Origin of the sequence: Micromonospora sp. AKA38, assembly GCF_027925725.1 — a bacterium.
Taxonomy (GTDB): Bacteria; Actinomycetota; Actinomycetes; order Mycobacteriales; family Micromonosporaceae; genus Micromonospora.
Genome location: NZ_BNEI01000002.1, coordinates 969962 through 1025583, shown reverse-complemented (window position 1 = coordinate 1025583; position 55622 = coordinate 969962). Strand labels below are relative to the sequence as shown.

The following is a 55622-nucleotide window of genomic DNA, read 5'->3' as shown; positions in this document are numbered from 1 at the left end:
TGCCCGGCCTCCACCTGGAGGCCGGTGTCGCGGAGTATCCCGACGGCGCCCGGTACGCCATCGCGGTCCTGGTGCGCACCGATCAGCTCGGTACCCGCCGGATCGACGTGGACCTGGCGATGGGGGAGGCCGCCCGGGCCGCGGTCGAGTCGCTGCGCTGATTTCCGGACCGCCGGCCCTCGGGGTTACCGGCTCCGACCTGCGATCATATCGAAACGGATATCGATCCTTCCGCCGTTCGATCTTGGACGCCGTCGCCGGTGCGGTGGTGGGGTGGGCCTACCGATCCACCGATTCCGAACGGGGAGGACCACCCATGCCCGAGAACCGACCGGCCGGCTACGCCCGCCGCCGCTTCCTGCGTGACACCGCCGTCGGCGCCGCCGCCGTCTCGACCGCCGGGCTCGTCGCCGGCACCCCGGCCCAGGCCGCTCCGAGCGCCCCGCCCGCCCGCCGGCAGCGGGCCGGCGCGGTGAGCTTCCGCTGGTGGGGCACGGCCGGCTGGCGGATCGACATCGGCGACCGGACCGTGCTTGTCGACCCGTACCTCAGCCGTTTCGACACCGGACTCTTCCGGGGGGCGTTCCACCCGGACACCGCGCTGACCGTGGCCGCCGACGTGGTGGACCGGCTCGCCGACCGCGCCGAGAACATCCTGGTCACGCACACCCACTGGGACCACTTCAACGACGTGCCGCACATCGCCGCCCGGACCGGCGCCCGGGTCCTGGGCACACTCACCGCCTACCACCTCGGCGTGGCGTACGGGCTGCCCACCGGGCAGCTCGCCCCGGTCAAGGGCGGTGAGGTGCTCGACTTCGACGGGTACACGGTGGAAGTGGTCGGCTCGCTGCACAGCCGCAACGCGGCCTTCTCGATGGCCTTCCCCGGCGTACGGGTCAGCCCGCCGCCGCAGCCGACGAAGGTCTCCGACCTGCCCGAAGGGGACACGCTTGCCTACCAGATCCGGGTCGACGGCGGGCCGTCGGTGTTCTTCATGGGCGCCAGCGACCTGGACGAGCGCCGGTACGCCGGCCTGGCCCCGGACGTGGCGATGATCGCCTCCGCCGCCACCGCGTCCGTGGCCGACTACGTGCCCCGGCTGATGGCCGCGCTGGACCACCCGAGGACCGTGGTGCCGGTGCACTGGGACAACTTCGAGACCCCGCTGGTCAACCCGCCGACGGTCGCCGCGACCGACCGGGACCGGCTCGACGCGCTGATCGCCGAGGTGCGCCGGGTCTCGCCGCGCAGCCGGGTGGTGGTGCCCGAATACCACACCGCGTACCGGTTCTGACCGGTCGCGCTCAACCGGCGGTCAGGTCGCGCAGCGCCAGCACCGACTTCCAGTTGCGCGCCGTCGCCACCACGCCCAACGTCTTCTCCAGGTACGCGGTGGTGAACTTCGTCCGCCCGTAGTTGCCGGCCGGGTAGTGCAGGTGCAGCTCCCGGCCGACCACCGCGTACGCCATCTCCTCGCCGGCCGGCACGGCCAGCTCGCGGACCCGGGCCGGGTCCGGCGCGGCGGACAGGAACACCACGAGCACCCGGGTCGGGTCGTCCTGACGCCCGGCGTACGGGCTCGCGCCGACCAGCGCGGCCAACTCGTCGCCGTCGCGGACCAGCACCGGCACCCGCAGGCCCACCTCGTCGGCGAGCCGCCCGGCGATGCCCTCGGCGAGCACCTCGTCGCGGGTCGGTGGGGCGGTGAACACCACGTTGCCGCTCTGGAGGTACGTCTTGACGTCGGTGTGACCGAGGTCGGCGACGACGCGACGCAGGTCCGCCATCGCGAGCCGGGTGGCGCCGACGTTGACGCCCCGCAGCAGGGCGGCGTAGCGGGTCATGACCTGCAGCCTAGGTCAGGCGGACGCCAACCGGGCGTAGACGTCGCCGGAGCGGCCCGCCGGCCGGTACGCCTCCAGCAGCCGCACCAGGCCGGCCGCGTCGAGCCACTCGTCGGCGGCGAAGCGCATCGTCTCCACCGGGGAGTAGTTGTAGCGGTAGCCGCCCGCCGACGCGCCCAGCCGCTGCACCTGGTCGAGCACCGCGAGCGCGGCGTCGTGCGCCGGTGGGAGGTACTCGAAGGAGAGCGCGCGCACCGGCCGGCTCAGCCCGGCCAGCACGTCACCCTCGAAGCCCTCCACGTCGACCTTGCAGAACGCCGGTACGCCGTGCTTGGCGACCAGGTCGTCGAGTGTCACCACCGGCACCTCGACCGAGCGGTCCCACCGCACCCCGGCGAAGCTCGGGTCCGCCGTCACCGAGTCGATCCAGGACGACGACATGGTGGACACCGTCGGCGTCGCGGACGACAGCTCCAACCGCGCCCGGCCGGCGCGGGCGCCGACCGCGGTGGGTTCGATGGCCACGCCGCCGTCGCGCCCGAACGCCAGGCGCAGCACCCGCAGGCAGTCCGGCTGCGGCTCGACCGCGACCACCCGCGCGCCCAGCCGACGCCAGGTGCGGACCCGCCCACCGACGTGGGCGCCGATGTCGAAGCCGAGGTCGCCGGGGCCGAGGAACTGGCCGTAGAGCCGGCGGGCCCGGCGGTGCTTGGCCGGCTGTCCGTGGTAGATGGCCAGGGACCGGGTGATCCCCCAGGTCCGTGCGAGCATCGTCACGCCGTTCCTAACTGTGAGTCCTGGACTGCGGGCCGAACGCCCGCAGGAACCGGTCGCGGAACTCCTCCATCGGCCAGACGGGGGCGTTCGGGGCCGGGTTGAGGCCGGCCTGCCAGCCCCACCCGGCGACCCGGTCGAGCACGGCCGGGTCCTTGGCCACGATGGTGATCGGCACGTCCTTGCCGGCCCCCTCGCCGGTGACCGCCCGGGCCGGCTGGTGGTCGCCGAGGAACACCAGCACGAGGTTCTCGTCGCCGTAGCGTTCCACGTAGGAGACCAGGGTGCGCAGCGTGTAGACGATCGAGTTCCGGTAGGCCTTCCGGGTGCCCTCGTCCGCCCGGTCGGCGCGGTTGGTGCCGGCGAAGACCGATCCGTCGCCCAGGTCGTCCCAGTCGACCAGGGGCGGCACCGGCGACCACGGAAGATGGCTGGAGAGCAGCGGGATCTCGGCCATCACCGGGGCGTGCCCGGGGGCCCGCTCGGCGCGCTGGAAGGCCTCCAGGGTGAACTGGTCGGGCGGCGAGGAGAAACTGAACGTCGGCCCCCGGTAGCCGAGGTCACCGGCGCCGTAGACGCGGTCCGGGGCGAAGAAGTCGGCCTCCGGCCAGGCCCGGGTGAGGGCCGGCATGACAAGCGACGTCCGCCAGCCGGCGCGCTTGAACGCGCCGTTGAGCGTCAGGCGGTCGCTGCGTACCAGGTTCGTGTAGCGGAGCTGGTTGTCGGCCCGGATGCCGGACATCAGCGTGGCGTGCGCCAGCCAGCTCCCGCCGCCGGTGGTGGACGAGGTGAGGAACGCGGTGCGGCTGCCGTAGCCGGCCGCGGTCAGCCGGCGCGTCCCCTCGTCGAGGACGGCGTCCACCTCCGGGGCCAGCTCCGGGTCCTCCACCGCCACCCGGCCGTAGCTCTCCACGAACGTGACCAGGACGTCCTTGCCGCGCAACCCGGTCAGCAACTGGTCGCCGGGGGTGTCCCGGAACGGGTCGCCGGCGAGCTGGGCGCGCAGCCGCTCCTGGTCGTGCAGCCCGGCGTTGACCTGCCGGGTGCGGTCGTACACGCCGGCCGCGACCGTGCCGGCGGCGATCGGCAGCCCGGGGACGAGCTGCGCGCCGAGCACCGCGCAGGCGACCCAGGCCGCGCCGAGCGCGGTGGCGACACGGGCGCTCACCCCCCGGTGGCCGGCGACCAGCCGGGCGAGTCGCCGCACCGACAACGTCACCAGCACCGGTACGGCGACGACCGCGGCCACCGCGGCGACCACGGCCCCCACCTGGGCGGCCCGCCCGTACGACTCGGCGAGGAACTCCGCGCCGGCGGCCAGGAACGCCCAGTCCGCGATCAGGTCGAAGCGGCGGTCCAGCACGATGGAGAAGCCGAGGTCGGCGATCTTCAGGACGAGCACCAGGCCGAGCAGCGCGCCGAGCACCGTGGCCACGATCCGGCGGGGTCTCGGCGGCAGCGCCAGCAGCAGGGCGACCGCGATCAGCCCCTCCACCGGGATGCGGAGGAACGCGGCCGGGGTGAGGTCGTTGACGTCGGTCGGCAGGATCAGGGCGACCAGCGCCAACGCGGCGGCCAGCACGGTGACGGCCCTGCGCCGGAGACTGTCCGTCGGGGTCGGGTCGTGCCCGGCGGTCGGGGTCGGGTCGTCGTCGGTCACGGCCGCCGACCGCCGACCTCGGCGCGTCCGACGAGCACCGGAGCGGCGGGCTCCCAGCCGGCCCGGCGAGCCGCCGGCACGGGGGAACGCACCGCCGCCGGACGGGCCGGCTCGATGCGGACGGCCGGCGTGCGGTGCCGCCACCGCCAGCGCACGTCCCGGCCGAACGACTCGACGAGCAGCGCCAGCGCGCCGACGAGCACCGCGACGGCCAGCGCCGTCGGCAGCACCTCCGCCGCCACCACGGTCAGCGCGATGCCCTGGACCGCGGCGACCGTCTTGCGCCAGTAGCGCGGCGGCAACGGACCGTTCAGCCAGGGCAGCAGCCAACCGGCCGCGACGAAGGCGTACCGCATCGCGCCGATCACCAGCACCCACGGGCCCACCTGGTCGGCGACGTGGAGGCAGAGCACCAGGACGAGGAAGGAGTCGACCTCCATGTCGAACCGGGCCCCGAGCGCGCTCACCGTGCCGGTGCGCCGGGCCACCTGCCCGTCCACCCAGTCGAGCGCGAGCGCCACGGTGGTGAGCCCGACCAGCACCGCGACCGGGGTGGGCCGGCTGAACGAGTCCACCACCAGCGCGGTCACGCCGCCGGCCAGCGTCGCCCGGGTCAGCGTCACCCAGTCGGCCGGCCCGAGCCGGCACGCGCCCGCGAGGCGCAGCCCGTGCCCGAGCGCGGTGAGCAGCACCGCCCCGTAGACGAGACCGGCCAGCCAGCCGGCCCGGCCCAGGCCGACGGTGCCGGCGATTCCCGCCAGCACACCGAGCTGGAGGATCGCCCCCGCGAATGGATCAGTCCGAACCACTGACACTGTGCCTCCGAATGACGCGCGTACGACCCACCGGTGTGTACGCAGAACATGCCCGAACGGTTCGCTCTGATACCGAAAACGCACGATCAAGAGCGCACGTCACACCGGGCCGTCTGCCCGGCCGGGCGGGCCGAGCGCATTCGTGTCGGGGCGGGTCAGCGGGGCGGCGCGTCGGCCGGGTCGTCCGCGCGGCCGGCCAGCGCCGAGCGGCGGTAGCCGTACAGCGCGTAGACGACGGCGCCGAGCAGGAACCAGACGCCGAAGCGCAGCCAGGTCACCGGGTCGAGGAACGTGATCAGCCAGATCGAGAACACCACGCCGACCGCCGGCACCACCGGCATGCCGGGCAGCCGGAACGTCCGGGGCGCGTCCGGGCGGCGGTAGCGCAGCACGATCACCGCCACGCAGACCACCACGAACGCCAGCAGGATGCCGATGTTGGTCAGCTCGGCGGCCTGCCGGATCGGCAGGAAGCCGGCGATCAGCGCCGAGGCGACGCCGACGATCCAGGTGACCCGGCTGGGCACCCGGCGCACCGGGTGCACCTTGGCGAACCAGGCCGGCAGCAGCCCGTCCCGGCTCATCGAGAACCACACCCGGGTCACGCCGAGCATGAACGTGAACATCACCGTGAGGATGCCGATGATCGCCCCGACCGCGATCACGCTGGCCAGGCCGGAGAGCCCGACCGAGGCGAACGCGGAGGAGAACCCGCTCTCCGGATCGATGTCCCGGTAGTTCTGCATGCCGGTGAGCACCAACGTGGCCAACACGTAGAGCACCATGGAGATGAGCAGCGACCAGATGATCGCCTTCGGCATGTGCCGGCGGGCGTCCCGCGACTCCTCGGCGGCGGTGCTCATCGCGTCGTAGCCGAAGACCGCGAAGAACACGGTGGCCGCCCCGGTGATCGCGCCGCCCACCCCGAACGGGAAGAACGGCGAGTAGTTGCCGGTCTTCACGTGGAAGAAGCCGACCACGATCACCAGCAGCACCACGGCGACCTTCAACCCGACCACGAACGTCTCGAACCGCGCCGCGGCCTTGATGCCCCGGTTGAGCAGGTACGCGATGAGCAGGCAGAGCGCCGCCGCGAACAGGTCGACGCGGTGCCCGTCGCCGGTGCCCGGCGCGCCGAGCATCCAGGCCGGCAGGTCGGCGCCCAACTGGGTGACCAGGAAGCCGAAGTAGCCGGAGATGCCGATCGCCACCACCGCCACGATGGCGGTGTACTCCAGCAGCAGGTCCCAGCCGATGAACCAGCCGACCGCCTCGCCCAGCACGGCGTAGCCGTAGGTGTAGGCCGAGCCGGCCTTCGGGATCATGCCGGCGAACTCCGCGTACGACAGCGCGGCGGCGGCGCTGGCCAGGCCCGCGATCAGGAACGACACCAGCACGGCCGGACCGGCGGTCTCGTTGGCCACCGCGCCGGCGAGCGCGAAGATGCCGGCGCCGATGATGCCGCCGACCCCGATGGCGGTGAGCTGCCACAGGCCCAGCTCGCGGGCGAGCCCCTCCTCGGTCTCGTCGGCGATCTGCTCCACCGGCTTACGCCGGAAGATGCCCTGTCCAACGGTCATGGTGACCCCTCCCGCCGCGCCGCCACGCTTCCGAGTCGTGGTCACGCCGCGACACGCCGCGGTCACGCCACGGCACGACGGTAAGTCCTCGCGCCGAAGATCGCAGCCCGTGGCGGTCAGGTGGCGCGCAGTGGCGGCAGGCCCAGCGCGGCGCGTACCCGGGCCGCCTGCCGGACGCCGTCGTGCGCGGTGGCGGTCCGGGTCGCCCGGCGCAGCTCGGCGGCGCCGGCGGCCCCGGCCGCGAGCCGCCACTGCCGCAGCGCCACCTCGTGTTCGGTGAGCAGCGCCGCCATCGGCGCCTGCACGGCGGCCGGCCAGCGGACCGCGCGCAACTCACCGGCGCAGGCGAGGTTGGCGTCCACGACCGCCCCGGCCCGCTCCCGCACCGTCCGCCACGGCCGGCCCGCCTTCTGGGCCTCGGCCAGCTCGTCGCGGGCGATGTCGTACGCCGCCACCGCGGCCAGGTAGCGCCCCTTCGCCTCCTTGACCGTCAGCGGCGCCACCGGGCTCGGCGTGGGGCTCGCCGGCGGGGGAAGGGCGACCTGTTTCGTCTCGCCGCCGCAACCGGCGAGCAGCAGGGCCAGGACCAGAGCCGGGGGCGCGAGCCGAGGACGCAACGGAACTCCCATGGGGGCGGTCGGGGCCCCGAGTGTAGGACGGCACCCGCCGATCGTGCCGGCCTCGGTCACCGGGGGTCGTCGTCCCGCCTCACCAGCCGCCAGTACTGCCGTTTCCCCTCGTCCCGCACCACGACGCCGAGCCGGGCCAGCTCCCCGTGCAGCTCCCGGACCTCGGCGCCGCGGCTGTCCTTCAGCGCCCGCTCCCGGGCCCGCAGCAGCGCGTCCGCGCCGGCCGGCAGGCCGGGCAGCCCGGGCACCCAGCGCCGGTACGCGTCCCGGTGCGGGTCCTGGTCGACCCAGGGCCAGCCCTGGCCGGTGAACGCCTCCCGCAGCCGGCCGGCGCTCAGGTCGGACCGCTCCCGGGCCAGCTCGCCGCCGGCCCGGTCCAGCAGCACGAGCGCCCTGCCGTCGACGAACACGCCGGCCACCTCGGTCCGGGCGACGTCCCGGCCGTGCCCGTCCCGGTGCAGTCGCACCGACCGGCGCCCGACCGTGACCCGCAGCCGCTCCCGTACGCCCACCACGGCCAGGGCCAGGCCCGCCACCGCCGCCACCCCCGCGCCGAGCGGGTACGACCGCTGGTCCGGCCACCTGTCGAGCAGCGCGAACACGTCCTGGAAGGGGAACCAGGCCAGCCCGGCGAGCCAGCCGGACAGGGCGGTCAGCCCGGCGCCCAGTCCCGCGCCGAGCAGCGGGAACCCGGCCCACATCACCACCAGCTCGCCGACTCCGCCGTCGACCACGACGGCCCCGGGTTCCCGGTCGGCCACGGTCAGGACACCTCCCGCCGCATCGTGCGGATCAGGCCGGCGACCAGCGGCACGACCATCCAGACGGCCAGCGAGACACCGAGCCGACCCCACTGCCCGGCGGTCATGTCCGGGCTGAGCAGCGGCGCCATGGTGACCGAGGTGTCCAGCCAGCCGGCCGGCTCCCGCAGCGCCTTGATCATCGCCGACAGCACGCTCCACACGGTCGGCAGCAGCAGGAAGGTGACGACGGCCAGCGGCGTGTTCAGCAGCAGCAGGCCGAACCCGGCGCCCATCAGCACGTTCGCCACCTGGAACACCGCCGCGTACGGCAGCAGCTGCCAGTCGAACGTCCAGGCGCCCGCCCCGCCGGTGGCCTTGGCGGCGAGCGTGCCGGCGGCGGCGACGGCGAGGCTGACCAGCACCGAGGCGAGCGCGGCCAGCACCACCGCGGCCAGCTTGGCGACGATCACCCGCTCCCGGCGGGGCACCAGCGCGAACGTGGTCAACGCGGTGCGCTGCGACCACTCGCCGGTGATGGAGAGGATGCCCAGCACCGGCAGCAGCAGCCCGACCGGCAGCAGCGACGGCGCGAAGAACGCGGTGAACGTCTGCTCCGGGCCGTCGGTGACGAAGAGTTGCACCACCACGATGGCGACCGCGATCAGCGCGATGCTGATCAGCAGCCAGCGGCCGGCCCGGGTGTCGGCGAGCTTGCGCAGCTCCACCCCGGTCAGCCGGGCCAGCGAGGGGCCGGCGGCCGGCTCGTGCCGCGTGGGGGCGGCGGTGGGAGCGGGCGTGGTGGTGGTGGTCATCGGACGGCCTCCCTGGTCGACGCGCCGGCGGTGAGGGTGAGGAAGAGCTGTTCCAGGCCGCCGCTGCCGGCCGGTCGCAGTTCGGTGAGGACCAGTCCGGCGTCGGCCGCGGCCTGACCGACGGCCTCCGGCTCGGCCCGGACCACGAAGCCGCCGTCGGTGCCGACGGTGGCCGGCAGCGCGGCGCGGTCCAGGGTGAGGCGCAGGGCGTGCTGGTCGCGGGCGCGGACCAGCGTGCCGGCGCCGGCCAGCAGCTCGTCCTTGCCGCCCTGGGCGACCACCCGGCCGCCGCCGATCACCACCAGCCGGTCGGCCACCGCCTCCACCTCGCGCAGCAGGTGCGAGGAGAGCAGCACGGTGCCGCCCCGGTCGGCGTAGTCGCGCAGCAGGCCGCGCATCCAGTAGATGCCCTCCGGGTCGAGGCCGTTGGCCGGCTCGTCGAGGATCAGCACCCGGGGGTCGCCCAGCAGCGCCAGCGCCAGGCCGAGCCGCTGCCGCATGCCCAGGGAGTACGCGCCGACCCGGCGCCGTGCGGCGGTGTCGTTCAGCCCGACCAGGTCCAGCTTCGCGGCCACCTGCCCCCGCTCCACGCCCATGGTGCGGGCGGCCAGGGTGAGCGTCTCCCGCCCGGTGCGTCCGGCGTGCTGGGCCGAGGCGTCGAGCAGGACGCCGATCTCCCGGCCCGGGTTGGGCAGCGCCCGGTAGGGCCGGCCGGCGACCGTGGCCGCGCCGGAGCTGGGCGGCGTCATCCCGCAGATCATGCGCATCGTGGTGGACTTGCCGGCGCCGTTCGGGCCGAGGAATCCGGTCACCGTGCCCGGTTCGCACCGGAACGTCACGTCCTCGACGGCCGTGTGTGGGCCGTACCGCTTGGTCAGTTGGTCGACTTCGATCATGCCGAGAAGCCTGCCGGGGCCACCCGGTGCTCCGCTGCGGCCGACGGTCGTCGCCGGCGCCGACCGAGGTTCACCACAGGCGTCGACTTTGGTAGCTGGCAGCCGGTCCGGCCGGCTCCCTAGCATGGGGCGGGTGAGCAGCGCCGTCGTCCCCGATCATCCCTGGCTCCTGCCGGGCTCCCTGGTGCCCGCGCGGGCCGCCCGCCGGACCCCGCGGGACTGGTTCGTCGACAGCCTGTTGTTCCTGATCGCGCTGGGCTGGGTGCTCCTCGCGCACGACGACGCGGTGAGCGGGCGACCGGAGTTCGCGCTCAACGCCGGGCCGAGCTGGCTCGCCGAGATCGACCTGTTCGTCGGCCTGCTCGCCGCCGGCGCGCTCTGGCTGCGCCGCCGCTGGCCGGTGGGGCTGGCGGTGGCCACCGCGCCGCTGACGCTGTTCTCGGTCACCTCCGGGGCCGTGCTGCTGGTCGTCCTGTTCACCGTGCTGGTCCACCGACCGCTGGTGGTGGGGCTGACGCTGGTCGGCTGGCATCTGGCCACCGCGCTGCCGTTCATCGCGGTCCGCCCCGACCCGGCCATGCCGTTCTGGGCGGCCGTGGCGTGGACCGTGCTCTTCATCGGCATCGTGGTGGCCTGGGCGCTGTTCGTCCGGGCGCGCCGGCAGCTCGTGCTGTCGCTGCGCGATCGCGCCGAACGGGCCGAGGCCGAACAGCAGCTCCGACTGGACCAGGCCCGGAACCTCGAACGCGGCCGGATCGCCCGGGAGATGCACGACGTGCTCGCCCACCGGATCTCGCTGCTCAGCCTGCACGCCGGCGCGTTGGAGTTCCGCCCGGACGCGCCGCCGGAGGAGGTCGCCCGGGCCGCCGGGGTGATCCGGGCCAGCGCGCACGCCGCGTTGCAGGACCTGCGCGAGGTGATCGGCGTGCTGCGGGCCGAGACCGGCTCCGAGGCCACCCCGGAACGGCCGCAGCCGACGCTCGGCGACGTGCCCGCGCTGGTGGCCGAGAGCCGGGACGCCGGGGTACGCGTCAGCGTGGTGGACGAGGTGACCGAGCCGGCCGCGGTGCCGGCGGCGATCGGGCGCAGCGCGTACCGGATCGTGCAGGAGGGGCTCACCAACGCGCGCAAGCACGCGCCCGGGGCGGTGGTGACCGTCCGGCTGGCCGGCGGCCCCGGCGAGGGGCTGGCGGTGGACATCCGTAACCCCTGGCCGGTGGGCGGGCCGGCCGCCGCGATCCCCGGCACCGGCACCGGCCTGGTGGGTGTCGCCGAGCGCGTCACGCTGGCCGGCGGACGCGTCGACCACGGACGGGACGCCGACGGCGACTTCCGGCTGGCCGCCTGGCTGCCCTGGGCCTCCTCATGAGCGAACGCACCGAGCGGAGCGAGGGCCGTGAGGGCATGCCCGGTCGGTACGGCATGAGCGAACGCACCGAGCGGAGCGAGGGCCGTGAGGGCATGCCCGGTCGGTACGGCATGAGCGAACGCACCGAGCGGAGCGAGGGCCGTGAGGGCATGCCCGGTCGGCCCCGCCCGATGAGTGGGCCGGTGCGGGTGCTGATCGTCGACGACGACCCGCTGGTCCGGGGCGCGCTGTCGATGATCCTCGGCGGCGTACCCGACCTGGCGGTGGTGGGCGAGGCGACCGACGGCGTCGAGGTGCCGGCCGCCGTCGCCGCGTACGCCCCGGACGTGGTGCTGATGGACATCCGGATGCCCCGGGTGGACGGGCTGGCCGCCACCGAGGCGCTGCGGGCGGCGGCGGACCCGCCCGAGGTGCTGGTGCTGACCACGTTCGACGCCGACGAACAGGTGCTGCGCGCGCTGCGGGCCGGGGCGAGCGGCTTCCTGCTGAAGGACACCCCGCCGGCCGAGATCGTGGCGGCGGTACGCCGGGTCGCGGCGGGCGAGGCGACGCTGTCCCCGGCGGTGACCCGCAGGTTGATCGCGCACGTGACCGCCGCCGTGCCGGCGCCCGCCCGGGATCCCCGCCGCGAGCGGGCGGTACGGCTGCTCGGCGAGCTGTCCGAGCGGGAGCGGGAGGTCGCGCTGCTGCTCGGTCGGGGCCGGACCAACGCGGAGATCTCCGCCGAGCTGTTCATGAGTGTGGCGACCGTGAAGGCGTACGTGTCGCGGCTGCTCACCAAGCTCGACCTGAACAACCGGGTGCAGGTGGCGCTGCTGGTCCAGGACGCCGACCTGGTCTGACGAGGATGCTCTCATTGGTGATAGTATCAGCGATGAGAGCATCGGCGACGAGGGTCTTCCAGGTGGTCGCGTGGACGGTTTTGTCGGCAGGACCCGTGAGCTGGCTCAACTCGACGGGGTGCTCAGCCGCGTCGCACGCGGCGGTCGGGCCGGCCGCCAGGGGCGGGCGCTGCTCATGCGGGGCCGCCGCCGGGTCGGCAAGTCCCGCCTGGTGGAGGAGTTCGTCGAGCGGGCGGGCGTGCCTCACCTCTTCTTCACCGCCTCGGCGCAGCCCACCACCGCCGCCGATCTCGCGCTCTTCGTCGCCGCCGCGGCCGACTCGACGCTGCCCGACGCGGGGCTGTTCACGGCACAGACGCCGGCGACCTGGGACGCCGCGCTCACGCTGCTCGCCGCCGCGCTGCCCACCGACCGGCCCAGTGTCGTCGTCATCGACGAGATGCCGTATCTGATCGCCACCGATCCCGGCTTCGAGGGCACCCTGCAGAAGGTCTTCGACCGGGAACTGTCCCGCCGGCCGGTTCTGGTGATCGGCATCGGTTCGGACCTCGCGATGATGGAGGCGCTGAACGACTACGGCCGTCCCTTCCACCAGCGCGCCACCGAGATGGTGATCCCGCCGCTCAGTCCGGGCGACGTGGGCGAGATGCTGGATCTGCCGCCGGCCGATGCCATCGACGCCTACCTCGTCACCGGTGGCCTGCCCCTCGTGGTGGACGACTGGGCACCCGGTGCGGGTCTGCGCGACTACCTCGCCGACGCGGTCGTCGACCCCACCTCCGCGCTGCTCGTCAGTGGCGAGCGGGCCCTCGCGGCCGAGTTTCCCCCGCAGTCCCAACCGGACGTGGTGCTCCGGGCCATCGGTGCCGGGGAACGCACCTTCTCGTCGCTCGCCCGGGCGGCGGGAATCCCGCAGGCGTCGCTGCACCGCGCGCTCCGCCTGCTCACCGAGAAGAGGATCGTCGAGGCCGCTCTTCCCCTGTCCACCCGACCCTCCCGCGAGACCCGCTATGTCGTCGCCGACCCGTACCTCCGTTTCTGGCTCGCCTTCCTCGGCCCTTACCTGCCGGAGATCGAGCGTGGCCGGGGAGACCTGACGTTGAACCGGATCGACTCCTCGTGGACCTCCTGGCGAGGACGCGCGGTCGAACCGGTCATCCGTGAGTCACTACGCCGGCTGCCGTCCGGCCATCTTCCGGCCGACACGGCCGTGGTGAACGGTTACTGGACACGTACCAACGATCCCGAGATCGACCTCGTCGGTGCCGACCGTGCTCCGGTGGCCAGGCGCATCACGTTCGTTGGCTCGATCAAGTGGCTGGAACAGGCGGCGTTCGACGCCCACGACCTGGGCCGGCTGCTTCACCATCGGGCACGCCTCCCCGGCGCGGACGAAGACACCCCGACCGTCGCGGTGGTCCGCAGTGGGCGCGCCGTCGACGGCGTCACCGTCCTCGGGCCGGAGGAACTGCTCACCGCGTGGCGGGATTGAACTGTCGCCGGTGTCCGGCCGTACCAGTGGGCGAGGATGTGGTGCGGCCGGTCCGCCGCACCGCTGCCGAGCTGCGGGAGGCCTGCCGTGCGTGTTGGTGAGCAGTCGACGGATCCCATCGACAAGGTCCTGGGCGAGGTGCCGATGCCGGCGCCGTTGACACCCGAGGACGTCCGCATCGCGGTCCGGGCGGTGGTGGTGCACGCCGCCGAGGAGTGGCCCGCGGGGCCGAAGTGCCGCAACGACGGGGCGGCGTTCCCCTGCCGGTTGCACCGTTGGGGGCGCCGGGTGCTGGCGACACACGGCCTCAACGAGCGCCAGATCGACGCGCTGATCCGGCACGGCAACCCGTTCGTGCACGTGCCCTTCCCGTTCGTGCTGACCGGCCCGTCGGCGGCCCGACCGGCCGTCCAGGCGGCCCGCCCGGGCACGGCGCAGACTGCCCGGCCGGGCGCGGGTCAGGCGGCCCGGCCGGGCGCGGCCCCGGCCGCCCGTCCGGTCGCCGGCCAGGCGCGTGGCCCGGTCCCGCGGGTTGTCGCGCCGCCGGTGCGGCCCGGCCTGCGGCCCGGCGCCGCACGGCCGGCCCCCGCGGCCCGGCCGCGCTGGCCCCGGGCGAGCTGACCCCGGGTACGGGTCACGGCCGGCGCGCCCGACGCGGGGCGCCCCCACCCCCCGCGTCGGGCCGTCGTGCGTCCGGATCAGTTGATTCCGCAGTCCGGGGCCGACCAGTCGGTGGTGTTCGTCGACTTGTCCCGGGTGTTCTCCCGGCGCGAGTCCACGTGCGTGTGGTCGTCGTGATCCGGGTAGCCGGGGCCGTAGATGCCACTGAAGCCCTGGTCCCGGGCCGACCGGGCGATCTCGCAGAGGGTCCGGTCCCGCGAGGTCAGGTCGGCCGCGTTGCCGTACAGGTGCTGGCTGTCGGTGGCGCCGCCGACCTGCCGGTTGCAGGCGATGCTGCGGAATCCGCTGGTGACGTAGAGCGGCTTGTCGCCGAGGCTGCGCCGCAGCGCCTCCAGCTTCCACATGGTGCGTACCGCGTTCTCCCGGGTGGCGGACGACGAGAGCGGACCCCCGCTCCACCCGCCCTTGCCGCAGCCGTTGTCCAGCTCGGCGTAGCTGAAGTGCTTCGGGGTGCAGTCGTTGTCCTGGAGGTCGTAGATCTTGGCGAAGGTCCGCGGCCCGGCGACGCCGTCGGCCCGCAGTCCGTACGCGGACTGGAAACGCTTGACCGCGGCGGTCGTCTCCGGGCCGTACCGGCCGTCGACCCGGACGATGCCGGCGTACCCGGCCCAGCCGGCCACCCGGATCTGGAGCTGCCGGACGTCCTCGCCCGAGCGCCCCTGCGACAAGGTGCGGGGCCAGGTGTAGCAACCGTCGGCGTGGGCCGCCGGTGCGGCGACGACCGTCGCGACCGCCGCCCCGGGCAGGGCCAGCGCGAACGCGACGGCCGCCCGCTTCAGGGTGTTGACGCGCACAGGAGTCCTCCCGATCAGAGTGGAAATGGGGTCGGGACGGCACATCGACCACCGCGTCCCGTCCTTCTCACCGTGACATTCGGCGGGCCTCTTCGTGGTGATTAGCGGAAATTGTTCTCACATTCGGTCATGGTCGGAGGGGAGCGGTAACGTCTGCTCCCGGGCCCGGATCGACCCCCGGGCGGGCGAGCCCCGCGGGCAGGGGAGGTGGGCGATGGCGCGTGGCGGCGTGTTCTGCGTCGAGGGGCAGTGGCACCGCGACCTCAACGAGCGCGGCTCCGTCCTGCCCACGCTCGAACTGCTCGAACGACTGAACCGGATCCGCTACATCCACAAGGACGCCGCCACCCGGGACGAGCTGTTCTACTTCCTCGACCGCTGGCTGCTCAAGCAGTACGCGGACCATCGCGTCGGGTTCTTCGCCATGCACGGCGAGCCGAGCCGGCTCTGCCTCACCGACTGGGACTCGGTCGAGCTGTCCGACGTGGCGGAGCGGATGGCCGGCCGCGCCGACGGGCGTCGCCTCTACTTCGGCAGCTGCTCGGTGCTGCGTGCCTCCGACGCCACGCTGCGCGGCTTCCTCGAGGTCACCGGCGCGGCGCTGATCTGCGGCTTCACCCGCGACGTGGACTGGGTCGAGTCGGCCGCGTTCGAGACCGTGCTGCTCGACGTGCTGGCCAACGGGCAGCGGCACAATGCCGCCGAGCTGCGGATGGGCTCGGCGCACTGGGCGCCGCTCGCCGCGTACCTCGGTTTCCGGGTGATCTACGCCAACGGCCGCGCCTGGCGGCCCACCGCCCGCCCGCGCGTGCCCGAGCAGGTCGCCCCGCGCCGGGCCGCCGGCCGCCCGCGCTGAGATCCGGCCGCCGGCCTGGTAGAACCGAGGCATGCCACGCAGCATCGCGCGCAACACCCGGGTCGACCGGGACGCCCTGACCGAGTTCCTCCGCCCCCGGCACCGCGTCGTGCTGATGACCACCCGGGCCGACGGCCGCCCGCAGTCGTCCCCGGTCTCCTGCGGCGTCGACGCCGAGGGCCGGCTGGTCATCTCCACCTATCCGGAGCGGGCCAAGGTGACGAACATCCGCCGCGACCCGCGCGTCTCCGCCTGCGTGCTCTCCGACGACTGGAACGGCCCGTGGGTGCAGGTCGACGGCGTGGCCGAGGTGCTCGACCTGCCCGAGGCGCTGGAGCCGCTGGTGGACTACTTCCGCAGCATCTCCGGCGAGCACCCGGACTGGGACGAGTACCGGGCGGCCATGGTCGCGCAGGGCAAGTCGCTGATCCGCGTCACGATCGAGTCCTGGGGGCCGATCGCCACCGGCGGGTTCCCGGCCCGGCTCGCCGACTGATCAGTACGCGGCGGTGAACCGCGCGTTGCCGAACCGGGGGTTCTCGATCTCGTCGACGATCGCCACCGCGAGATCCTCGTAGGTGAGCACCGAGCGGCCCTGCGCGTCGGTCACCGGGTGGTCCGTGCCGGTGCGGTAGTGCCCGGTCCGCTCGCCGGGGTGGAACTCCAACGGCGGCGGGGAGACGTACGTCCAGGTCACCCCGTCGGCCGAGGAACGGTAGAACGCCAGCGCGTCCGCCTGCCCCTGCGCCGAGTCGCGGTACTCGGCGGGGAAGTCCGGCTCGTCCAGGAACCGGGTGCCGCTCGGGGTGAGCAGCGTCGCGCCGCCGCCGACGTGGATCACCCGCGGCGGGTCGGGCATTCCCCGCAGCGTGTCCACGAGCGTCCGCGCGGCGTCCCGCCAGAGGTCACGCTCGCCTCCGCCGATGGCCACCACCAGCACGTCCGCGTCCTCGGCCAGCTCGCGTACGCTCCGCGCCGAGGTGGCGTCGCCGGTCACCGTGCGTACGCCCGGGGGCAGGTAGCCGACCGCCTCCGGCCGGCGTACCGCGGCGGTGACCCGGTGCCCCCGCTCGGCCGCCTCGGCGGCGATCCGGGAGCCCGCCGTCCCACCGGCGCCGAACACGACGATGTCGCTCATGCCTCACAGGCTAGGCAGCCGGCCGCCGGCCGGGTGCCGTTCCGCCGGAACCGGCCGGCCCCGGCCGGTTCTGCCCGCTCAGCCGGGGGTCAGTCGACCAGCGCGGAGTAGACGAGCTGGCGCAACTGGCTGCGCAGCGGGTACGTGCTCGACGGCATGAGCTGCGTGAACAGCAGCGCGGTGACCTCCTCCACCGGGTCCACCCAGAACGCCGTGCTGGCCATGCCGCCCCAGTAGAACTCGCCGACGCTGCTGGGCACCCGGGCCGGCACCGGGTCGAGCACTACGGCGAAGCCCAGTCCGAAGCCGATCCCGTCCAGCACCGTCTCGGAGAACCCCTCCGGGGAGAACGAGGCGAGGTCCCGGCCGCCGGGCAGGTGGTTGCGGGTCATGAAGCGGACCGTGCGGGGGCCGAGCAGGCGCACCCCGTCCAGCTCGCCGCCGCGCAGCAGGAACTGGGTGAAGCGGTGGTAGTCGGCGGCGGTGGAGACCAGCCCGCCGCCGCCGGAGTGCCAGCCCGGCGCCGCCAGCGCGGCCCGGCCGATGCCGTCGGCGCGTACCGCCTGACCGGTGGCCGGGTGCGGGGCGTAGAGCGCGGCGAGCCGCTTGGCGTCTGCCTCGTCCACCCACCAGCGGGTGTCGGTCATCCCGAGCGGGCGCAGGATCCGCTCGGCGAAGAACGCGTCCAGGGACTGCCCGGAGACCACCTCGACCAGACGGCCCAGCACGTCGGTGGAGACGCCGTAGTTCCAGCTCGTCCCGGGCTGGAACAGCAGCGGCAGCGTGGCCAGGCCGGCCGAGGCCGTGGCCAGGTCCGCGCCGGCCGGCACGCCCAGGTCGAAGCCGGCCGCCCGGTAGAGGCCGTCGACCACCGAGACCTGGGCGAAGCCGTACGTCAGGCCGGCGGTGTGGGTGAGCAGGTGCCAGATCCGGATCGGCTCGGTGGCCGGCAGGGTGTACGGCTTGAGCACCGACCCCCGGTCGTAGACCCGGACGTCGGCGAACTCCGGCAGCCAGCGGCTGACCGGGTCGGTCAGCTCGAACCGGCCCTGCTCCCAGAGCATCATCGCGGCGACCGAGGTGATCGGCTTGGTCATCGAGTAGATGCGCCAGAGCGTGTCCGCCTCGACCGGCGTGCCGGCCTCCCGGTCGCGCAGCCCGTACGTCGACGAGTGGGCGATCTCGCCCCGGCGGGTGACGACGACCTGCCAGCCGGCGAGCCGGCCGTCGTCGACGTAGCGGGCGAAGTGCTCGTCGATCCGCGCCAGTCGGGCGGGATCGAAGCCGACACGGCCGGGATCGGTGCTGACTGCGACGCTCACCCCCGCGAACCTACCCGCCGGTACGGCGAGCCGGAAGTGTCGGCCGGCCACACTAGTGTCGGCGGCATGCCGGAGCCCGTCGAGGACGTCACCTACCGCCAGCAGGACTGGTACGCGGAAGAGTTGGTCGATCGGCACTTCGTGCGCTGCGAGTTCTTCGACGTCGACCTCACCGAGGCGGTCAGCCGGGGTGCGGTGTTCACGGAGTGCGTCTTCGGCACCGTGGCGTTCAACGCCTCCCGACACGTCGACTCGGCGTTCACCCGTTGCACGTTCACCCGCTGCAACCTGTTCGAGGCGGAGTTCACCGGCTGCAAGCTGGTCGGCAGCACCTTCGACCGGTGCGACCTGCGCCCGCTCCGGGTCGACCGCGGCGACTGGTCGTTCGTCGCGCTGCCCGGCGCCGACCTGCGCGGCGCCCGGATCACCGACGTACGCATGCGCGAGGCCGACCTGACCGGCGCCGACCTGACCGGCGCGGTGCTCACCGGCGTCGACCTGTCCGGAGCCCAGTTGCACGCCGCCAAGCTGACCCGCGCCGACCTGCGCGGCAGCGACCTGTCCGCGCTCGACCCGACCGCGGTGGAACGGGCCGGGGCGCGGGTCGACGTGGAGCAGGCCGTGACACTGGTCCAGGCGCTCGGCTTCCAGGTCGGCTGACCCGGCCGCCCCGCCCGCCTCCGTGGTCGCCCGACCGCCCCGCCCCGCCGATGCCGTCGCGCTGTCGGCCGGCGTCACGCGCCCGGCCCGGCCGGTTGGAGGTCCGGGCCTCGGTCGTCACGGTGCGTTACACCCTGTCGAGGACGACTCCTCTGAAGCGACATACCGCTGTGTCATATTTATGACCCACGGGTATATCGCTTCCCACGGAATCCTTTCTCCCGGCCGACACGCCCGGGGTGGGAGCGACGAAATTGGTTTGTGTCGACCGCTTCTCGGAGATCGAAGCATGTGTCATCCTGCCCTGCGGCGAGCCGCGGTGATGGTCGCCGACTCCGGCGGCCGAGGGAGGGGCGGTGGCTGAGGAGGAACTCACGCAGTCCGGAATGCGGGTCGGAGGTTGGCTGCCCGCCGTGCCGGTCGAGCCCGTCGCCACGCCGCAACCGCCGGCCGCTCCGCGTCGCCTCGCCGGCGAGCCGGACGACGGCGCGTGGGAACCGGCCGCCCCGGCCGTCTCCCCGATCGACGATGCGGCACCAGCACCAGCACCGGCACCAGCACCAGCACCGGCACCAGCACCAGCACCGGCACCGGCACCGGCACCGACCGTGCCCGCGCCGCTCGGCCCCGCGTCCGGCGGGCCCGCGCCTGGGCTGGCCCCGCTGGTCGGGCATGCCCCGTCTGGGCACTGGCCGAGCGGGCCCCAGCCGGCTGGGCTCGGTCCGGTTGGGCCGGGACCGGACGGGCTCGGTCCGATTGAACCGGGCTCGGGACCGGGCGGGCTCGGCGCGGGTGGACCGGGGCCGGAAGCGGGCGGGCTCGGGCCAGTTGGGCCAGGGCCGGCCGGTCCGGTGCCGGCTCAGACGTCGGCCCGGCCGGAGCGTGCCGGCCGGCGGGCGCGGGACGGCCTGCGGGCGCGGGACGGCCTGCGGGCGGTGGACGGGGACCCGTTCGGGGACGGGATGCCGGCGCTGGCCGGCCGGCACACCGCGCCGGAGAGTCTCCGCACCCGGCTCACCGGCCTGGCCGGCCCGTTCGCGACCCGGCTGCGGCACGCTCTCCGCCCGGATACGGCGCGGCCCGCGAGCGAGGCCGGGGCCACCCGGGTCGCTGCCGCCCGGGCCCGCCGCCGGCGTCGGCGAGCCGTGCTGGCCACCGCCGCGCTGACCGCGTCGGTGGTGGCGTTGGCGTACTCCGCCCGGTCGCCGACGCCGCCCGAGCGTGGCCGGGCCGTGCCGGCCGCCGGGCCGACGACGCCGGCACCGGCGCCGACGGCGGCGCCCCCGACGGTCGTGCCGGTGACCGGCGACCCGGCGCTGCCCGGCGACCCGCTGCTCGGGGTGGATCAGGAGCCGGTGCCGCCGGCGGTGTCGCTCACCCTGCTCGGCACGCGGGACTGGCGGCACTGGGGCGGCGCGGGCGCGGACAGCGTCCAGCGTAAGCAGCGCGGCACCGGCGAGATCGAGGACCCGGGCGGCGACCGGCTGGAGCACAACGCCGGGGTGTCCGGCCTGAGCTGGACGGACGGCACGCCGACGGTGCGGCAGGAGAGCAACCGGACGGGCGTCTTCCAGCGCGGTGCCGGCAAGGCCTTCAGGCTCGGTGTGGCCGGCGGCGGGGACCTGCGGACCGTCCGGCTGTTCGTCGGTGTGTTCTCGGCCGGGGCCCGGCTCGACGTCTCGCTCTCCGGCGGCGGTGATCCGGCCGTCCGGGAGGTGGCCATGGCCCAGGGCGACCGCTTCTACCAGTACGTCATCCACTTCCGGGCGCCTCGCGGCCAGCGGCTGCTGATCACCTGGCGGGCGCTCGCCGTGACCGGCGGGCAGAACGACGGGGTGTCGCTGGAAGCGATCACAGTAAGCTGACCCGCCGCTCGGCTGGACGGCGACGGGTCCGTTCTGCTACCTCTTGGTAACGAACGGGAAACGCCCGTCGGCTCACATATGGCGCAAACGGCCGGGCGGTGACACCGTGAAGCCCGTCACGCTCCGGCCGCTTCCGGCGGCGCCGCGTGAGACGAAGCGGAGGTGTGGTGGGCGAGGAGGACCGTTCGCGAACCGGCCCCGGCTCGCATCGGGAGGGCCACCCGCGTACCCGGTCCGCGCTGCGCCGACTGCGGCGCCGGCGGCGGATGGCGTTGGAGGGCCTGGCCGCGTTCCTCTGCCTGGCGGCGCTGGTGGCCTACCTCGGCACCGAGCGGCACGACGCGCCGCGCGAGGAGAGCGCGGCCCTGCCGGTGGCGCCGACCGGCCGGGTCGGGCTGCCGGGCGAAGCCGACGGCGCGGTCGCCACCCCCGGCCTGCGCCCCCGGCAGCGCCCGCCGTCCCCGAGCCCCTCGCCGTCCCCGAGCCCCTCACCGTCCACGATGGCGCCACCGACGGTCGCGGTCAGCCGGGCCGAGGTGCCCGCCTCGGTCGACCTCACCGCCGTGGGCACCGTCGACTGGGTCCACTGGGGGCTGCTGGGCGGCGACCGGACGGTTCGCAAGCGGGGCGGTTCCGGCGCGATCCGGGACGAGGGCGGCCGGGGCCGGCGGGAGAGCTTCAGCAACAACCCGGAGGCGTACGCCTGGCGGGACGGCGTGCCGGTGGCTTCGGCCAGCGGCACCATGTCCGGGGTCTACACCTGCGAACAGGGCAGCGGTTTCCGTCTCGCGGTGACCGCCGACGGGCAGTCGCGCACCGTGCACCTCTACGCCGGGCTCTGGATGGCCCGTGGCCGGCTCGACGTGCGGATCGCCGGTGGGCCGGTCAGCACGCTCCGGATGGAGGACCCGCACACCGCGCTGACCACCGACTTCACCGTCCGGTTCCGCGCGCCGCGCGGTGCGAAGCTGTTGCTGAGCTGGACCGTGGAGGAGTCCCTCGGGCAGTGCGGCAACGTCAGCCTCCAGGCCGTCGCGCTGCGCTGATCCGCGTACCGTCGGGACAGTTTGTCCGTCGCGCGCCGGGTCGACCGACGTACCTTTCCGAGGTCCCCGTCCGTCCATCCTTTGTGGAGGTTCGACCGATGAGCCGTCCCACGCCTCTCGCCCCTGCCCGCCAGTCCTCCGATCGTGGTGTGTTGCGGGACATCCCGTTGCCGCCGTACGTGACGGTGGAGGACGTCCAGTTCGCGGTGCGGGCGGTGGTGGTGCACGCGCCACGGTCCTGGTCGGGCGGGACCATCTGCCGCAACGACGCCAGCCCGCATCCGTGCCGGTTGCACCGCTGGGGCCGGCGGGTGCTCACGCTGCGCGGACTGCCGCCGGCCGAGATCGACGCGCTGGTCGAGCGGGGCGACCCCGCCGCCGCCCCGCGCCCGTACCGGCCCGGCGCCTGAACGCCGGGCCGGCGCGAGTCGGTCAGCAGAACGCCGGCTTGACCCAGGAGCACTCCCGCCCCTCCGGCACCCGTGGTGAGTCCGGTGCGGTCGGCACGGTCCGCCGGGCGGTCGCCGTCTCCTTCTCGGTGTACGTGGCCAGCGCGATCGCGATCTGGTCCTCCAGCCCCTTGACCGACGAGGTCAGGTAGTTGTTGAGGACGATCGAGAAGGCCAGCAGCCGGCCGTCGGCGTCGGTGACGTAGCCGGAGAGGCCGGACGCGCCGGTCAGGCTGCCGGTCTTGGCGTGCACGTTGTTCGCGGCGGCGGTGCCCGTCATCCGGCTGCGCAGCGTCCCGCCGACGAGCCGGTCGGTGTTGCCGGCCACCGGCAGCGCGGCGTACCAGGTGTCGAACCAGGGCTCGGCGCGCACCGCGGAGAGCAGCGTCACGAACTGGGCGGGCGGGATCAGGTTGCGTCGGGACAGACCGGAGCCGTCACGCTGGCGCAGTGTGCCGGTGTCCATTCCGGCGTCGCCGACGTACTCACCGATCGCGGCCAGGCCGGCGGCCCAGGTGCCGGAGCCGGAGAGCATCCGGCCCAGCTCCTTGGTGAGCACCTCGGCGTGCCCGTTGTTGGAGAGCTTGAGGAACGGCACCATGAGGTCGGCCAGCGGCATCGAGTCGTGCCGCGCCAGCGGCCGGGCGGTGTCCGGGGTGGCCGTGCCGAGCACGGTCCGGCCGAGGACCCGTACGCCGTGCCGGCGCAACGCGGACCGGAAGACGTCGGCGGCGTACCCGGTCGGTTCCCAGACCGTCACCCAGTCGCTCTCGGCGGCCTGGCCGACCGCGATCTGGCCGGTCACCACGACGGTGTTGCTCCCGTGCTCCCGCTCGATGGAGACGGTGGTCTCGCCGCCGGTGACCGTCTCGGCCCGGTTGTCGATGTGCAGCCAGCCGTTGTCCGGGGTCATCGAGACCTTCGGCCGGACTCCGGCCCGCGCGCCCGGCGCGACGTCGACGATCACGGTGCCGGCGTCGTAGTCGGTGTCCGGCGCGACGGTCAGCGCGGACACCTGCGCGGCGTAGTAGTAGGGCTCGTCGTCCCAGGTCCAGTCCGGACCGAGCCGGGTGCGGTCGTAGCGGGTGTCGTCGGCGACCAGGTCGCCGGTCACCACCCGTACGCCGGCGGCGGCGACCTGCGCGGCGAGCCGGTCGTAGTCCGCCGCGAGCATGGTCGGGTCGCCGCCGCCGCGCAGGTAGAGGTCGCCGGAGAGCAGCCCGGCGCGGCGCGGCCCGGCGGCGCTGACGTCGGTGGTGAAGCGGTGCCCCGGGCCGAGCAGTTCCATCGCCGCCGTCGAGGTGAGCAGCTTGGTATTGGAGGCGGGGACGAGCCGGCGGGTCCCGTTGCGGTCGTAGAGCGTGCGGCCGGTGGTGGTGTCGACCACGACCACGCCCGCCTGCGCACCGTCCAGCCGGCTGTCCGCGAGGATCGCGTCGATGGTCGCGTGCAGCCGGGTCTGCGCCGGGGTGGGCGCGTCGGCCGTGGCGGTGGTGGTGCCGGCGGTGGCCGCGGTGGCGACCAGCACCAGCGCCGCGAGCGCCCGGGGAAAGAGACGACGATGCATGTGCAGATGCTGCCATGGTGCTTTCCTGCGGGAAAGAGCCCGGAGCGAAAGGTTATTGCCGAACTCAGGTCCGCGGCGTGCCCATCCGCTGCGAAGCCTCCGGCCCGCTCGCGTCCCGGGGCAGGAGGAGCGGTGCGACCAGGGCGGCGAGTGCGCCGCCCAGCAGCGGGAAGACGATGAAGACCCAGAGTTGGCGCAGCGCGGTGCCGCCCTGGAACAGGGCCGGACCGAACGACCGCGCCGGGTTGACCGAGGTGCCGTCCAGCGTGAGGCCGACCAGGTGCGCGGCGGCCAGGGCGAGACCGATCGGCACCCCGGCGAACGCGGCGTGCTCACCCCGCCCGGTCACCACCAGCACCACCAGGACGAAGAGGAACGTCAGCACCGTCTCCAGCACGGCGGCGCCGCCCAGGTTGATGTGCGCGCCGTACCCGTTGGTGCCGAGCGCGCCGGTCTGGTCGGCCACGTCACCCCACCTGGTGAGCGCCCAGATCACGAACGCGGCGACGGTGGCGCCGACGAACTGCGCGACCCAGTACAGCACCGCCCCCACCGGGGAGATCTTCCCGGAGAGCAGCACGCCCAGGGTCACCGCCGGGTTGATGTGGCTGCCGGAGAGCGGCCCCATCGTGTAGACCAGCGCCAGCATGGTGAAGCCGAATGCCAGGGCGACCACCACCACGCCACCGGAGACCCGGGCGAAGACGGCGCTGCCCACGCCGAAGAAGATCAGCAGCAGCGAGCCGAGGAACTCGGCGACGTACCTGCGCGGGTCGTCCATGCCCCGAGCATAGGGAGCCGCCCGGCGGATCGGAGGAGAAACCGCTGCTCAGGCCCGTTCACCCGGCTCTATTTGACGGATCCGCCGGCAGCGGGCACGGTGGGTGGTGAGGGGCTGTCCGACCGCCCCCTGTATTGCGGCGAAGCAGCGTTTCGTCCGCTTCCGGGTCGCGAGCCGACCGCGTGGGCCGAGTCGCCCGCGAATCCGAGAAACCAGCCATGAGGAGTTCCGCCATGCTGACCATGACCGACAACGCCGTCCTGGTGATCCGTGACCTCGCCGCCCAGCAGGACGTGGCCGACGCGGGTGGGCTGCGCATCGCCGCCGACACCGAGGCCGGCGCGCTCTCCATCGAGCTGGTCCCGGCGCCCGTGCAGGGCGACCAGGTGGTGGACGACCAGGGTGCGCGGATCTTCCTGGACCCGGACGCCGCCGAGCTGCTCGACGACACCTCGGTCGACGCGGTGGTGGACGAGGAGGGCGTGGTCCAGTTCGGTTTCACCGAGAAGGAGTGACTCAGCCGGCGCGGCGGGCCTCCCCGCCGCGCTGCGGCCGGCCGGCGCGCCCCCACTCCGGCGCGTCCTGGCCGGGCCGCCACGAACCGCCGCGCTGCTCCCGGTCCGGTCGGACCAGCGCGGCCAGCACGTGGGCCAGGTGGTGTGACGTGCTCCAGGCGATCCAGTTGGCCGGCGAGCCCGCACCCGCGCCGCGCCGGGCCCGGCGCAACACCTCGTGGTCGCCCCAGGAGAAGCCCGACCCGGCCGCCGGCCAGTGCGGGGCGGCGACCAGCGTGCGGCACAGGTCGGCGAGGCGCTCGTCGCCCCGGCCACCCCGCCGGCACCAGCGGTAGATCCACCACGCGCCGTGGTCCGCCCACCGCAGCGTCGGCAGCCGGTCGCCGGGCGCGTCCGCGTCGCGTGCCGCGCAGCCCACCCCATAGTCGGCGTAACCCAGTCGCAGGTCGGCCAGGCGTTGCCAGAGCAACCAGTCGTAGCGGTCCAGGCGTACCGGCTCGTCGACCGGGAGCCGGGACAGCGCCGGTGGCATCCCGCCCGCCGCCACGGTGACCGTGCGCCAGGCGTGCCGCCGGGCCCACTCCGCCGCGCGTCGCACCCGTGGCTCGGCCAGCCGGACGTCGGCCAGGCAGCACACGTCGCCCGCGTCCAGCAGCAGGTCGCACTGCTCCGGCACCAGCCCGGTGGACCGCCACACCCGTTCCGCCGCGGCGGTGGCGGCGTCCGGGCCGACCCGGTCCGGGCCGACCCGGTCCGGCCCGATCCGCAGCCGGACCACCGCCCGGCCCGCCCCGGCCCGGGCCGCCGCGCCGTGCGCGCCCAGCCGCCGGTCACTCTCCGCGAGCCCGATCACCGGCATCAGGGGTACGCCCCAGTGGACCGGGTCGTGTTCCGGGGTGTCCGGCAGCGCCGACACGTCGACGGCCGGCAGGAGCGTGGTGGGCAGCCGTCGCAGCGCCGCCACCGGGTCCGGCTCGTCCGCCGGCACGTCGACGATCGGGGCGAGCAGCGCGGCGGCGGTGTCGTCGAGGTGGGCCAGGGCCTCCAACTCGCCCCGTCGGCCGGCCAGCACGGGACGGTAGACCGGGTCCGGCGGCCAGCCGCCGGGTGCGGACACCATACTTCAATGTAGCGGTTCGATTGCTCTCCGTCACCACCTCCTTCCGGGTGGTCAGCGTCCCCGTTGACACGGCGGAGGGCACGGTGGTGGCATGGTCTCCGCGGGCACGGCCGGGCATGGACGGGCAACCATGACCACCCCTGAGCCGCCCCGTGCCCGGGTCGGCCCGCCCGGAAGGCCACCCCATGACCCCGCAGTCCCGCCTCCGGCTCGGCGCGGCCCTGACCGCCGCCGCGGCCGCGCTGCTCGTCGCCGGTCAACTGCCCGCGCTCGCGGTCGACGACCCGCCCGCGCCGGTGACCGGCAACGCCACCCACTTCGACGGCCTCGGCTCCCCGTACGGCGGCTGTGGCCTGCCGCAGTCCGAACTGGACTCGCCGGACTTCGTCGCGCTCAACGTCTACGACCTGCCCGGCGACTACACGTCCTATCCGGTCCGGCCGCTGCCACCGGACCAGGCGAGCCGGATCGGGCTGTGGAACAACGGCCTCAACTGCGGCCGGTTCGTCCGGGTGACCATCGGGGACCGGTGTACCGGCACCAACGACGGCGCGCCCGGGCAGCCGTTCTGCCGCAACGGCTCCTGGGTCGCCGACGGCTACAACGGCGCCACCCTGACCATGGTGGTCGCCGACTCCTGCGGCGACGGCAACGCCTGGTGCCGGGACGACCGGAACCATCTGGACCTGTCCACCGCCTCGCTGAACCGCTTCGCGCGCGGCGGTGTCCCGGTCGGTGACCTCTATCCGAGCCACTGGAACAACCGGCAGGTCTCCTGGTCGTTCGTGCCGGCGCCCGGCTACTCCGGCGACCTCCGGATCGCGTTCCTGCGCGGCGCCCAGCGGTACTGGCCGGCCATCGCGGTCTCCCACCTGCCCAACGGCATCCACGGGGTGGAGTACCTGGCCGACGGGGTGTGGCGGGCCGCCACCATGAACAGCGACATGGGCCAGTCGTACGTGCTCGGCGCCACCACCGCCGGCGGCGTCGACTTCCAGATCCGGGTGCGGGACGTCACCGGCGCGCTGGTGGGCGGCGGCCGGGTGTACCGGTTCGCGCTGCCGGCCTCGTGCGGCGGCACCTGCTCCGCCGCGTACACGCCGGTCAGCTACACCACGTCGGACGGCCCGTCGGCCCCGCCGAGCGGGTCGCCGAGTCCGACCGCGTCGCCGAGTCCGACCGCGTCGCCGAGCCCGACCGGGTCGCCGAGCCCGACCGGGTCGCCGACCGGATCGGGGTGCGCGGCGGCCTGGACGGTCACCGGCGCGTGGGCCGGCGGCTTCCAGGCCGAGGTGACGGTCCGCAACACCGGCACGTCCGCCGCCACCGGCTGGCGCAGTGAGGTCGCCTTCGCCGGTGGGCAGCGGCTGGTGAACGCCTGGAACGCCGGCGCGACGCAGTCCGGCGCGCGGGTGACCGCGACGAACGCGTCCTGGAACGGTGCGCTGCCGGCCGGCGGCACCACCAGTTGGGGTCTGGTCGTCTCCGGCGACAACCAGCCGCCGACAGAGGTGAGTTGCACGCTGCGGTGACCACGGCGGGGCCGGGCGCGGATCCGCTCCGCACCCGGCCCCGGCCGGCGTTCAGTCGTCGTCGCCGTGGCGACCGTGGTCGTCGTCCCGGTCGTGCGAACCGTGGTCGTCGCGTCCACCCCGGTCGTCGCGTCCACCCCGGTCGTCCGTGCCGGCCCGCTGCCGCTCGGCCTCCAGCACGACGCCGGTCGCCCGGTCGACCTTGACCTCGTGACGCCAGCCGTCGCGGGTGACCTTGACGCTCCACGCCGGACGGCCGTGCTCGGTCTCCGCCTCGATCTCGGTGACCCGGCCACCCCCGGTGCGGGCCAGCGCCACCTCGGCGGCGCGCTGCCGGCTCACCGTGCCGCCGGCCGCCCGCGCCGGACCCGCGTCGTCGTCCGTGCCCCGGCGGGCCGGGTCGTCCTCCCGACCGGTGCCCGCCGGGGCGCGGTCGTCGTCGGCCGTGCCCCGGCGGGCCCGGTCGTCCCCGCCGCCGGTCGCCGACCGGGCCGGGTTGTCCTCGCCGCCCGTGCCGGTCCGGGCCGGGTTGTCCTCGACGGTCACGGCGGCCGGGGCGGTGCGGCCGGTCGACCGGTCCGCCGCGGTCGTGCCGAGCGCCGCGCCGGTCACCGCCAGCACGGCGACTCCACCGGCCGCCGCCAGCATCAGGGAGGTACGTCGCATGGTTGCCACCTTTCCTCGGTTCGTGTCGTCGAGACTGCGCGCCGGACGGTCGGGGCCGCGCTAGCCGACAGACAACGCCGGGTTAAGGCGTGTGATCGTCGTCGGCCGGGAAAATCGCTGTCCGTCGCCGGAGCACGGTGGTAGACAGCCGGGGTGTCCGAGACGTTGGAGTTTCCCGAGCTGCTGCGGTTGATCGACGAACGGTCGACCGCGTTCCGGGCGGCGGTCGCCGCCGCGCCCGACCTGGACGTCCAGGTGCCGACCTGTCCGGAGTGGACGCTGTTCGACCTGGCCCGGCACCTGGGCGAGGGGCGCCGATCCTGGGCCGCCACGGTGGCCGCCGGGCCGGGTGCCCCGGCCAAGGTGGTGCCGGCCGGCCCGCCCGCGCCCCGGGAGCGGGCCGCGCTGCTGGACTGGCTGGCCACGTCGACGCGGCAGCTCCTGGACGCGCTGCGGGCGGCCGGCCCGGACCGCGGCTGCTGGACCTGGTGGGGGACGTCGCAGTCGCCGTCGACCTGTGGTGCGGTCGCCCGGCACCAGCTCCAGGAGGTCGCGGTGCACACCTACGACGCCCAGCTCACCGTGGGCGACGCGCAGCCGCTGCCGGTCGAGGTGGCACTCGACGGGGTGGAGGAGTTCCTGTTCACCTGCTGCACCACCACGGCCGGCTGGCCGCACGGGCCCGCCTCCGTCGACTACCACAGCACCGAGGGCCGCTCCTGGCGTCAGTCGCTCTCCGCCGACGGGGTGACGGCCGCCCGCCTGCCCGATCCGGCCGGTGGCGCGGGCCCGGCCGACGCCGCCGCCCACGGCACGGCCGGCGACCTGGTCCTGTCCTTCTACGGCCGCATCCCGCTGGACGCGCTGAAGATCGACGGTGACCGGGGCCTGTTCGACAAGCTCGTCGAGTGGGAGCCGGAGTAGGGCGCGGGGCCGTCAGGCAGACGGCGCGGCACCGAGCCGGAGCACCACCCGGGCCCCGCCACCGGCGGCGGCCGACAACTCCAGCCCACCGCCGCTCGCGCGGGCGGCCCGCTCGGCGATGTCCAGACCGAGCCCGGTCGACCCGGCCCGGCTGGCGCCGCGTCGCACCGGGCCGGGCGGCAACCCCGGGCCGGCGTCGGCCACGGTGAGCGCCACCCGGTCCGGCTCCGCCGCGAGCCGCACCGTGAACGGGGTGCCGTCGGGCGTGTGGGCGAAGACGTTGCCCAGCAACGCGTCCACGGCGGCGGCCAGCTCGTCGCCGCTCAGCCGCACCGGTAGCGGGCCGGGGTCGAGGTCGAGCGTCACGGTCCGGCCGGTGTCCTCCGCGAGCACCGACCAGAACGTCACCCGCTCGCCGACCACGGTGGCCGCGTCGCAGCCCCCGCCGGTGGCCGCCGTGCCGCTGCGCCACCGGGCCCGTTGGATCACCCCGGTCACCGCCCGCTCCAGCCCGTCCGCCGCCGCGGTCAGCCGGGCCGCGTCGTCCGGGTCGCGCAACGACTCGGCCTCCAGCCGCAGCGCCGTCAACGGGGTACGCAGCCGGTGGGACAGGTCGGCCACCTGTTCGCGTTCCTCGCGCAGCAGGATCTGGATCCGCTCGGCCAGGTGGTTCAACGCGCCCGCCACCTCGCGCAACTCGGCCGGCCCGGCCGGTTCGACACGCGCGTCCAGCTCCGCGTTGGCGAGCCGGTGCGAGACGGCGGACAACGCCGTGATCGGCCGGACCAGCGTGCCGGCCAGCCGGTCGGCGACCACCAGGCCGACCAGCACGAGCAGCGCGCCGAGCAGCGCCAACACCAGCCAGGCGCGGGTCACCCCGGCGGTCAGCTCGGCGCGGGGGACCAGCGTACGGATCACCCCGGTCCCCTCCGGGCGGCCCTGCACCGCGACCACCACCTCCCGCCCGGCGGCGGACTCGACGGTCAGGCTCTGCCCCCGGGCGGCCAGCGTGACCGCCGGGGTACGCGGCGCCGGCGCGCCGAGCACCGTGCCGTCGGCGAGGAAGACGCTCACCTCGCGGCCGGTGTCGACGGCGAGCTGGTCCGCGGTCAGCCGGACGGTCTCCGGCGTGGCGGTGCCGACCACGGTGACCAGGAGCTGCACGTCGGCGGTGGCCCGGGCGGTCGCGCGGTCCGCGGCGACGGTGCGCACCAGCACGGCCAGCGGCACCAGGAACGCGACCATGACGAGCACCCCGACGGCCGCGACCAGCAGGGTCAGCCGGCGCCTCACCGGTCCTGCTCCGGCACGTCGAGTCGTACCCCCACGCCGCGCACCGTGTGCAGGTAGCGGGGCGCCTGGGCGCTCTCGCCGAGCTTGCGGCGCAGCCAGGACAGGTGCACGTCGACCGTCTTGTCGGCGCCGCCGTACGGGATCCGCCAGACCTCGGTGAGCAGTTCCCGCTTCGTGACGACCTGCCCGGGGCGGCCGGCGAGGTGGTGCAGCAGGTCAAACTCGCGTGGGGTCAGCTCCACCGGCGTGCCGTCCAGCGTGACCTGCCGGGACCGCCTGTCGATGCGTAGCCCGCCGAGCACCAGCGCCGCTTCCGTCGCGCCGTCGCCGGCCGAGCGGCGCAGCACCGCGCGGATCCGCGCGTCCAGTTGCGCGGCGGTGAACGGCTTCACCAGGTAGTCGTCCGCGCCGGCGTCGAGCAGGCGCACGATCTCCACCTCGTCGTCGCGGGCGGTCGCCACCACGACCGGCACCGGGCTGACCGCGCGCAGCATCCGCAGCAGCTCGGCGCCGTCCAGATCGGGCAGCCCGAGGTCGAGCACGACCAGGTCGGGCCGGTCGTCCAGGGCGTCACGCAGCCCACCCAGGGCGGTCGACGCCGCGGCGACGGCGTGCCCGTACTCCCGGAGGGCGCGCAGCAGCGGAGTGCGGATGGTCAGGTCGTCCTCGATGAGCAGCAGGCGCGCCACGCAAGGGAGGGTAGCCGTTCGGCGGGCCGGCGACGGGGTCCGTTAACCGGACCTTAGCGTCGCCCTACGACCGGCCCGACCCGGCGCGGGGCAGACTCGGGGCATGGATCGCCGTACCCTCCTCGCCGTCACCGGCTGGCTGGCCACGACCGTGGCGGCCACGCTCGTCGGGCTGGCCGCCGTCGACCTGGCCGGCGCGGGCATCACCGGCACCGCGGGCGGGGTGCGTACCGAGCGGGACGTCGCCCGCGCGCTCGCCGTACCCGATCCGGGGGCGGGTGGCGCGACGAGCGTGAGCCCGGTCGCGACGCCGACCGGGACGCGGTCCGGCGCCGCGACGCCGACCGGCGCCCAGCGGGGCTTCGTGACGGACGGCGGCAGCGTGCTCGCCGAGTGCGGGCCGGGCGGCGTGCGCGTGGTGGCGTCGTCCCCGGCGCCCGGGTACCTGACGAAGGACGCCGACCGGGGGCCCGACGATCACGTCGAGGTCCGCTTCGTGGGCGGTGGTCGGGAGTACGAGGTGCGGCTGCGCTGCCGGGGCGGAGTGCCGACACGGGACCCGGAGGACTGAGTATTCGCAGCTCAGAGCCGTTGACTGTCCAAGATCGGACAGCGCTGTCGGTGGTTGGTGGGCGGTGGGGCGACATAGCTTCGAGGAGCAGGGGGAGTGATCGCCGCTGATCGCCCGACGCATCACGAACGCCTCCTGCCGGCGTACCGGTGGGAGAGAGGACCACCATGTCCAGCCCCAGATCGAGGAGGGGAGCGACCGGCCAGCCCACCCCGAGCGCGCGGGAGGCCGCGTACGTCGACGCGCAGATCGACTCGTGCTCGTCGGCCGGGCTGCCGCCGACCGCCCGGGTGTTGTTCGCCGTCGTCGACGCGAACGGCACGCTGGTCCGCGGCCTGGGCGCCACCTCGGCCACCCGGCTCGCCGCCGGGATGTACCAGGTGGCGTTCGACCAGGACGTCGCCGGGGCGGCCTACGTCGGGACCGTCGGCCCCGCCAGCGGGGGCGGGCTCGCCCAGCAGGGCGTCATCACGGTGGCCCCCCGGGTTGGCATCGCCAACGCGGTCTTCGTCGAGACGCACGCCGCGAGCGGGCACGCGGATCGGCCGTTCCACCTGGCTGTGCTCGCCTGAGCGGGCCGGACACGAGCGCACGGCGCCGCACGACCGTCCGGTCGTCACGTCGCCGCGCTCTGGCCGTCTCCCACCGTCGCAGCCGTACGGCGGTACGTCAGCGGGGACCTGGCTCGACCGGCCCAGCTCGCAACCGGTCTTGTCGACTGCTGATGCCCGTCCGGCGGGGGTCCAAACCTGACCGGCGTGGGGAATTCCACCATCTGCCAGTCCCGGCGTGCTGGGCACACGAACGGGGTATGAGCGGGCCATGGAGCATTTCACGATCGCGACCGTCGCCGAGAAGAGTCCCGACTTCCGCCGCGTGCTCTGGACCGGGGAGCACACCCAACTGGTCATCATGACCATCCCGCCGGGCGGCGAGATCGGCGAGGAGGTCCACGAGGGCATCGACCAGATCCTCACGTTCGTCAGCGGCACCGGTGAGGCGCGGGTGGCCGGCGAGAAGAAGGAGGTCGTCGCCGGCGACCTGGTGGTCGTGCCGTCCGGCACGAAGCACAACTTCGTCAACACCGGGCCCAACCCGTTGGTGCTCTACACCGTCTACGGCCCGCCGGAGCACGCCGACGGCGCGGTGCACAAGACGAAGGAGGAGGCGGACGCCGCCGAGGAGGCCGGCGAGGACGAGCCGCCCACGTCCTGACTGGTGAGAAGGGGCCCCTCCTATACCTGAAGCGTTAAGAAGGGGCCCCGCCTTGCACCAGGCCGGGGTATTTGATGCCGGCGCCGGTGTTGAGGACGACGACGCGCTCGTTGGGGCGGATCCAGCCGCCGGCGCGCAGGTGCCGGGCGGCGGTCAGGCAGGCCGCGCCCTCCGGGCACAGCAGCAGCCCCTCCCGGGCGGCGAAGTCGCGCAGGTCGGCGACGATCTCCGCGTCGTCCACCGCGATCGCGGTGCCGGCGCTGTCCCGCAACGCGGCGAGGATCAGCTCGTCGCCGAGCGGGGCCGGCACGGTGATGCCGAACGCGAGCGTGTGCGCGTCCCGCCACGGGGTGGCGCGCGCCTCGCCGGCCGCGAACGCCCGCACGATCGGCGCGCAGCCGGTGGACTGCACGGCCACCAGCCGGGGCAGCTTGTCCTCGACCCAGCCCAGCTCGCGCAGCTCGTGCAGCGCCTTGTGGATGCCGATCAGCCCGACGCCGCCGCCGGTGGGGTAGATGATGACGTCGGGCACCTGCCAGCCGAGCTGCTCGACGATCTCGTACCCCATGGTCTTCTTGCCCTCGAGGCGGTACGGCTCGCGCAGCGTGCCGGCGTCGAAGATCCGCCCGCCGGAGGCGGCGACCAGCGCGGCGATCTCCCGGCCGGCATCGTTGATCAGCCCGTCGACCAGTCGCAGGTCCGCGCCGGCGGCGAGGCACTCCTGGCGGCAGATGGTCGGCGCGGCCAGCGGCATGGCGATCGTCGCGCCCATCCCGGCCCGGGCCGCGTACGTCGCCCAGGCCGCGCCCGCGTTGCCGTTGGTCGGCATGGCGATCCGCTCGACGCCCAGCTCCTTCGCCCGGCTCACGCCGACCGCCGCGCCGCGCGCCTTGAACGACCCGGTCGGGGTGAGCCCCTCGTCCTTGACGATCAGCTCCGCCACGCCGATCTCGTGGCCGTACGCCCGGGCGTGCCACATCGGCGTCCAGCCCTCGCCCAGCGTGGTGACGAACCGCGGATCGGCCACCGGCAGCAGTTCCCGGTAACGCCACAGGTCGGCCGGGCGGAGCCCGAACTGCTCCGGCGTCACGGTGGCGGCCACCGCGGCCAGGTCGTAGCGGGCCAGCAGCGGGGACCCGCAGTCGCACAGGTTCTGCAGCTTGTCGGCCGGGTGTTCCAGGCCGCAGCGCGGGCACTCCAGGTGCGTCAGGTGCACGGTGGTCCTCAGCTCGCGTCGATGCTCAGCCAGTGCCGGCTGCGCCGGCCCGGCTCGTACGGGGAGTCGAGGCGCTTCGCCACCACTCCGGGGAGCCGCTGCTCTCGGGCGGCCCGCAGGGCGTCCGCGCCGACACCCGGGAACCACGGCGGAGTCTGCCAGTGCGGGCCGGCGAGCGCCAGACCGTCGAGCAGGTCGCGGCGTTGCGCGTACGGCACGTCGAGGCTGGACACGCCCTCCAGCCAGAGCAGGTCGACGGCGAGGAACTGACCGTCGCGCCGGCTGGGCGGCTTGACCCGCCCGGCCGGGTCGATGCGCACCAGCACCCCGTCCAGCACCACCTCGGTGGGGGCCAGCTCCTCGGCCATGGCCCGCAGCCAGGGGTGGTCGCCGGTGATCTCCGTGTCGTCGCCGTCGAGCAGCCGGAGCCGGCCGCCGGAGACGTACGCCATCGCCCGCACGCCCGCCCAGCGCGGCTCGTACCCCCAGGCGGCGGCGTCGCGCGGCAGCCGGCCGCCCTCGGTGGCGCGCATCGGGCGGACCAGCTCGGGCATCGGCGTCCAACCCGCCGGCGCCGGGTCGGTGCGGCGGACCATCCAGTCCCGACCCCGGCCGCCGGTGGCGAACAGGACGTACCGGCCCTTGGTGCGCGCGCCGTCGAGCACCACGATCACCTCGTCGTCGCGCCACTTCTCGGCGCGGTAGGTGCCGGTGTCGTGCACGGTCATCCGCCCGCCGCCGTACTCGCCGGCCGGGATCTCGCCGTGGAACGTCAGGTATTCCATCGGGTGGTCCTCGGTGTGCACGGCGAGGTGGTTGCGGCCCGGGTCGCGGGGCAGGCCGCGCGGCACCGCCCAGGAGGCCAGCACGCCGTCGTGCTCCAGCCGCAGGTCCCAGTGCAGGCTGCGGGCGTGGTGCTGCTGGATGACGAAGCGGGGCGCGCGCCGCGCGGCCCGCTTCCGCGCCGGGGGCCGCTCGGGCACCGGCTCCGGGGTACGCGCCGCGTCCCGCTTCCGCCGGTACTCCTCCAGCCGGTCCGCCACAGCCGTATTCTCCGGCATACCCGGCGCGCGCGCCGGCATGGCGACGGCGTTGCGGGGTAGAACCGTCGACATGGACCTCGACCAGCCCACCCTTCTGCTTCCCGGCGACGTCCGGATCCCGCTCCTCGGCTTCGGCACCTGGCAGGCCACCGGCGAGGACGGCTACCAGGCCGTGCTCGCCGCGCTGGACGCCGGCTACCGGCACCTCGACACCGCCACGATGTACGGCAACGAGAAGGAGGTCGGGCGCGCAGTCGCGGAGAGCGGGCTGCGCCGCGAGGACCTGTTCATCACCACGAAGCTGCCGCCGGACCGGGTGGGCCGGGAACGGGAGACCATCGAGGCGAGCCTGGCGGCGCTGGGCACCGAGTACGTCGACCTGTGGCTGGTGCACTGGCCGCCGTCCGCGCCCGGCGACAGCATCCCGGTCTGGCGGGAGATGCTGGCCGCCCGGGACGAGAACCTGGCCCGCGCCGTCGGGGTGAGCAACTACTCGACCGCGCAGCTCGACGAGCTGATCCAGGCCACCGAGGAGACGCCCGCGGTCAACCAGATCCGGTGGAGCCCGTCGCTGTACGACCGGCAGACGCACGCCGCCCACCGGGACCGGGGCGTGGTGCTGGAGGGCTACAGCCCGTTCAAGACCAGCGACCTGTCCGACCCGGTGCTGGCGCGCATCGCCCAGGCGCACGACGTCTCGCCGGCCCAGGTGGTGCTGCGTTGGCACATCGACCACGAGATCGTGGTGATCCCGAAGTCGGTCACGCCGGAGCGGATCCGGGCCAACGCCGACGTGTTCGGGTTCTCGCTGACCGCCGAGGAGATGCGCGACATCGACGCGCTGGGCGGCTGACGCCGCGTACGCGGAAGGGGGCGCGGTCCGGTGCGGACCGCGCCCCCTCGTGTCGCGGTGGTCAGCCTCGGGCGCAGGCGGTTCCGTTGAGGGTGAAGCTGCTCGGCGCGGAGAAGCTGCCGTTCAGCGTCGCCTGGTAGCCGAAGTTGGTCGACGCGCCGGGGGCCAGCGTGCCGTTGTAGTCGACGTTGCGCGCGGTCACCGCCGAGCCGCTCTGCGACACGGTGGCGTTCCACGCGCTGGTGACGTTCTGCCCGGAGGGCAGGTTGTAGTTGAGCGTCCAGCCGTTGATCGTGCTGTTGCCGGTGTTCTTGACCGTCACCTCGGCGGTGAAGCCGTTGTTCCACACGTTCGTCGACCGGTAGGTCACGGTGCAGGCCGAGCTGCCCGAGGGCGGCGGCGTGGTGGTCGGCGGCGTCGAGGTGGGCGGCGGGTTGCTGCCCCCGGTGTTGACGCTCTGGGAGAACGAGTTCACGGCCAGGCCGACCCCGCCCTGCCAGGGCTCGAAGCCGGCCTGGATGCTGGTGAGGTACCAGTCGTTGGTGATCGCGCCCCGGTTGCGGGTGTCGTTGATGAACGCCAGCGCGTCGAAGCTGAAGCTGGGGATGGCGGACGGCGCCACGTACGAGATGACGTTGTTGGAGCCGTTGCTGCCCCGCCAGACCTCCCAGGTCCGGCCCGCGATGTTCGTGTTGCCGACCGGGGAGCCGATGGGCTGGATCGAGCCCTGCCGGTTGAGCCAGATCATGATCTCCATCTGGTTCACGCCGTCCTTCTTGGGCGACGGGTCGAGCCAGATGTCGTACGCGGCGTCGTAGATCGCGCCGCTGACGTAGTTGTAGCTGATGCTGGCCGGCGCGCTGCTGATGTTCTTCACCTGCACCGGCAGGTTGGTGCCGGGGGAGCAGTTGGTGTAGTGGCAGCCCACGAAGATCGACGGGTAGGAGACCGGTGCCCCGTTGGTCGGCGCGGAACCGTCCGCCCGGGTGATCGAGAAGCCGGTCGAGGTGACGTTGATGCACTGCTGGGCGCTGGTGCCCCAGCGGTTGTTCTGCACCACGTACTTACCACCGATGGTGGTGGAGCCGTACTGGTCGCAGATCTGGGTGTCGGCGGAGGCGGTGCCGCCGAGCGCGACGGCGACGATGCTGCCGGCGGCCAGCAGGCCGGCGGCGGCGAGGGCCCGGAGTGAACGCTTCATGATGCTCCTTGAGTCGGCGCGGGGGCGCCGGTGGTGTCGAGGGATACGTGCGGGAGCGCTCCCATGTTCACCGGAACACATTTACATGTTTGAAATCGATACGCAACTGAACCGGTTAAGAAGCGTCAGGAGGGGGCCTTCGGCACTTCCGTGGGCCCGGTCGCAGCGAGTAGTGTCTTGCCTCCAACGCGTTCCGACCCCCTCCGGAGGCGTACCCCACGATGGGTGGTTCTCCCCTGCGCATCCTCGTCGTCGGCGCGGGCGTCGCCGGCCTCGCCGTGGCCCGGGCGCTGCGCCTGGCGGGGTTCCGGCCGGACGTCACCGACCGGCTGCCGCCCGGCGAGCGCACCGACACCGGCCTCTACCTCCCCGGCAACGCGGCGCGGGCGATGCGCCGACTCGACCTGGACGGGCCGCTGCGACCACTCGGTGAGGTGATCCACCGGCAGCGCTTCCTCGACGCCGCCGGCGCGCCGCTGTGCGAGGTCGACCTGGACACGCTCTGGGCCGGGGTGGGGGAGTGCCGGGCCCTGCCCCGCGCCGAACTGCACCGGGTGCTGCTCACCGGCGCCGGCGGCGCGGTCCGGCACGGCGCCGAGGTGAGCACCGTCGACCCCCACTCCGCCGGCGTCACCGTCGGCTTCACCGACGGCACCGGCGGCGAGTACGACCTGGTCGTCGGCGCGGACGGACCCCGCTCCGCGGTCCGTACGCTGGCCGCCCTCGGTGGTCCGCCCCGCCCCGCCGGGCAGGTGGTCTACCGCGCCGTGGTGCGCGACGGCCCGCCGGTCACCGACTGGACCGCCCTGCTCGGCCAGCGGGCCGGCTTCCTGATGGTGCCGCTCGGCGCCGGCCGGCTCTACTGCTACGCCGACGAGGCCGGCACCGCGCTGCCCGCCGACCCGCTCGCCCGGCTGCACGAGCTGTTCGACGGCTACGGCGGCCCGGTGCCCGAGGTGCTCGCCGCGCTGGAGACGGTGCACGTCGAACGCACCGAGGAGGTCGAGCTGGGCCGCTGGTTCCACGGCCGGGTGCTGCTGGTCGGTGACGCCGCTCACGCCGTCGCGCCGACGCTCTCCCAGGGCACCGCCATGGCGCTGGAGGACGCGGTCGTGCTCGCCGAGTCGCTCCAGGCCGCCGGCAGCGTCGACGCCGCGTTGATCGCGTACGAGAGTCGGCGTCGGCCGCGTACCCGCTGGGTGCGGGACCGGACCCGGGACCGCAACCGCACCCGCGACGTGCCGCCGGCGCTGCGCGACCCGTTGCTGCGCGGACGCGGCGGTCGGATCTTCGGCGAGCACTACCGGCTTCTCACCGGCCCGCCGTAGAAGCGCCGAAGATCGTAGCCGCCCACCCCACGCGGCGGGGCCACCTACCGGGGACTATCCTCCTTGCGGATGACGGCTGCGCCGATGACCAGCGCGCCGAGCGGGACAACCCAGAACCGGAGGCCACTCGTGACCACCGTCGCACCCAAGCCGGTCGTGACCCGGCCCTGGCCGGTCCGCGAGCCGGTCAAGGGGTCGGCCCTCGCGCGGCTGCTGCGCACCACGGACGCGAAGCAGATCGGGATCATGTACATGGTCACCGCGTTCGCGTTCTTCATGATCGGTGGCCTGATGGCCCTGATCATGCGCGCCGAGCTGGCGCGACCGGGGCTGCAGTTCCTGTCGCCCGAGCAGTACAACCAGCTCTTCACCATGCACGGCACGATCATGCTGCTGTTCTTCGCGACGCCGATCGTGTTCGCCTTCGCGAACTACGTGGTGCCGCTGCAGATCGGCGCGCCCGACGTGTCGTTCCCCCGGCTGAACGCGTTCGCGTACTGGCTCTACCTCTTCGGCGGCACGCTGGCCGTCGCCGGCTTCGTCACCCCCGGCGGCGCGGCCGACTTCGGCTGGACGGCCTACACGCCGCTGAGCAGCGTCGAGCACTCCCCGGGCGTCGGCGCCAACATGTGGGTGGTCGGCCTGGCCATCTCCGGTCTGGGCACCATCCTCGGCGCGGTCAACCTGATCACCACGATCCTGACCCTGCGCGCGCCGGGCATGACCATGTTCCGGATGCCCATCTTCACCTGGAACATGCTGGTCACCAGCCTGCTGGCCATCCTGGTCTTCCCGCTGCTGGCCGCCGCGCTGTTCGCGCTCGCCGCGGACCGCCTGCTCGGCGCCCACGTGTACGACCCGGCGACCGGCGGCCCGATGCTCTGGCAGCACCTGTTCTGGTTCTTCGGGCACCCCGAGGTCTACATCGTGGCGCTGCCGTTCTTCGGCATCATCACCGAGATCATCCCGGTCTTCTCCCGGAAGCCGATCTTCGGCTACAAGGGCCTGGTCGCCGCCACCGTGGCCATCGCCGCGCTGTCGATGAGCGTCTGGGCGCACCACATGTTCGCCACCGGCCAGGTGCTGCTGCCGTTCTTCAGCTTCCTGAGCTACCTGATCGCGGTGCCGACCGGCATGAAGTTCTTCAACTGGATCGGCACCATGTGGCGGGGCCAGGTCACGTTCGAGACGCCGATGCTCTGGGCGATCGGCTTCCTGGTGACGTTCCTCTTCGGTGGTCTGACCGGGGTGCTGCTGGCCAGCCCGCCGATCGACTTCCACCTGCACGACTCCTACTTCGTGGTGGCGCACTTCCACTACGTGCTGTTCGGCACCATCGTGTTCGCGGTCTTCGCCGGCATCTACTTCTGGTTCCCGAAGATGTTCGGCCGGATGCTCGACGAGCGGCTCGGCAAGATTCACTTCTGGCTCACCATGATCGGTTTCCACACCACGTTCCTGGTGCAGCACTGGCTGGGCGCCGAGGGCATGCCCCGCCGGTACGCCGACTACCAGGCCGACGACGGTTTCACCACGCTGAACATGGTCTCCACCATCGGCGCGTTCATCACCGGCATCTCGACCCTGCCGTTCATCTGGAACTGCTGGAAGTCGTACAAGACCGGCCCGGTGGTCGAGGTCGACGACCCGTGGGGCCACGGCAACTCGCTGGAGTGGGCCACCACCTGCCCGCCGCCGCTGCGGAACTTCGACCGGATGCCGCGGATCCGCTCCGAGCGGCCCGCGTTCGACGCGAAGTTCCCCGAGCTGGCCGCCGGGCAGAGCGTCGCCGGCCCGCCGGAGGGTGGCGCCAAGCCGCTGACCAGCGAGGTCAACGGTGGTGCCAGCTACCAGGAGGACACCGCCGGGAACCTCGACCAGCGCTGACCCGATCAGCCCACGCCGGGCGCCGCACCCCTCCGGGGCGCGGCGCCCGTCGCCTTTCTCTCCCCCTCACCCCGCCCTCGCCCCGCCCTCGCCCCGCCCCCGTTGATCAAGAAGTTTGCGTCGGCGATGGCCACCGAACTGACGCAAACTCCTTGATCAACGGAGTCCGGCCCAGCCGACGAAGCGGTCGAACAGCTCGCCGGGGTCCGGCACCATCAGCAGCAGCAGACGCGCCGGTTGGCACGGCCATGGAGCCGAGCAGACGCGGCAGAGCCAGCGGGGTCGCATCGGAACGTGCGGCCGCATCGCTCGGCGACTGCGATCGGGTACGGGAGAGGAATGGGGTGCATCATTCCCCGATCGTGCTCGCGTTGTTATCGATCGTCAACCCCGATCGCTGTTACCGACCGTCGAGCAACTGGCGATACCTACCGTCAAGGGGTGGTCGAGTTCGTGGGAATCGCCGAGATCCGAGACATGCTCGGTGGCGTCTCACGCGCCCGCGCATCGGTGGTCGCCTCCCGTCGTGACTTCCCCGCCCCGTACCAGGTGCTCAGGATGGGCCAGATCTGGCGGAAGTCGGACGTCGAGAAGTGGGTCCGGGAGCACCGACCCGACCTGTCGGCCGACTGAGACGGCTGGCCGCCCTCGCCGTCACCGGCAGGCCGGCGGCTGTGGGTGCGCCTGTCGTCGCTATGGCAACAACAACCGCACCCACAGTGCACAGGCCGCACGCACGCGGCACCGGTCAGGGGAGCGCGGGGGCCCGGTCCGGCTCTGGAGTGACGGTGGCGGGCGGAGGTGCGGTGCGGCGGTGGCGCAGCTCGACCGGGAGCACGACCAGCGCCACCAGGACGCCGACCGCGCCGGTGACCGCGAAGCCCCAGGCCGGGGCGGAGGCGTCGATCACCGCGCCGGCCAGCGGCGCGCCCAGGGCGATGCCGACCGTGACGGCGGAGCCGTGCAGACCCATCGCCAGGCCGCGCACGTCGGGCGGAGCCAGCCGGCTCACCGCGTCCGCGGTGGCCGCGATGGTGGGCGCGCAGAGCGCGCCGGTCGGGATCAGCGCCAGGGCGAGCAGCCACCAGTGCGAGCCGCCCAGCCCGACCGGGATGGTGGTGAGGCTGAGCACCGCCACCAGCGCCAGCGGGGAGAACGAGCGGCTTACCGCGCCGTAGGCGAAGCCGCCCACCAGCGAGGCGACCGCCCACACGGCCAGCACCACGCCGGTCCACCCGACCTCGCCGCCGGCCCGGAGCACCGCCACCACGGCGACGTCGGTGCCACCCAGCACCAGCGTGGCGGCCAGGCTGACCGCCAGCACGGAGAGCAGGCGCGGGGTGAGCCACTCCCGACGCGGCACCGCGCGCCGCGGGCCGGCCGGATCGTCGACGCCCCGGGTCGGCGGGTTCAGCAGCCAGAAACAGATGCCGGAGGCGACGATGCCGGCACCGACCGCCCAGAGCGTGAGGCGCGGCGTGACGGTGGTCGCCAACGCCACCGCGGCCGCGGGGCCCACCATGAACGACAGCTCGACCGACATCGAGTCCAGCGCGTACGCCGGGCGGCGTTGCTCCGCCGGGACCAGCGCGGCGATGGACTGGCGGACCACCGAGAAGACCGGCAGCGCGAGCAGCCCGGCCAGGAACGCGGCGGGCAGCAGCACCGGGTAGGAGAGGGTGGGCGCGGCGGCCCAGAACACGCCCTCGACGATCGTGCAGAGCAGCAGCACCGGCCGCAGGCCGTGGCGGTCGACGAGCCGGCCGAGCAGCGGCGCGCCGATCGCCGTGCCGACGGTGGCCGCGGCGCCGACCAGGCCGGCGGCGCCGTAGCCCCGCCCCAGGTCGAGCACCACGTAGAAGGTGAGCGTCACCCCGACCGCGGTCAGCGGGATGCGGGCCAGCACGGACACCAGCAGCAGCGAGCGCAGACCGGGCAGGGCCAGCGCCTCCCGGTAGGGCTTCAGGTTCACGACGGCCGCACCTCCCGCGCCATCCTGGGCCGGAGGTGCGACAGTCGCAAGCGATTACCTGGTCAAGCGGCGTTGATCACAGGGTCGCCGACCATGGCGACACCGGCGCCGTCGAGCGCGCGCAACGCCACGTCGAGCGTCTCCGGCGCGACGGCGGCGGTCAGCTCCAGCAGCACGGTGGTCCGGAAGCCCTCCCGGGCGGCGTCCAGCGCGGTCGCGCGGACGCAGTGGTCGGTGGCGATGCCGACCACGTCGACCCGGTCCACGTCGTGCCGGCGCAGCCAGTCGGCCAGGCACTCGCCGTCGGGCGCGTGCCCCTCGAAACCGGAGTACGCGGCCGCGTGCTCGCCCTTGTGGAAGATCGCCTCCACCCGCCCGGTCTCCAGCTCGGGGTGGAACTCGGAGCCGGACGTGCCGACCACGCAGTGCCGGGGCCAGGAGTCGACGAAGTCCGGCGGGTCACCGAAGTGCGCGCCCGGGTCGACGTGGTAGTCCTTGGTCGCGACCACGTGGTCCCAGCGGTCCGGCTCGGCGGCGAGCAGCCGGGAGATGCCGCCGGCCACCCCGGCCCCGCCGCCGACCGCGAGGGAGCCGCCCTCGCAGAAGTCGTTCTGCACGTCCACGATGATCAACGCGTTCGCCATCTGGTCGGTCCCTTCTCAGGTCGCGGGTAGGACGGTCACCGGCACCGCCGGGTCGCCGCCGGAGAGCTTGAGCCCCTCCCACGGGATGGAGATCAGGCACTCTCGCAGGTGTTCCCGGGACTCGTCCAGCGTCGGCAGCGTCACCGGCTCGCCGGACACCACGTACGAGTGCTGGAGCAGCCGGTCGTTGGGCTGCCGGTCCGGCACGCCCTGCGGCACGATGACCTCCTCGGTGGCGGTGCCGGTCGGCTTGTGCCGGCGGACGGCGACCTTCCGGCCGCCGATGGTGGACTTGTGCTCGGAGCGCTTGACCACCGGCCGCCCCTCCACCTCGACCAGCTTGTAGACCAGGCCGGCGGTGGGCGCGCCCGAGCCGGTCACCACCGCGGTGCCGGCGCCGTACATGTCGACCGGCTCGGCGGCGAGCGAGGCGATCGCGTACTCGTCCAGGTCGCCGGAGACGATGATCTTCGTTTCGGTGGCGCCGAGTGAGTCGAGCAGCTCACGGGACTGCTGGGCGATCACCGCCAGGTCGCCCGAGTCGATCCGGACCGCCCGCAGCTCCGGCCCGGCCACCGCGATGGCGTTGCGGATGCCCTGCGCGATGTCGTACGTGTCGACCAGCAGCGTGGTGTCCTTGCCCAGCGTGGCGACCTGGGACGCGAACGCGGTCCGCTCGTCGTCGTGCAGCAGCGTGAACGCGTGTGCGGCGGTGCCGGCGGTCGGGATGCCGTAGCGCTGCCCGGCGGCCAGGTTGGAGGTGAACCGGAACCCGGCCAGGTACGCCGACCGCGCGGCGGCCACCGCGGCCTCCTCGTGTGCCCGGCGGGAGCCCATCTCGATCAGCGCCCGGCCCCGGGCGGCGGTGACCATCCGGGCCGCCGCCGCGGCGATCGCGCAGTCGTGGTTGAGCACGGAGAGCACCAGCGTCTCCAGCACCACGCACTCGGCGAACGAGCCGGACACGGTGAGGATCGGTGAGCCGGGGAAGAACAACTCGCCCTCGGCGTAGCCGTCGACGTCGCCGGTGAACCGGTAGTCGGCCAGCCACTGCGCGGCCCGGTCGTCGACCACGCCGGTCCGGCGCAGGAAGTCGATCTCCGTCGGGTCGAACCGGAAGTCGCGGATCATCTCGATCAGCCGGCCGGTGCCGGCGACCACCCCGTAGCGGCGGCCGGCCGGCAGCCGCCGGCTGAACACCTCGAAGACGCAGCGCCGGTCGGCCGTGCCGTCCTGAAGCGCGGCGCTGACCATGGTCAGCTCGTAGTGGTCGGTCAGCAGCGCGGGGCGAAGAGTGCTCACCGCCCCAGCCTAGAGTTCAGGCCGGATCCGTGCCGTCGTGCCCCGGCATCGAACCCAGCGCGGCCCGCAGCTCGCTACGGCGGGTGACGCCGAGCTTGCTGTAGACGCGTTGCAGGTGGTTCTCCACCGTGCGGGTGGAGAGGAACAGCCGTTCCGCGATCACGCGGCTGGTCAGCCCGGTGGCGGCGAGGCGGGCGATCTCCCACTCGCGGTCGCTGAGCGCCGGCCGGAGCAGCCGTAACGCCGGGGTGGAGATCTCGTCGCAGCGGCGCAGCAGGTCGGCGAGACGTTCCCGGGCCGCCCCCGGACCGCCGGCCCGGGCGTCCCGCATCCGGTGCAGCGCCATCGCGGTCGCCTCGGCGGCGTAGACGACCAGCTCCCGGTCGGCGAAGCCGTCGGCGACCGCGAGCAGGTCGTCCGGGGAGCCGTCGAGCGCGGCCCGGGCATACCGGGCGACCAGCGGCGGCAGCACGCCGTCGATCTGTTCGGAGAGTTCCGCCAGGCGCTGCGCCACCGAGCGCCGGCCACCGTCGGTGCAGGTGGGGCCGACCGGGGCGGCGGCCTGGTCGAGCCGGACCAGGTCGAGCAGGACGAGCATCTCGTGGCCGGCGAGGCCGTCCTCGCGCAGCCGGTCGGCCAGCGCGCAGAGGTGCTTGACGGCGCCCGGCAGGTCACCGGCCACCGCCTGCGCGGCGCCCCGGGCCTGCTCCAGCCACGGGTAGAGGACCGCCATCCCGGGCGCGTGCGTGCGGTCCGCCTCGGCCATCGCCTCGGCGGCGTGCGCCGCGTCCCCGCGCAGCGCCGCGGCCTGGGCGCGCTCGGCGTGGGCCAGGCCGGCGTAGACCCGGCTGGTGGTGAGCACCGCGCAGGCGCCCAGGCTGGTCCGGAGCGCGTCGCCGCCGCGCCCGCGCAGCCGTGCCGCGTACGCCTGGAGGATGGCCAGGTAGCCGCTGCCGAGCCGGAAGTCGCCGGCGCCGGCCAGGTCGGCGAACTCGTCGGCGACGATCGCGTCGATGCCGGCCAGGTCGCCGGAGAGCGCCAGCCGGGTGCCCCGGGCCAGTTCCATGGCGAGCTGGAGGTAGGGCATGTCGGAGCGCCAGCACGCCGCCTCGGCCTGCACCCGGGCGATCGCGGTGGCGCTGCGACGGTACTGCCCCTGCGCGGCCTGGAGGTGGGCCAGCGTGCAGCGGGCCAGTTCCCGGGCCGCCATCGGCGCGGCGGGGCGGTCCAGCACCTCCTGGGCCAGCCGCACCGCGACGTCGACGTCCAGCCGGTGCAGCCGCATGATGGCCTCGAAGGCGCGGACCCGGGCCCGGTCGGCGGGATCGGCCAGCTCCGCGCCGCGGGCGGCGATCTCCTCCACCGTGGACTCCCGGTTGAGCCCCCAGTAGCTCACCATGCCCCGGACGGTCAGCCAGCGGCTGCGCCGCCGGTCGTCGTGGATCTCGCCGGCGACCTGGTCGAGCACCCGGATCGCCTCCTCCGGCCGGTCGCCGAACATGAGGATGGTGGCGAGCAGTTCCGCGGCGTCCGTGCCGCCGCCGGCCTCCAACGCGGCCCGGGCCAGCCGGGTGGCCAGCGGCACGTCGTACCGGCCGAACGCCTGCACCGCGGCGTCGAGCAGCAGCGTCACGTTCTGCGCCGTACCCGAGTCGAGCCGCCACACCGCGACCCGCAGCAGATCGTCGCGACGGCGCTTGCCGACCTGTTCCAGCAGCTCGGCCAGGGTGGCCTGGAGCCGGCGGGTGCGGCTGACCGGGCAGTGCCGGCGCATCACCTCGCCGTAGAGCGGGTGGGCCAGCCGGACGTTGAGCCGCCGGTCGTCGCGGACCATGGCGATGAGGCCGCGTTCCTCGGCGGCCTCCACGTCCGCCGGCTCGACCGCCCGTTCCAGCAGGTGCAGGCCCAGCGGCTCGCCGAAGGCGACCAGCTCCACCACCGCCCGGACGCCCGGGGTCAGCCGCCCGATCCGGGTGTCGATCAGGTCGGTGAGGCTGGGCGCCAGCTCCAGCCGGCCGGTCCACCGCCAGATCCCGTACCTGCGGTCGAGCTCGTCGCCGGCGGCCAGCACCAGCTCGCGCAGCAGCAGCGGGTTGCCGGCGGAGAGCCGGAACAGCCGGTCGGAGGAGCCGGCGTCGACCGGGCCGCCGAGGATCGCGGCGAGCAGGCCGGTGGTCTCGCTGCGGCCGAGCGGGCCCAGCTCGACCAGGTCGACCAGGTCGTCGGTCCACAGCGCGCGGATCGGCAACGGGATCTGCTCGCCGTTGCGCAGCGTCCCGATCACGGTGGCGTTCTCCGAGCGGGCGACCAGGTGCACCAGCGCCGCCGAGGGCGGGTCGAGCAGGTGCGCGTCGTCGATGGCCAGCACGATGGGCCGGCCCGCGGCCTGTTCCTGGAGCAGATCCACCGCCCAGCGCAGGATGCCGGCGGGGGAGAGGCCCTGCGGTTGCGCGGCGGGGAGCACCTGGACCAGCCCGCCGAACGGCAGCGCGGCGGTGGTGGCGCTGGCCGCGACCGACCAGATCGCGAAGCGCTCGGGGGAGAGCGCGGCCACCCCCTCCCGCAGCAGGCGGCTCTTGCCCACCCCGGCGTCGCCGCTGAAGAGCAGGCCGCGCCCGTCCGGACCGCCGATCGTGGATGACAGCCGGTCAAGTTCATCCGCTCGGCCGACGAACTCCCACCTGGTCATCGAGGCAGCATATCGATGGAATGCCCTCCGCGTGCACGCCGTCACGCAGTGAAGTTGAGTAATCTGGCAATTACTCCTGAGTACCGGATGTGTTCGGTGTCGGATGGCCGACACCCGTACTCTTCCGACATCCCCGCCGGGGACAGTTCCCGCGACCGGGCCGCGCCCGGCCGCCTCAACGGGAGGCCGTCTGATGAAGCCGGGTCCACTCCCTTCGGTCGACGTGCCCGATCCGGGCGACCGCGCCGAGCCGCCGCGATGCGCCGCGCTCCCGACCCGCCTCGGCGTGACCGCACCGGGCCCGGACGAGCCGCTCGCCGTGGTCGCGGCCGGCCCGGCCGGCGCCGGTCGGCGCGAGCTGGTCGCCGGTCTGCTCGGGGTGCCGGCCGGGGCGCTGGCCGTGCCCGTCGGCAGCCACCTGCTCGTCAACCACGCCAAGGTCGCCACCCGGGCGGCCGGTGTCCCGGGCTACCGCCACCCGCTCGCGTACGGCGTCGACCCGCTCGCCACCGGTCCCGCGCTGGCCCGGCCGCCGCGCCGGGTCGAGCTCAGCCTGCCCGACCCGCTGCTGCGGCACTTCGCGGTGCTCGACACGCCGGACACCGCCGCGCTGGGGGTGGCCGGTGGCCGGGTGCTGCGGGACGCCGTGGGCCGGGCCGGCGCGCTGCTTTTCGTGATCGCCGCCGACCAGGCGTTCAGCGCCGCCGAGCTGCACCTGCTGACCGAGGTGGCGCGGGCGTCGGTCGAGGTGTTCTTCGTCGTCACTCCCGGCGGGACCGGCTGGGCGGTGCCGGCGGACGGCGCGACGGCGGAGGGCACGGGGGCGTCCGTGCCGTCGCCCGGCCCCGCCGGCCCGCCCGGCCCCGCCGGCCCGCTCGACTCGGTGGCGGTCTCCATCGCAGCCCACCGGGCGGTGCTGTTGGCCGCGGTGCCCGCGCTCGCCCGGGCCCGGTGGTTCCCGGCCCGCCGCTCCGAGCTGCCGAACCTGCGCCGGGCGTTGGTCGGCTGGGCCGCCGGCGAAGGGCTGCGGCGGGCCAGCGCCCGGCCGCCCGAACCACCCGGCGCGCACGGCCGGGTGGCGGTGCTGACCGGCGTCGAGCCGGCCGAGCTGGCCGACCGGCTCGACCGCCAGGCCCGCTCCTGCGCCCAGCGGATCCGCCAGCACCTCGCGCTGGAACTGGCCAACATCCATCTCCGGGTGGTCCAGGAGATCGTCTTCGGGGTCGGCTGCGCCGGCCTGCCGCCGTTGCTCGACCGTGAGCTGGAGGCGCTGTCCCTGCTCGCCACCGCGCAGTGCGACGAGGCGGTGCGCGGCATGGTCGACGACGCCGCCGCCCGGGTCTTCGGCGCGCCGCTCGCCGAAGGCGTACGCCGGCGGATCACCCGCGCGGTGCGCTGGGGGCTCGCCGACCATCCCGACGGCCGGGAGCTGGACCGGGTGCTCCTGGTCACCAGCACCGCCGGGGTCGCCTCGTTGGCCGGCGTCGGCGCCCTGGACGCGCTGGCCGGGCTGCCCGGCGCGGCACGCGACGAGGCGCTCCCGCCGGTCGGCGTGGCGCTGAACGGCGGCTGCTGGCAGCACTGGCGCGCGCCGGGCAACGACGACCCGAACGCCGCCCGGTCCTGGGCCCAGCGTGCCCTGCGCGAGGTGGAACTCGAACTGTCCCGCGAGGTGTCCCGTCGCTTCGAGGTGATCCGTCTCTCGCTGGGTGGAGTGCTCGCCGATGCTGTCGACCACGGCATCCTGCTCGCCTGAGGCCGGGGTCGCCGGGTGCGCGCCCGCGGTCCGGGCGGGCGATCCCGACCGCCGCGCCGTTCCGGTTCATCGGTTCGGCGGATCCGGTGGCACGATGGGGGGCATGGCGGCTCCACAGGTTGCGCCGGTCGAGACGCCGGACACCACAGAGGTGCCGGTCTCCGACCGGCCATGGGTGACCATCGTCTGGGACGATCCGGTCAACCTGATGACGTACGTGACCTGGGTGTTCCAGAAGCTGTTCGGGTACAGCAGGGAGAAGGCGGAGCAGCTCATGCTGGACGTGCACCACAAGGGCAAGGCGGTGGTCTCCAGCGGGGCCCGGGAACGCATGGAGCACGACGCGGCGCAGCTGCACGCGTACGGGCTGTGGGCGACGGTGGACCGGTCGTGAGCGTGAGGAGTGAGCCGGTGTTGCGAGCCCCGCAGTCGCGACCGAGGACGGCGCGGTGAGCATGTTCCGTCGCCGGGGCGACAGCTACGTGGCCAGTTTCGCGGTGGACGAGGTGCGGGTGCTGCGCAAGGTCGCCTCCGAGGTGGTCGGGCTGCTCACCGACGGCTTCGACCACGGCGACCCGGTGGTCGGCCGGCTCTTCCCGGAGGTCTACCCGGACGACGACGCCGGCACCGCCGAGTTCCGCCGCTACACCGAGGGTGACCTGAAGACCGCGAAGATCGACCAGGCCGGCGCGATCCTCGCCGCGTTGCCCGACGGCGACGAGGGCGGCGAGGTGCGGCTGGACGCCGAGGCGGCCGAGGCGTGGCTGCGGGCGCTCAACGACGCCCGACTGGCGATGGGCGTCCGGCTGGAGATCAAGGACGGCACCGACCTGGGTGAGGAGCTGGACGACGCGGTCGCCGCGGACCCGGCCTCGTCCCGGGTGTTCCAACTGTCGGTCTACGCCTATCTCGGGTATCTCCAGGAGTCCCTGCTCAACGCACTCATCGACTGAGTGGTGACGGCGGCCACCTCGCCGCCCGGGGCGGCCAGGCGCTAGGCTGGTCGACGTGCTGAGCATCGACCGGTCGATCATCGACGCGATCGTGGCCCACGCGCGCCGGGACCACCCGGACGAGGCGTGCGGCGTGGTCGCCGGTCCCGCCGGCAGCGACACCCCGACCCGGCACGTCCCGATGGACAACGCCGCCCGTTCGATGACGTTCTACGAGTTCGACTCGATGGAGCAGTTGCGGGTCTGGCGGGAGATGGACGACCGCGACGAGGAGCCGGTCGTCATCTACCACTCGCACACCGCGACGGAGGCCTACCCGTCCCGCACGGACGTCTCCTTCGCCGGCGAGCCGGGTGCGCACTACCTGCTCGTCTCCACCCGTGAGCCCGACACCGAGGAGATCCGTTCCTTCCGGATCGTCGACGGGGTGGTCACCGAGGAGCCGGTCGAGATCGTGGACGCCGCCGTGGACCCGAACGCCGTCCAGTCCTACATGTTCGGGCAGAGCCCGGCGACGGTCGACTACGAGTGTTCCGGCCGCTGATCCCCAGCGCCGGCATGCCCTTTCCCGTCCGTCACCTGGCACGACCCTTGAACGAGGAGCACGAGACACCATGGCCATCGAGGTTCGCATCCCCACCATCCTGCGCAGCTACACCGGCGGCGCGAAGGTCGTCGAGGGCAGTGGCGACACGCTCGCCGACCTGCTCACCGACCTGGACTCCCGGCACGCCGGCCTGCGGGGCCGGCTGGTCACCGACGCCGGCGCGTTGCACCGGTTCGTCAACGTCTACGTCAACGACGAGGACGTCCGTTTCCTCGGCGCGCTGGACGCGAAGCTCAACGACGGCGACAGCGTGACCATCCTGCCGGCCGTGGCCGGCGGCGCGTTCGGCTTCGCCGCGGCAGCGGCGATCGCGTCGCACAGCGCCGCGGCAGCGGCGACCGCCTCGCACGCGAGGTCCGCGCGCGCCGTCGCCGTCCGCTAGGCGGCCCGCCATGGCGCGGTACGACAGCCTGCTCGACGCCTCCGGGGGCACGCCGCTGGTCGGCCTGCCCCGGCTCTCCCCGACCGTGCCCGACGGGGCGCCGCCGGTGCGGCTCTGGGCCAAGCTGGAGGACCGGAACCCGACCGGCAGCATCAAGGACCGCGCGGCCCTGTTCATGGTCCGCGCGGCCGAGGAGGCCGGCCGGCTCCGCCCCGGCGACACCATCCTGGAGCCGACCAGCGGCAACACCGGCATCTCGCTGGCCATGGTGGCGAAGCTGCGCGGCTACCGGCTGGTCTGCGTGATGCCGGAGAACGTCTCCACCGAGCGGGTGCAGCTGCTCCGGATGTACGGCGCGGAGATCATCTTCTCGCCGGCCGCCGGCGGCTCGAACCAGGCCGTCGCCACCGCCAAGCAGATCGCGGCCGAGCACCCCGACTGGGTGATGCTCTACCAGTACGGCAACGAGGCGAACGCCCGGGCGCACTACGAGACGACCGGGCCGGAGCTGTTGCACGACCTGCCGGGCATCACCCACTTCGTGGCCGGGCTGGGCACCACCGGCACGCTCATGGGCACCGGCCGCTACCTGCGGGAGAAGGTCGACGGCATCCAGATCGTGGCGGCCGAGCCGCGTTACGGCGAGCTGGTCTACGGCCTGCGCAACATCGACGAGGGCTACGTGCCCGAGCTGTACGACGCCGGGGTGCTGTCCCGGCGCTTCTCGGTGGGCACCCGGGACGCGGTGCTGCGTACCCGGCAGCTCGTCGAGGTGGAGGGGATCTTCGCCGGTTTCTCCACCGGCGCGATCCTGCACGCCGCGCTCGCCGTGGCGCACGAGGCGGTGAAGGCGGGCCGCCGCGCCGACGTGGCGTTCGTGGTCTGCGACGGCGGCTGGAAGTACCTGTCCACCGGGGCGTACGGCGGCACGCTCGCGGACGCCGAGGACGCGCTGGACGGTCAACTCTGGGCCTGACGGCCCGGTGGCGATCCGGTCGGTGGGGACACACCGGCCGGATCGCCGCGATCTCCCGGATCCTGGACGCGTATGGGTGTCACGTTGATGACAACTTCCGGTAGATGATTCTTGCCCGACCGGCCGCCGCGTAGGCTGCGCAGCGTGGCGAGCGCGTCGGTGGAGATCAACGGCGGGGCGGCTGCCGACGCATCGACTACCCACGGTGAGATCGAGGCAACCGGATGCGACTGACCGTCCTCGGCTGTGCGGGCAGCTTCCCGGGCCCCGAATCGCCCTGCTCCGCCTATCTGATGGAGGCCGACGGGTTCCGGCTCCTGGTCGACTTCGGCGCGGGTTCGCTCTCCACGCTCCAGCGTTACGTCGGGCTGCACGCCCCGGACGCCATCCTCCTCACCCACCTGCACTGCGACCACATGTTCGACGCGGTGAACTACGTGGTGGTGCGCCGGTACGCCCCGGACGGCCCCTACCCGCCCCTGCCGATGTACGCGCCCTCCGGCGCGCCCGACCGGCTGGCCAGCGCGTACGGGCAGGAGGAGGGCACGGTGGAGGACGTCTACCAGTTCTACAGCCTCCAGCCGGGCACGTTCCCGATCGGCCCGTTCACCGTCACCGTCGACCGGATGAACCACCCGGTCGAGACGTACGGGGTGCGGCTGGAGCACGGCGGCCGGGTGTTCTGCTACTCCGCCGACACGGCGCCCTGCGAGGCGCTGCTGCGCCTGGCCCAGGACGCCGACGTGTTCCTCTGCGAGGCCAGCTACCTGGACGGCATGGACAATCCGCCGGATCTGCACCTGACCGGCCGGGAGGCCGGTGAGGCGGCCACCAAGGCGGGGGTGGGCCGGCTGCTGCTCACCCACCTCGTTCCCGCGTGGGGCAGCGAGTCGCACACCCTGGAGTCGGCGGCCGGGGCGTACGCCGGGCCGATCGAGGTGGTCCGCGCCGGCGCCGGCTACGACGTCTGAGCGACAGCCGGCCCGCGCGTTGCCGTACTGTTCGCCGGCCGGTCAGCGTGTGGTCGCCTGCCGCATCCGTGCGGCCCGCACGCTCGGGCCATGCGGATCGCCATCGTCACCGAGTCGTTCCCGCCGGATGTCAACGGCGTGGCGAACTCGGTCGTCCGGGCCGCCGAGCACCTGGTCGCCCGCGGTCACGAGCCGCTGGTCGTCGCGCCCGCCCCGGCCGGCGGCCGGCGTCGCCGGGCCGACCACCACGCCTATCCGGTGGTGCGTGTCCCGAGCGTGCCCCTGCCCCGTTACCAGGGCTTCCGCCTCGGCGTGCCGCGCGTCGGGCTGACCGGCGCGCTGCTCGGGCACCGGCCCGACGTGGTCCATCTGGCCAGCCCTTTCGTGCTCGGCGCGGCCGGGGCGTCGGTGGCCGCCCGGCACGGCCTGCCCGCGGTCGCGGTCTACCAGACAGACGTCGCGGCCTACGCCCGGGCGTACCGGGTGGGGTGGGGCGAGGCCGCCGCGTGGCGGCGGATCCGGGAGATCCACAACTCCGCGCAGCGCACCCTCGCGCCGTCCACCCGCGCCGCGGCGGACCTGATCACCCACGGGGTACGGCGGATCTGGCTGTGGCGGCGGGGCGTGGACGCGGTCCGGTTCCACCCGGCACGGCGGAGCGTTCGGCTCCGCGCGACGCTCGCCCCGGACGGCGAACTGCTGGTCGGCTACGTCGGCCGGCTCGCCCCGGAGAAGCGGGTGGAACTGCTCGCGCCGATCACCGCCCTGCCCGGCGTGCGGGTGGTGGTGGTCGGCGACGGACCGGTGCGCCGGCAACTCGAACGCGCGCTGCCGTCGGCGCGGTTCCTCGGCGTGCGGCACGACGACGCGCTGGCCGAGCTGTACGCCAGCCTGGACGTGTTCGTCCACACCGGACCGCACGAGACGTTCGGGCAGACGCTCCAGGAGGCCGCGGCGAGCGGCGTACCCGTGGTGGCGCCGGCCAGCGGCGGTCCGGTGGACCTGGTCGAGTCGGGGGTGACCGGGCTGCTGGTGCCGCCGGACGACGGCGCGGCGCTGGCCGCCGCCGTGGCCGAGCTGGCCGCCGATCCGGCGCGGCGGGCCCGGTACGGCGCGGCGGCCCGCGTCGCGGTGGCCCGGCGCAGCTGGGACGCGGTCGGTGACGAGCTGATCGGGCACTACGAGGCCGTGCTGGCCGGCACGCCCGCCGCCGGCCGGCTCCCGGCGTGACCGGGGCCGGTCCCCGCCCGGTCCGCATCGTCCGGCTCGCCAACTTCGTGACGGCGCGCTCCGGCGGGCTGCGGACGGCGTTGCGGCAGTTGGGCGCCGGCTATCTGGCCGCCGGTCACGAACCCGTGCTGGTGATCCCCGGCGCGCGCCCCTCGGACCGCATGCGTCCGTGGGGGCGCGAGATCGCCCTGCCCGGACCGGAACTGCCCGGCACCGGCGGCTACCGGGTGCTGTCGGACCGGCGGGGGCTGGCCCGGCTCCTCACCGACCTGGCCCCGGACCGGATCGAGGTCTCCGACCGCAGCACGCTGCGCTGGACCGGCCGCTGGGCCCGGGAGCACGGGGTGCGCTCGACGATGGTCTCGCACGAGAGCCTGACCGGGCTGCTCGGTCAGTGGGGGATGCCGACCGGGCTGGCCCGGCGGACCGCCGACCGGCTGAACCGCGAGACGGCACGCCGGTACGACCGGATCGTCTGCACCACCGGCTGGGCCGCCGAGGAGTTCGTCCGGCTGGACGGGCCGCCGGTGGAGCGGGTGCCGCTCGGTGTCGACCTGGACACGTTCCATCCCCGTCGTGCCGACCCGGCGCTGCGGGAACGGTACGCCGACGACTCCGAGGTGCTGCTGGTGCACTGCGCCCGGCTCTCCGTGGAGAAGCGCCCCGCGCTGGCGGTGGCCGCGCTGGCCCGGCTGCGACGTGCCGGCGTACCGGCGGTCCTGGTGCTGGCCGGTGACGGGCCGCTGCGGCCGGCGCTGACCCGGTCGGCGGCGGGCCTGCCGGTGCACTTCACCGGTTTCCTGCCGGACCGGCTGGCGGTGGCCGCGCTGCTGGCCAGCGCGGACGTGGCGCTCGCACCGGGGCCGGTGGAGACGTTCGGCCTGGCCGGGCTGGAGGCGCTCGCGTGCGGCACGCCGGTGGTGGCGAACGCGGCGAGCGCCCTGCCGGAGGTGGTCGGCGCGGGCGGGCTCGCCGCGTACGGCACCCCGGCGGCGTTCGCCGTCGCGGTCCGCCGACTGCTGGACCGGCCGGCGGCGCAGCGCCGTGCCGCCGCCCGGGCCCGCGCCGAGGAGTTCGGCTGGCCGGCCGCGGTCTCGGGTTTCCTCCGCGCGCACGGCGTCGACCCGCCGGAGCGCTGACCGGCCGGCGGCACCCGTGGGCGGTGCGATCGGCGCACCGCATAGGGTGCAGGCATGGCGCGACCTGACGGGCGGCGGCCCGACCAACTCCGACCGGTGACCCTGACCCGGGGCTGGAGCACCCACCCGGAGGGCTCGGTGCTCGTCGAGTTCGGCGCGACGCGGGTGCTCTGCACGGCCAGCGTCACCGAGGGGGTGCCCCGCTGGCGCAAGGGTTCCGGGCTGGGCTGGGTGACCGCCGAGTACGCGATGCTGCCGAGGGCCACCAACACCCGCTCCGACCGGGAGAGCGTCCGCGGCAAGGTCGGCGGTCGCACCCACGAGATCTCC

Annotated in this window: 57 protein-coding genes (2 of these 57 running past the window's edge); 32 read left to right on the top strand and 25 right to left on the bottom strand. The window is 74.2% G+C overall.

The window, feature by feature from the left end; genetic code table 11:
• Both TPA0908_RS08260 and TPA0908_RS08255 read left to right on the top strand, forming a co-directional pair.
• On the top strand, positions 1 to 161 hold the end of the coding sequence (locus tag TPA0908_RS08260; RefSeq protein WP_281936188.1) for a serine hydrolase. It extends 718 nt beyond the left edge of the window; the window shows 161 of its 879 coding nt (coding positions 719-879); the start codon falls outside the window, past its left edge; its stop codon occupies positions 159 to 161.
• Positions 162 to 316: 155 nt separating this feature from the next.
• Positions 317 to 1297, top strand: coding sequence for an MBL fold metallo-hydrolase (locus tag TPA0908_RS08255; RefSeq protein ID WP_281936186.1), 981 nt, complete (start codon positions 317 to 319; stop codon positions 1295 to 1297).
• A gap of 10 nt (positions 1298 to 1307) precedes the next feature.
• On the opposite strand, the gene TPA0908_RS08250 is transcribed toward TPA0908_RS08255, so the two are convergent.
• The 9 genes from TPA0908_RS08250 to TPA0908_RS08210 form a co-directional block, all read right to left on the bottom strand.
• The gene (locus tag TPA0908_RS08250) at positions 1308 to 1847 is read right to left on the bottom strand and encodes a DUF1697 domain-containing protein (RefSeq protein WP_281936184.1); all 540 of its coding nucleotides are present in this window, start codon (positions 1845 to 1847) and stop codon (positions 1308 to 1310) included.
• Positions 1848 to 1862: 15 nt separating this feature from the next.
• Entirely contained in the window at positions 1863 to 2618 is a 756-nt protein-coding gene (locus TPA0908_RS08245; protein WP_281936300.1) for an FkbM family methyltransferase, read from the bottom strand.
• Positions 2619 to 2631: 13 nt separating this feature from the next.
• A complete protein-coding gene (locus TPA0908_RS08240) occupies positions 2632 to 4281 on the bottom strand; it encodes an alkaline phosphatase family protein (RefSeq protein ID WP_281936182.1) in 1650 nt (549 codons plus the stop codon).
• Positions 4278 to 5045 (bottom strand): CDP-alcohol phosphatidyltransferase family protein, encoded by a 768-nt coding sequence (locus TPA0908_RS08235; RefSeq protein WP_374709181.1) that lies wholly within the window; start codon positions 5043 to 5045, stop codon positions 4278 to 4280. Before TPA0908_RS08235 ends, TPA0908_RS08240 begins: the two co-directional genes overlap by 4 nt.
• A 206-nt stretch (positions 5046 to 5251) precedes the next feature.
• A complete protein-coding gene (locus TPA0908_RS08230) occupies positions 5252 to 6676 on the bottom strand; it encodes an amino acid permease (RefSeq protein WP_281936180.1) in 1425 nt (474 codons plus the stop codon).
• Between the two features lie 116 nt (positions 6677 to 6792).
• Positions 6793 to 7293 (bottom strand): hypothetical protein, encoded by a 501-nt coding sequence (locus tag TPA0908_RS08225; protein WP_281936178.1) that lies wholly within the window; start codon positions 7291 to 7293, stop codon positions 6793 to 6795.
• A 68-nt stretch (positions 7294 to 7361) separates the two neighbouring features.
• Positions 7362 to 8066, bottom strand: a complete 705-nt coding sequence (locus tag TPA0908_RS08220; protein WP_281936176.1) for a YqeB family protein — start codon at positions 8064 to 8066, stop codon at positions 7362 to 7364.
• A 2-nt stretch (positions 8067 to 8068) separates the two neighbouring features.
• Positions 8069 to 8860 carry an ABC transporter permease gene (locus tag TPA0908_RS08215; RefSeq protein WP_281936175.1) on the bottom strand — a complete coding sequence of 264 codons (792 nt, stop codon included), beginning with the start codon at positions 8858 to 8860 and terminating at the stop codon, positions 8069 to 8071.
• Positions 8857 to 9756: an ABC transporter ATP-binding protein gene (locus TPA0908_RS08210; protein WP_281936173.1), complete on the bottom strand. Its 900-nt coding sequence runs from the start codon at positions 9754 to 9756 to the stop codon at positions 8857 to 8859. The genes TPA0908_RS08215 and TPA0908_RS08210 overlap by 4 nt, the downstream gene beginning before the upstream one ends.
• A gap of 133 nt (positions 9757 to 9889) precedes the next feature.
• Here TPA0908_RS08210 and TPA0908_RS08205 point away from each other — a divergent pair, with 133 nt between their 5' ends.
• From TPA0908_RS08205 to TPA0908_RS08190, 4 genes are all read left to right on the top strand, one after another.
• Positions 9890 to 11125 (top strand): sensor histidine kinase, encoded by a 1236-nt coding sequence (locus TPA0908_RS08205; protein WP_281936171.1) that lies wholly within the window; start codon positions 9890 to 9892, stop codon positions 11123 to 11125.
• Between the two features lie 170 nt (positions 11126 to 11295).
• Positions 11296 to 11967 (top strand): response regulator, encoded by a 672-nt coding sequence (locus TPA0908_RS08200; RefSeq protein WP_281936298.1) that lies wholly within the window; start codon positions 11296 to 11298, stop codon positions 11965 to 11967.
• Between the two features lie 70 nt (positions 11968 to 12037).
• Positions 12038 to 13459 carry an ATP-binding protein gene (locus TPA0908_RS08195; RefSeq protein WP_281936170.1) on the top strand — a complete coding sequence of 474 codons (1422 nt, stop codon included), beginning with the start codon at positions 12038 to 12040 and terminating at the stop codon, positions 13457 to 13459.
• Positions 13460 to 13546: 87 nt separating this feature from the next.
• Positions 13547 to 14080, top strand: coding sequence for a hypothetical protein (locus TPA0908_RS08190; RefSeq protein WP_281936168.1), 534 nt, complete (start codon positions 13547 to 13549; stop codon positions 14078 to 14080).
• A 77-nt stretch (positions 14081 to 14157) separates the two neighbouring features.
• On the opposite strand, the gene TPA0908_RS08185 is transcribed toward TPA0908_RS08190, so the two are convergent.
• Complete coding sequence (locus tag TPA0908_RS08185) at positions 14158 to 14934, bottom strand: D-Ala-D-Ala carboxypeptidase family metallohydrolase (RefSeq protein ID WP_281936166.1); 777 nt, start codon at positions 14932 to 14934, stop codon at positions 14158 to 14160.
• A gap of 214 nt (positions 14935 to 15148) precedes the next feature.
• Between TPA0908_RS08185 and TPA0908_RS08180 the strand changes: the two genes are divergently transcribed.
• Both TPA0908_RS08180 and TPA0908_RS08175 read left to right on the top strand, forming a co-directional pair.
• Positions 15149 to 15790: a DUF6642 family protein gene (locus tag TPA0908_RS08180; RefSeq protein WP_281936164.1), complete on the top strand. Its 642-nt coding sequence runs from the start codon at positions 15149 to 15151 to the stop codon at positions 15788 to 15790.
• A gap of 31 nt (positions 15791 to 15821) precedes the next feature.
• Complete coding sequence (locus TPA0908_RS08175) at positions 15822 to 16286, top strand: PPOX class F420-dependent oxidoreductase (RefSeq protein ID WP_281936162.1); 465 nt, start codon at positions 15822 to 15824, stop codon at positions 16284 to 16286.
• On the opposite strand, the gene TPA0908_RS08170 is transcribed toward TPA0908_RS08175, so the two are convergent.
• Complete coding sequence (locus tag TPA0908_RS08170) at positions 16287 to 16928, bottom strand: NAD(P)-dependent oxidoreductase (RefSeq protein ID WP_281936161.1); 642 nt, start codon at positions 16926 to 16928, stop codon at positions 16287 to 16289.
• 89 nt (positions 16929 to 17017) lie between these two features.
• Entirely contained in the window at positions 17018 to 18250 is a 1233-nt protein-coding gene (locus TPA0908_RS08165; RefSeq protein ID WP_281936160.1) for a serine hydrolase domain-containing protein, read from the bottom strand.
• Positions 18251 to 18316: 66 nt separating this feature from the next.
• Here TPA0908_RS08165 and TPA0908_RS08160 point away from each other — a divergent pair, with 66 nt between their 5' ends.
• From TPA0908_RS08160 to TPA0908_RS08145, 4 genes are all read left to right on the top strand, one after another.
• Complete coding sequence (locus TPA0908_RS08160; protein WP_281936158.1) at positions 18317 to 18910, top strand: pentapeptide repeat-containing protein; 594 nt, start codon at positions 18317 to 18319, stop codon at positions 18908 to 18910.
• Positions 18911 to 19761: 851 nt separating this feature from the next.
• The gene (locus TPA0908_RS08155; RefSeq protein ID WP_281936156.1) at positions 19762 to 20775 is read left to right on the top strand and encodes a hypothetical protein; all 1014 of its coding nucleotides are present in this window, start codon (positions 19762 to 19764) and stop codon (positions 20773 to 20775) included.
• Between the two features lie 167 nt (positions 20776 to 20942).
• Positions 20943 to 21821, top strand: a complete 879-nt coding sequence (locus TPA0908_RS08150) for a hypothetical protein (protein ID WP_281936154.1) — start codon at positions 20943 to 20945, stop codon at positions 21819 to 21821.
• Between the two features lie 98 nt (positions 21822 to 21919).
• Entirely contained in the window at positions 21920 to 22231 is a 312-nt protein-coding gene (locus TPA0908_RS08145; RefSeq protein ID WP_107162369.1) for a hypothetical protein, read from the top strand.
• A gap of 22 nt (positions 22232 to 22253) precedes the next feature.
• Here the strand turns inward: TPA0908_RS08145 and dacB are convergent, their stop codons facing one another.
• Together dacB and TPA0908_RS08135 are read right to left on the bottom strand one after the other, a co-directional pair.
• On the bottom strand, positions 22254 to 23837 hold the full coding sequence (gene dacB / locus TPA0908_RS08140) for a D-alanyl-D-alanine carboxypeptidase/D-alanyl-D-alanine endopeptidase (RefSeq protein WP_281936150.1): 1584 nt from the start codon (positions 23835 to 23837) through the stop codon (positions 22254 to 22256).
• Between the two features lie 64 nt (positions 23838 to 23901).
• Positions 23902 to 24618 carry an MIP/aquaporin family protein gene (locus tag TPA0908_RS08135; RefSeq protein ID WP_281936148.1) on the bottom strand — a complete coding sequence of 239 codons (717 nt, stop codon included), beginning with the start codon at positions 24616 to 24618 and terminating at the stop codon, positions 23902 to 23904.
• A 233-nt stretch (positions 24619 to 24851) separates the two neighbouring features.
• On the opposite strand from TPA0908_RS08135, the gene TPA0908_RS08130 reads away from it, so the two are divergent.
• Positions 24852 to 25133 carry an iron-sulfur cluster biosynthesis family protein gene (locus TPA0908_RS08130; RefSeq protein ID WP_281936147.1) on the top strand — a complete coding sequence of 94 codons (282 nt, stop codon included), beginning with the start codon at positions 24852 to 24854 and terminating at the stop codon, positions 25131 to 25133.
• 1 nt (position 25134) lies between these two features.
• Here the strand turns inward: TPA0908_RS08130 and TPA0908_RS08125 are convergent, their stop codons facing one another.
• Positions 25135 to 26253: a beta family protein gene (locus TPA0908_RS08125; RefSeq protein WP_281936144.1), complete on the bottom strand. Its 1119-nt coding sequence runs from the start codon at positions 26251 to 26253 to the stop codon at positions 25135 to 25137.
• Between the two features lie 185 nt (positions 26254 to 26438).
• Between TPA0908_RS08125 and TPA0908_RS08120 the strand changes: the two genes are divergently transcribed.
• The gene (locus TPA0908_RS08120) at positions 26439 to 27785 is read left to right on the top strand and encodes a cellulose binding domain-containing protein (protein WP_281936142.1); all 1347 of its coding nucleotides are present in this window, start codon (positions 26439 to 26441) and stop codon (positions 27783 to 27785) included.
• A gap of 51 nt (positions 27786 to 27836) precedes the next feature.
• On the opposite strand, the gene TPA0908_RS08115 is transcribed toward TPA0908_RS08120, so the two are convergent.
• Positions 27837 to 28451 carry a PepSY domain-containing protein gene (locus tag TPA0908_RS08115; RefSeq protein WP_281936140.1) on the bottom strand — a complete coding sequence of 205 codons (615 nt, stop codon included), beginning with the start codon at positions 28449 to 28451 and terminating at the stop codon, positions 27837 to 27839.
• A gap of 153 nt (positions 28452 to 28604) precedes the next feature.
• Between TPA0908_RS08115 and TPA0908_RS08110 the strand changes: the two genes are divergently transcribed.
• On the top strand, positions 28605 to 29375 hold the full coding sequence (locus tag TPA0908_RS08110; RefSeq protein ID WP_281936138.1) for a maleylpyruvate isomerase N-terminal domain-containing protein: 771 nt from the start codon (positions 28605 to 28607) through the stop codon (positions 29373 to 29375).
• Between the two features lie 12 nt (positions 29376 to 29387).
• On the opposite strand, the gene TPA0908_RS08105 is transcribed toward TPA0908_RS08110, so the two are convergent.
• On the bottom strand, positions 29388 to 30668 hold the full coding sequence (locus TPA0908_RS08105; RefSeq protein ID WP_281936136.1) for a sensor histidine kinase: 1281 nt from the start codon (positions 30666 to 30668) through the stop codon (positions 29388 to 29390).
• The gene (locus TPA0908_RS08100) at positions 30665 to 31357 is read right to left on the bottom strand and encodes a response regulator transcription factor (RefSeq protein ID WP_281936134.1); all 693 of its coding nucleotides are present in this window, start codon (positions 31355 to 31357) and stop codon (positions 30665 to 30667) included. Before TPA0908_RS08100 ends, TPA0908_RS08105 begins: the two co-directional genes overlap by 4 nt.
• Before the next feature lie 103 nt (positions 31358 to 31460).
• Here TPA0908_RS08100 and TPA0908_RS08095 point away from each other — a divergent pair, with 103 nt between their 5' ends.
• The 3 genes from TPA0908_RS08095 to TPA0908_RS08085 all read left to right on the top strand — a co-directional run bounded on the left by TPA0908_RS08095 (position 31461) and on the right by TPA0908_RS08085 (position 33143).
• Positions 31461 to 31928 (top strand): septum formation initiator, encoded by a 468-nt coding sequence (locus tag TPA0908_RS08095; protein WP_281936131.1) that lies wholly within the window; start codon positions 31461 to 31463, stop codon positions 31926 to 31928.
• A 167-nt stretch (positions 31929 to 32095) separates the two neighbouring features.
• On the top strand, positions 32096 to 32500 hold the full coding sequence (locus TPA0908_RS08090) for a hypothetical protein (protein ID WP_281936129.1): 405 nt from the start codon (positions 32096 to 32098) through the stop codon (positions 32498 to 32500).
• Between the two features lie 250 nt (positions 32501 to 32750).
• Positions 32751 to 33143, top strand: a complete 393-nt coding sequence (locus tag TPA0908_RS08085; protein WP_281936127.1) for a cupin domain-containing protein — start codon at positions 32751 to 32753, stop codon at positions 33141 to 33143.
• Positions 33144 to 33177: 34 nt separating this feature from the next.
• Here TPA0908_RS08085 and TPA0908_RS08080 read toward each other — a convergent pair whose 3' ends face one another.
• Entirely contained in the window at positions 33178 to 34359 is a 1182-nt protein-coding gene (locus TPA0908_RS08080) for a threonine synthase (RefSeq protein WP_281936125.1), read from the bottom strand.
• Positions 34360 to 34367: 8 nt separating this feature from the next.
• Positions 34368 to 35402: a DNA polymerase ligase N-terminal domain-containing protein gene (locus tag TPA0908_RS08075; RefSeq protein ID WP_281936123.1), complete on the bottom strand. Its 1035-nt coding sequence runs from the start codon at positions 35400 to 35402 to the stop codon at positions 34368 to 34370.
• A gap of 70 nt (positions 35403 to 35472) precedes the next feature.
• Between TPA0908_RS08075 and TPA0908_RS08070 the strand changes: the two genes are divergently transcribed.
• On the top strand, positions 35473 to 36255 hold the full coding sequence (locus tag TPA0908_RS08070; RefSeq protein WP_281936121.1) for an aldo/keto reductase: 783 nt from the start codon (positions 35473 to 35475) through the stop codon (positions 36253 to 36255).
• Positions 36256 to 36316: 61 nt separating this feature from the next.
• On the opposite strand, the gene TPA0908_RS08065 is transcribed toward TPA0908_RS08070, so the two are convergent.
• Positions 36317 to 37456 carry a GH12 family glycosyl hydrolase domain-containing protein gene (locus TPA0908_RS08065; RefSeq protein ID WP_281936119.1) on the bottom strand — a complete coding sequence of 380 codons (1140 nt, stop codon included), beginning with the start codon at positions 37454 to 37456 and terminating at the stop codon, positions 36317 to 36319.
• Between the two features lie 221 nt (positions 37457 to 37677).
• On the opposite strand from TPA0908_RS08065, the gene TPA0908_RS08060 reads away from it, so the two are divergent.
• From TPA0908_RS08060 to TPA0908_RS08050, 3 genes are all read left to right on the top strand, one after another.
• A complete protein-coding gene (locus tag TPA0908_RS08060; RefSeq protein WP_281936117.1) occupies positions 37678 to 38784 on the top strand; it encodes an FAD-dependent monooxygenase in 1107 nt (368 codons plus the stop codon).
• 129 nt (positions 38785 to 38913) lie between these two features.
• The gene (ctaD, locus tag TPA0908_RS08055) at positions 38914 to 40671 is read left to right on the top strand and encodes an aa3-type cytochrome oxidase subunit I (protein WP_281936115.1); all 1758 of its coding nucleotides are present in this window, start codon (positions 38914 to 38916) and stop codon (positions 40669 to 40671) included.
• A gap of 441 nt (positions 40672 to 41112) precedes the next feature.
• Positions 41113 to 41304 (top strand): hypothetical protein, encoded by a 192-nt coding sequence (locus TPA0908_RS08050; protein WP_374709180.1) that lies wholly within the window; start codon positions 41113 to 41115, stop codon positions 41302 to 41304.
• A 115-nt stretch (positions 41305 to 41419) separates the two neighbouring features.
• On the opposite strand, the gene TPA0908_RS08045 is transcribed toward TPA0908_RS08050, so the two are convergent.
• From TPA0908_RS08045 to TPA0908_RS08030, 4 genes are all read right to left on the bottom strand, one after another.
• Complete coding sequence (locus TPA0908_RS08045; protein WP_281936113.1) at positions 41420 to 42643, bottom strand: MFS transporter; 1224 nt, start codon at positions 42641 to 42643, stop codon at positions 41420 to 41422.
• Positions 42644 to 42705: 62 nt separating this feature from the next.
• The gene (locus tag TPA0908_RS08040; protein WP_281936111.1) at positions 42706 to 43287 is read right to left on the bottom strand and encodes an isochorismatase family protein; all 582 of its coding nucleotides are present in this window, start codon (positions 43285 to 43287) and stop codon (positions 42706 to 42708) included.
• 15 nt (positions 43288 to 43302) lie between these two features.
• A complete protein-coding gene (locus TPA0908_RS08035) occupies positions 43303 to 44589 on the bottom strand; it encodes a nicotinate phosphoribosyltransferase (protein ID WP_281936109.1) in 1287 nt (428 codons plus the stop codon).
• Positions 44590 to 44605: 16 nt separating this feature from the next.
• Positions 44606 to 47278 carry a LuxR C-terminal-related transcriptional regulator gene (locus TPA0908_RS08030; RefSeq protein WP_281936107.1) on the bottom strand — a complete coding sequence of 891 codons (2673 nt, stop codon included), beginning with the start codon at positions 47276 to 47278 and terminating at the stop codon, positions 44606 to 44608.
• A gap of 193 nt (positions 47279 to 47471) precedes the next feature.
• Between TPA0908_RS08030 and TPA0908_RS08025 the strand changes: the two genes are divergently transcribed.
• The 10 genes from TPA0908_RS08025 to rph form a co-directional block, all read left to right on the top strand.
• The gene (locus TPA0908_RS08025) at positions 47472 to 49034 is read left to right on the top strand and encodes a P-loop NTPase family protein (RefSeq protein ID WP_281936105.1); all 1563 of its coding nucleotides are present in this window, start codon (positions 47472 to 47474) and stop codon (positions 49032 to 49034) included.
• A 103-nt stretch (positions 49035 to 49137) separates the two neighbouring features.
• Entirely contained in the window at positions 49138 to 49428 is a 291-nt protein-coding gene (gene clpS / locus TPA0908_RS08020) for an ATP-dependent Clp protease adapter ClpS (protein ID WP_107162392.1), read from the top strand.
• A 61-nt stretch (positions 49429 to 49489) separates the two neighbouring features.
• On the top strand, positions 49490 to 49987 hold the full coding sequence (locus TPA0908_RS08015; protein WP_281936294.1) for a DUF2017 domain-containing protein: 498 nt from the start codon (positions 49490 to 49492) through the stop codon (positions 49985 to 49987).
• Between the two features lie 55 nt (positions 49988 to 50042).
• Positions 50043 to 50531, top strand: coding sequence for a M67 family metallopeptidase (locus tag TPA0908_RS08010; RefSeq protein WP_281936101.1), 489 nt, complete (start codon positions 50043 to 50045; stop codon positions 50529 to 50531).
• 70 nt (positions 50532 to 50601) lie between these two features.
• Positions 50602 to 50976 carry a MoaD/ThiS family protein gene (locus TPA0908_RS08005; protein ID WP_281936099.1) on the top strand — a complete coding sequence of 125 codons (375 nt, stop codon included), beginning with the start codon at positions 50602 to 50604 and terminating at the stop codon, positions 50974 to 50976.
• A gap of 10 nt (positions 50977 to 50986) precedes the next feature.
• Complete coding sequence (locus tag TPA0908_RS08000) at positions 50987 to 51952, top strand: PLP-dependent cysteine synthase family protein (protein ID WP_281936097.1); 966 nt, start codon at positions 50987 to 50989, stop codon at positions 51950 to 51952.
• A gap of 224 nt (positions 51953 to 52176) precedes the next feature.
• Positions 52177 to 52923, top strand: coding sequence for an MBL fold metallo-hydrolase (locus TPA0908_RS07995; RefSeq protein ID WP_281936095.1), 747 nt, complete (start codon positions 52177 to 52179; stop codon positions 52921 to 52923).
• A gap of 90 nt (positions 52924 to 53013) precedes the next feature.
• The gene (locus TPA0908_RS07990) at positions 53014 to 54153 is read left to right on the top strand and encodes a glycosyltransferase family 4 protein (RefSeq protein WP_281936093.1); all 1140 of its coding nucleotides are present in this window, start codon (positions 53014 to 53016) and stop codon (positions 54151 to 54153) included.
• Complete coding sequence (locus TPA0908_RS07985) at positions 54150 to 55292, top strand: glycosyltransferase (protein WP_281936090.1); 1143 nt, start codon at positions 54150 to 54152, stop codon at positions 55290 to 55292. The genes TPA0908_RS07990 and TPA0908_RS07985 overlap by 4 nt, the downstream gene beginning before the upstream one ends.
• Positions 55293 to 55346: 54 nt before the next feature.
• On the top strand, positions 55347 to 55622 hold the 5' end (the start) of the coding sequence (rph, locus tag TPA0908_RS07980) for a ribonuclease PH (protein WP_107162398.1). Its footprint extends 453 nt past the window's final position; only the first 276 of its 729 coding nucleotides appear in the window; its start codon is at positions 55347 to 55349; its stop codon lies beyond the right edge, outside the window.

What these genes read in the sequence shown, in the direction of transcription:
- TPA0908_RS08255 (WP_281936186.1), top strand. Translation starts at nt 317, where the DNA reads ATGCCCGAGAACCGACCGGCCGGCTACGCCCGCCGCCGCTTCCTGCGT.
- TPA0908_RS08250 (WP_281936184.1), bottom strand. Translation starts at nt 1,847, where the DNA reads ATGACCCGCTACGCCGCCCTGCTGCGGGGCGTCAACGTCGGCGCCACC.
- TPA0908_RS08245 (WP_281936300.1), bottom strand. Translation starts at nt 2,618, where the DNA reads ATGCTCGCACGGACCTGGGGGATCACCCGGTCCCTGGCCATCTACCAC.
- TPA0908_RS08230 (WP_281936180.1), bottom strand. Translation starts at nt 6,676, where the DNA reads ATGACCGTTGGACAGGGCATCTTCCGGCGTAAGCCGGTGGAGCAGATC.
- TPA0908_RS08215 (WP_281936175.1), bottom strand. Translation starts at nt 8,860, where the DNA reads ATGACCACCACCACCACGCCCGCTCCCACCGCCGCCCCCACGCGGCAC.
- TPA0908_RS08210 (WP_281936173.1), bottom strand. Translation starts at nt 9,756, where the DNA reads ATGATCGAAGTCGACCAACTGACCAAGCGGTACGGCCCACACACGGCC.
- TPA0908_RS08200 (WP_281936298.1), top strand. Translation starts at nt 11,296, where the DNA reads ATGAGTGGGCCGGTGCGGGTGCTGATCGTCGACGACGACCCGCTGGTC.
- TPA0908_RS08180 (WP_281936164.1), top strand. Translation starts at nt 15,149, where the DNA reads ATGGCGCGTGGCGGCGTGTTCTGCGTCGAGGGGCAGTGGCACCGCGAC.
- TPA0908_RS08175 (WP_281936162.1), top strand. Translation starts at nt 15,822, where the DNA reads ATGCCACGCAGCATCGCGCGCAACACCCGGGTCGACCGGGACGCCCTG.
- TPA0908_RS08170 (WP_281936161.1), bottom strand. Translation starts at nt 16,928, where the DNA reads ATGAGCGACATCGTCGTGTTCGGCGCCGGTGGGACGGCGGGCTCCCGG.
- TPA0908_RS08160 (WP_281936158.1), top strand. Translation starts at nt 18,317, where the DNA reads ATGCCGGAGCCCGTCGAGGACGTCACCTACCGCCAGCAGGACTGGTAC.
- TPA0908_RS08145 (WP_107162369.1), top strand. Translation starts at nt 21,920, where the DNA reads ATGAGCCGTCCCACGCCTCTCGCCCCTGCCCGCCAGTCCTCCGATCGT.
- dacB (WP_281936150.1), bottom strand. Translation starts at nt 23,837, where the DNA reads ATGCATCGTCGTCTCTTTCCCCGGGCGCTCGCGGCGCTGGTGCTGGTC.
- TPA0908_RS08135 (WP_281936148.1), bottom strand. Translation starts at nt 24,618, where the DNA reads ATGGACGACCCGCGCAGGTACGTCGCCGAGTTCCTCGGCTCGCTGCTG.
- TPA0908_RS08130 (WP_281936147.1), top strand. Translation starts at nt 24,852, where the DNA reads ATGCTGACCATGACCGACAACGCCGTCCTGGTGATCCGTGACCTCGCC.
- TPA0908_RS08125 (WP_281936144.1), bottom strand. Translation starts at nt 26,253, where the DNA reads ATGGTGTCCGCACCCGGCGGCTGGCCGCCGGACCCGGTCTACCGTCCC.
- TPA0908_RS08120 (WP_281936142.1), top strand. Translation starts at nt 26,439, where the DNA reads ATGACCCCGCAGTCCCGCCTCCGGCTCGGCGCGGCCCTGACCGCCGCC.
- TPA0908_RS08115 (WP_281936140.1), bottom strand. Translation starts at nt 28,451, where the DNA reads ATGCGACGTACCTCCCTGATGCTGGCGGCGGCCGGTGGAGTCGCCGTG.
- TPA0908_RS08095 (WP_281936131.1), top strand. Translation starts at nt 31,461, where the DNA reads ATGGATCGCCGTACCCTCCTCGCCGTCACCGGCTGGCTGGCCACGACC.
- TPA0908_RS08090 (WP_281936129.1), top strand. Translation starts at nt 32,096, where the DNA reads ATGTCCAGCCCCAGATCGAGGAGGGGAGCGACCGGCCAGCCCACCCCG.
- TPA0908_RS08085 (WP_281936127.1), top strand. Translation starts at nt 32,751, where the DNA reads ATGGAGCATTTCACGATCGCGACCGTCGCCGAGAAGAGTCCCGACTTC.
- TPA0908_RS08070 (WP_281936121.1), top strand. Translation starts at nt 35,473, where the DNA reads ATGGACCTCGACCAGCCCACCCTTCTGCTTCCCGGCGACGTCCGGATC.
- TPA0908_RS08065 (WP_281936119.1), bottom strand. Translation starts at nt 37,456, where the DNA reads ATGAAGCGTTCACTCCGGGCCCTCGCCGCCGCCGGCCTGCTGGCCGCC.
- TPA0908_RS08060 (WP_281936117.1), top strand. Translation starts at nt 37,678, where the DNA reads ATGGGTGGTTCTCCCCTGCGCATCCTCGTCGTCGGCGCGGGCGTCGCC.
- TPA0908_RS08040 (WP_281936111.1), bottom strand. Translation starts at nt 43,287, where the DNA reads ATGGCGAACGCGTTGATCATCGTGGACGTGCAGAACGACTTCTGCGAG.
- TPA0908_RS08030 (WP_281936107.1), bottom strand. Translation starts at nt 47,278, where the DNA reads ATGACCAGGTGGGAGTTCGTCGGCCGAGCGGATGAACTTGACCGGCTG.
- TPA0908_RS08025 (WP_281936105.1), top strand. Translation starts at nt 47,472, where the DNA reads ATGAAGCCGGGTCCACTCCCTTCGGTCGACGTGCCCGATCCGGGCGAC.
- clpS (WP_107162392.1), top strand. Translation starts at nt 49,138, where the DNA reads ATGGCGGCTCCACAGGTTGCGCCGGTCGAGACGCCGGACACCACAGAG.
- TPA0908_RS08015 (WP_281936294.1), top strand. Translation starts at nt 49,490, where the DNA reads ATGTTCCGTCGCCGGGGCGACAGCTACGTGGCCAGTTTCGCGGTGGAC.
- TPA0908_RS08005 (WP_281936099.1), top strand. Translation starts at nt 50,602, where the DNA reads ATGGCCATCGAGGTTCGCATCCCCACCATCCTGCGCAGCTACACCGGC.
- TPA0908_RS08000 (WP_281936097.1), top strand. Translation starts at nt 50,987, where the DNA reads ATGGCGCGGTACGACAGCCTGCTCGACGCCTCCGGGGGCACGCCGCTG.
- TPA0908_RS07995 (WP_281936095.1), top strand. Translation starts at nt 52,177, where the DNA reads ATGCGACTGACCGTCCTCGGCTGTGCGGGCAGCTTCCCGGGCCCCGAA.
- TPA0908_RS07990 (WP_281936093.1), top strand. Translation starts at nt 53,014, where the DNA reads ATGCGGATCGCCATCGTCACCGAGTCGTTCCCGCCGGATGTCAACGGC.